49 protein-coding genes and 1 riboswitch (1 of these 50 running past the window's edge) are annotated in these 57671 nt (G+C 47.3%); of the genes, 30 read left to right on the forward strand and 19 right to left on the reverse strand.

The features are described from left to right. Positions 1–174: 174 nt before the first annotated feature. Both IRJ16_RS03815 and IRJ16_RS03820 read right to left on the reverse strand, forming a co-directional pair. Positions 175–1317, reverse strand: a complete 1143-nt coding sequence (locus tag IRJ16_RS03815) for a lactonase family protein (RefSeq protein WP_194110210.1) — start codon at positions 1315–1317, stop codon at positions 175–177. 132 nt (positions 1318–1449) lie between these two features. After that, on the reverse strand, positions 1450–2766 hold the full coding sequence (locus tag IRJ16_RS03820; RefSeq protein WP_194110211.1) for an MFS transporter: 1317 nt from the start codon (positions 2764–2766) through the stop codon (positions 1450–1452). 227 nt (positions 2767–2993) lie between these two features. Between IRJ16_RS03820 and IRJ16_RS03825 the strand changes: the two genes are divergently transcribed. From IRJ16_RS03825 to IRJ16_RS03840, 4 genes are all read left to right on the forward strand, one after another. Continuing rightward, positions 2994–3464 carry a peroxiredoxin gene (locus tag IRJ16_RS03825; RefSeq protein ID WP_194110212.1) on the forward strand — a complete coding sequence of 157 codons (471 nt, stop codon included), beginning with the start codon at positions 2994–2996 and terminating at the stop codon, positions 3462–3464. 89 nt (positions 3465–3553) lie between these two features. Beyond that, entirely contained in the window at positions 3554–4282 is a 729-nt protein-coding gene (locus IRJ16_RS03830; protein ID WP_194110213.1) for an acyl-CoA desaturase, read from the forward strand. A 12-nt stretch (positions 4283–4294) separates the two neighbouring features. After that, a complete protein-coding gene (locus tag IRJ16_RS03835) occupies positions 4295–4630 on the forward strand; it encodes a DUF1475 family protein (RefSeq protein ID WP_194110214.1) in 336 nt (111 codons plus the stop codon). Next, entirely contained in the window at positions 4623–5414 is a 792-nt protein-coding gene (locus IRJ16_RS03840; RefSeq protein ID WP_194110215.1) for a DUF1295 domain-containing protein, read from the forward strand. Before IRJ16_RS03835 ends, IRJ16_RS03840 begins: the two co-directional genes overlap by 8 nt. Before the next feature lie 240 nt (positions 5415–5654). On the opposite strand, the gene IRJ16_RS03845 is transcribed toward IRJ16_RS03840, so the two are convergent. Continuing rightward, positions 5655–6032, reverse strand: a complete 378-nt coding sequence (locus IRJ16_RS03845; protein ID WP_228079843.1) for an endonuclease domain-containing protein — start codon at positions 6030–6032, stop codon at positions 5655–5657. A 511-nt stretch (positions 6033–6543) separates the two neighbouring features. On the opposite strand from IRJ16_RS03845, the gene IRJ16_RS03850 reads away from it, so the two are divergent. Then, positions 6544–7218, forward strand: coding sequence for a metal-dependent hydrolase (locus IRJ16_RS03850; protein ID WP_194110217.1), 675 nt, complete (start codon positions 6544–6546; stop codon positions 7216–7218). A gap of 183 nt (positions 7219–7401) precedes the next feature. Next, complete coding sequence (locus IRJ16_RS03855) at positions 7402–8172, forward strand: MBL fold metallo-hydrolase (protein WP_194110218.1); 771 nt, start codon at positions 7402–7404, stop codon at positions 8170–8172. 222 nt (positions 8173–8394) lie between these two features. Here IRJ16_RS03855 and IRJ16_RS03860 read toward each other — a convergent pair whose 3' ends face one another. Beyond that, positions 8395–8814 (reverse strand): response regulator, encoded by a 420-nt coding sequence (locus IRJ16_RS03860; RefSeq protein ID WP_194110219.1) that lies wholly within the window; start codon positions 8812–8814, stop codon positions 8395–8397. A gap of 362 nt (positions 8815–9176) precedes the next feature. Here IRJ16_RS03860 and bshA point away from each other — a divergent pair, with 362 nt between their 5' ends. After that, a complete protein-coding gene (gene bshA, locus IRJ16_RS03865; protein WP_194110220.1) occupies positions 9177–10316 on the forward strand; it encodes an N-acetyl-alpha-D-glucosaminyl L-malate synthase BshA in 1140 nt (379 codons plus the stop codon). Positions 10317–10372: 56 nt separating this feature from the next. Next, complete coding sequence (locus IRJ16_RS03870) at positions 10373–10855, forward strand: hypothetical protein (RefSeq protein ID WP_194110221.1); 483 nt, start codon at positions 10373–10375, stop codon at positions 10853–10855. A gap of 70 nt (positions 10856–10925) precedes the next feature. On the opposite strand, the gene IRJ16_RS03875 is transcribed toward IRJ16_RS03870, so the two are convergent. Continuing rightward, positions 10926–12149 (reverse strand): 3-deoxy-D-manno-octulosonic acid transferase, encoded by a 1224-nt coding sequence (locus IRJ16_RS03875; protein ID WP_194110222.1) that lies wholly within the window; start codon positions 12147–12149, stop codon positions 10926–10928. A 61-nt stretch (positions 12150–12210) separates the two neighbouring features. On the opposite strand from IRJ16_RS03875, the gene IRJ16_RS03880 reads away from it, so the two are divergent. The 4 genes from IRJ16_RS03880 to IRJ16_RS03895 all read left to right on the forward strand — a co-directional run bounded on the left by IRJ16_RS03880 (position 12211) and on the right by IRJ16_RS03895 (position 16414). Beyond that, positions 12211–13521 carry a UDP-glucose dehydrogenase family protein gene (locus IRJ16_RS03880; protein ID WP_194110223.1) on the forward strand — a complete coding sequence of 437 codons (1311 nt, stop codon included), beginning with the start codon at positions 12211–12213 and terminating at the stop codon, positions 13519–13521. A gap of 105 nt (positions 13522–13626) precedes the next feature. Then, positions 13627–14610 carry a UDP-glucuronic acid decarboxylase family protein gene (locus IRJ16_RS03885; protein ID WP_194110224.1) on the forward strand — a complete coding sequence of 328 codons (984 nt, stop codon included), beginning with the start codon at positions 13627–13629 and terminating at the stop codon, positions 14608–14610. A gap of 2 nt (positions 14611–14612) precedes the next feature. Beyond that, positions 14613–15641: a UDP-glucose 4-epimerase GalE gene (gene galE, locus IRJ16_RS03890; RefSeq protein ID WP_194110225.1), complete on the forward strand. Its 1029-nt coding sequence runs from the start codon at positions 14613–14615 to the stop codon at positions 15639–15641. A gap of 26 nt (positions 15642–15667) precedes the next feature. Continuing rightward, complete coding sequence (locus tag IRJ16_RS03895) at positions 15668–16414, forward strand: tyrosine-protein phosphatase (RefSeq protein WP_194110897.1); 747 nt, start codon at positions 15668–15670, stop codon at positions 16412–16414. A gap of 170 nt (positions 16415–16584) precedes the next feature. Here IRJ16_RS03895 and IRJ16_RS03900 read toward each other — a convergent pair whose 3' ends face one another. Continuing rightward, complete coding sequence (locus tag IRJ16_RS03900; RefSeq protein ID WP_194110226.1) at positions 16585–17826, reverse strand: ABC transporter permease; 1242 nt, start codon at positions 17824–17826, stop codon at positions 16585–16587. Positions 17827–17975: 149 nt separating this feature from the next. Here IRJ16_RS03900 and IRJ16_RS03905 point away from each other — a divergent pair, with 149 nt between their 5' ends. Beyond that, entirely contained in the window at positions 17976–18710 is a 735-nt protein-coding gene (locus IRJ16_RS03905) for a TlpA disulfide reductase family protein (RefSeq protein ID WP_194110227.1), read from the forward strand. Positions 18711–18734: 24 nt separating this feature from the next. Here IRJ16_RS03905 and IRJ16_RS03910 read toward each other — a convergent pair whose 3' ends face one another. Further along, the gene (locus IRJ16_RS03910) at positions 18735–19628 is read right to left on the reverse strand and encodes an EamA family transporter (protein WP_194110228.1); all 894 of its coding nucleotides are present in this window, start codon (positions 19626–19628) and stop codon (positions 18735–18737) included. 195 nt (positions 19629–19823) lie between these two features. Between IRJ16_RS03910 and IRJ16_RS03915 the strand changes: the two genes are divergently transcribed. From IRJ16_RS03915 to IRJ16_RS03955, 9 genes are all read left to right on the forward strand, one after another. Next, on the forward strand, positions 19824–20735 hold the full coding sequence (locus tag IRJ16_RS03915) for an ROK family protein (RefSeq protein WP_194110229.1): 912 nt from the start codon (positions 19824–19826) through the stop codon (positions 20733–20735). Between the two features lie 61 nt (positions 20736–20796). Next, the gene (locus tag IRJ16_RS03920; protein ID WP_194110230.1) at positions 20797–24657 is read left to right on the forward strand and encodes an MBG domain-containing protein; all 3861 of its coding nucleotides are present in this window, start codon (positions 20797–20799) and stop codon (positions 24655–24657) included. Between the two features lie 137 nt (positions 24658–24794). Next, positions 24795–25754 (forward strand): acetyl-CoA carboxylase carboxyltransferase subunit alpha, encoded by a 960-nt coding sequence (locus tag IRJ16_RS03925; RefSeq protein WP_194110231.1) that lies wholly within the window; start codon positions 24795–24797, stop codon positions 25752–25754. Between the two features lie 136 nt (positions 25755–25890). Then, a complete protein-coding gene (locus IRJ16_RS03930) occupies positions 25891–26343 on the forward strand; it encodes a 3-oxoacyl-ACP synthase (protein WP_194110232.1) in 453 nt (150 codons plus the stop codon). 193 nt (positions 26344–26536) lie between these two features. Continuing rightward, positions 26537–26645, forward strand: a riboswitch (SAM riboswitch). Positions 26646–26773: 128 nt separating this feature from the next. Further along, positions 26774–30484: a methionine synthase gene (gene metH / locus IRJ16_RS03935; RefSeq protein ID WP_194110233.1), complete on the forward strand. Its 3711-nt coding sequence runs from the start codon at positions 26774–26776 to the stop codon at positions 30482–30484. A gap of 144 nt (positions 30485–30628) precedes the next feature. Then, positions 30629–31585: a methylenetetrahydrofolate reductase [NAD(P)H] gene (gene metF / locus IRJ16_RS03940; RefSeq protein WP_194110234.1), complete on the forward strand. Its 957-nt coding sequence runs from the start codon at positions 30629–30631 to the stop codon at positions 31583–31585. 170 nt (positions 31586–31755) lie between these two features. After that, the gene (locus IRJ16_RS03945) at positions 31756–32739 is read left to right on the forward strand and encodes a pyruvate dehydrogenase complex E1 component subunit beta (protein ID WP_194110235.1); all 984 of its coding nucleotides are present in this window, start codon (positions 31756–31758) and stop codon (positions 32737–32739) included. A gap of 364 nt (positions 32740–33103) precedes the next feature. Next, the gene (locus IRJ16_RS03950) at positions 33104–34726 is read left to right on the forward strand and encodes an NADP-dependent glyceraldehyde-3-phosphate dehydrogenase (protein ID WP_194110236.1); all 1623 of its coding nucleotides are present in this window, start codon (positions 33104–33106) and stop codon (positions 34724–34726) included. A 236-nt stretch (positions 34727–34962) separates the two neighbouring features. Further along, a complete protein-coding gene (locus tag IRJ16_RS03955) occupies positions 34963–36633 on the forward strand; it encodes a sodium/sugar symporter (protein ID WP_194110237.1) in 1671 nt (556 codons plus the stop codon). A 74-nt stretch (positions 36634–36707) separates the two neighbouring features. On the opposite strand, the gene IRJ16_RS03960 is transcribed toward IRJ16_RS03955, so the two are convergent. The 5 genes from IRJ16_RS03960 to IRJ16_RS03980 form a co-directional block, all read right to left on the reverse strand. After that, entirely contained in the window at positions 36708–36926 is a 219-nt protein-coding gene (locus tag IRJ16_RS03960) for a hypothetical protein (protein ID WP_194110238.1), read from the reverse strand. Positions 36927–37204: 278 nt separating this feature from the next. Further along, on the reverse strand, positions 37205–38467 hold the full coding sequence (locus IRJ16_RS03965) for a glucose-1-phosphate adenylyltransferase (RefSeq protein ID WP_194110239.1): 1263 nt from the start codon (positions 38465–38467) through the stop codon (positions 37205–37207). Further along, positions 38464–39885, reverse strand: a complete 1422-nt coding sequence (locus IRJ16_RS03970) for a glycogen synthase (protein WP_194110240.1) — start codon at positions 39883–39885, stop codon at positions 38464–38466. Before IRJ16_RS03970 ends, IRJ16_RS03965 begins: the two co-directional genes overlap by 4 nt. Positions 39886–40101: 216 nt before the next feature. Beyond that, positions 40102–40305, reverse strand: coding sequence for a DUF433 domain-containing protein (locus tag IRJ16_RS23180; RefSeq protein WP_353959036.1), 204 nt, complete (start codon positions 40303–40305; stop codon positions 40102–40104). Positions 40306–40329: 24 nt separating this feature from the next. Then, on the reverse strand, positions 40330–41409 hold the full coding sequence (locus IRJ16_RS03980; RefSeq protein WP_194110241.1) for a carboxypeptidase-like regulatory domain-containing protein: 1080 nt from the start codon (positions 41407–41409) through the stop codon (positions 40330–40332). Positions 41410–41600: 191 nt separating this feature from the next. On the opposite strand from IRJ16_RS03980, the gene IRJ16_RS03985 reads away from it, so the two are divergent. Continuing rightward, positions 41601–42158, forward strand: a complete 558-nt coding sequence (locus IRJ16_RS03985; RefSeq protein ID WP_194110242.1) for a TetR/AcrR family transcriptional regulator — start codon at positions 41601–41603, stop codon at positions 42156–42158. A 176-nt stretch (positions 42159–42334) separates the two neighbouring features. Here the strand turns inward: IRJ16_RS03985 and IRJ16_RS03990 are convergent, their stop codons facing one another. The 5 genes from IRJ16_RS03990 to IRJ16_RS04010 all read right to left on the reverse strand — a co-directional run bounded on the left by IRJ16_RS03990 (position 42335) and on the right by IRJ16_RS04010 (position 48070). After that, positions 42335–42847 (reverse strand): glutathione peroxidase, encoded by a 513-nt coding sequence (locus tag IRJ16_RS03990; RefSeq protein ID WP_194110243.1) that lies wholly within the window; start codon positions 42845–42847, stop codon positions 42335–42337. Between the two features lie 62 nt (positions 42848–42909). Beyond that, positions 42910–43335: an rRNA maturation RNase YbeY gene (gene ybeY / locus IRJ16_RS03995; protein ID WP_194110244.1), complete on the reverse strand. Its 426-nt coding sequence runs from the start codon at positions 43333–43335 to the stop codon at positions 42910–42912. Continuing rightward, positions 43335–43757, reverse strand: a complete 423-nt coding sequence (locus tag IRJ16_RS04000) for an ATP-binding protein (RefSeq protein ID WP_194110245.1) — start codon at positions 43755–43757, stop codon at positions 43335–43337. The genes ybeY and IRJ16_RS04000 overlap by 1 nt, the downstream gene beginning before the upstream one ends. A 1-nt stretch (position 43758) precedes the next feature. Beyond that, on the reverse strand, positions 43759–47493 hold the full coding sequence (locus tag IRJ16_RS04005; RefSeq protein ID WP_194110246.1) for a DUF4175 family protein: 3735 nt from the start codon (positions 47491–47493) through the stop codon (positions 43759–43761). Between the two features lie 178 nt (positions 47494–47671). Beyond that, positions 47672–48070: a hypothetical protein gene (locus tag IRJ16_RS04010; RefSeq protein ID WP_194110247.1), complete on the reverse strand. Its 399-nt coding sequence runs from the start codon at positions 48068–48070 to the stop codon at positions 47672–47674. Between the two features lie 302 nt (positions 48071–48372). Between IRJ16_RS04010 and IRJ16_RS04015 the strand changes: the two genes are divergently transcribed. From IRJ16_RS04015 to IRJ16_RS04035, 5 genes are all read left to right on the forward strand, one after another. Then, complete coding sequence (locus tag IRJ16_RS04015) at positions 48373–48816, forward strand: RNA recognition motif domain-containing protein (protein WP_194110248.1); 444 nt, start codon at positions 48373–48375, stop codon at positions 48814–48816. Positions 48817–49075: 259 nt separating this feature from the next. Then, positions 49076–50785, forward strand: a complete 1710-nt coding sequence (recJ, locus tag IRJ16_RS04020; protein ID WP_194110249.1) for a single-stranded-DNA-specific exonuclease RecJ — start codon at positions 49076–49078, stop codon at positions 50783–50785. A 134-nt stretch (positions 50786–50919) separates the two neighbouring features. Then, positions 50920–51660, forward strand: coding sequence for an LPS export ABC transporter ATP-binding protein (gene lptB, locus IRJ16_RS04025; protein WP_194110250.1), 741 nt, complete (start codon positions 50920–50922; stop codon positions 51658–51660). A gap of 26 nt (positions 51661–51686) precedes the next feature. Next, complete coding sequence (locus IRJ16_RS04030) at positions 51687–53219, forward strand: GH3 auxin-responsive promoter family protein (RefSeq protein WP_194110251.1); 1533 nt, start codon at positions 51687–51689, stop codon at positions 53217–53219. A 1-nt stretch (position 53220) separates the two neighbouring features. After that, the gene (locus IRJ16_RS04035; RefSeq protein WP_194110252.1) at positions 53221–53886 is read left to right on the forward strand and encodes a DUF4288 domain-containing protein; all 666 of its coding nucleotides are present in this window, start codon (positions 53221–53223) and stop codon (positions 53884–53886) included. A gap of 15 nt (positions 53887–53901) precedes the next feature. Here the strand turns inward: IRJ16_RS04035 and IRJ16_RS04040 are convergent, their stop codons facing one another. After that, positions 53902–54921, reverse strand: coding sequence for a tetratricopeptide repeat protein (locus tag IRJ16_RS04040; protein WP_194110253.1), 1020 nt, complete (start codon positions 54919–54921; stop codon positions 53902–53904). 35 nt (positions 54922–54956) lie between these two features. Then, positions 54957–56006: a tetratricopeptide repeat protein gene (locus IRJ16_RS04045; RefSeq protein WP_194110254.1), complete on the reverse strand. Its 1050-nt coding sequence runs from the start codon at positions 56004–56006 to the stop codon at positions 54957–54959. A gap of 116 nt (positions 56007–56122) precedes the next feature. On the opposite strand from IRJ16_RS04045, the gene IRJ16_RS04050 reads away from it, so the two are divergent. Together IRJ16_RS04050 and IRJ16_RS04055 are read left to right on the forward strand one after the other, a co-directional pair. After that, positions 56123–57334 (forward strand): serine hydrolase domain-containing protein, encoded by a 1212-nt coding sequence (locus IRJ16_RS04050; RefSeq protein ID WP_194110255.1) that lies wholly within the window; start codon positions 56123–56125, stop codon positions 57332–57334. Between the two features lie 98 nt (positions 57335–57432). Then, a protein-coding gene (locus tag IRJ16_RS04055; protein ID WP_194110256.1) for a YbaB/EbfC family nucleoid-associated protein crosses the window boundary here: on the forward strand, positions 57433–57671 show its 5' portion. Its footprint extends 76 nt past the window's final position; only the first 239 of its 315 coding nucleotides appear in the window; the start codon lies at positions 57433–57435; its stop codon lies off the right edge, out of view.

Consider the following 57671-nt stretch of genomic DNA (forward strand, 5'->3'; position numbering starts at 1 on the left):
CTCTTGCTAAACAGATCGCTTAATATCTTATTCCCACGGCTAACAAGTCTTTTATCCGCAAGGTCCCTAAAATTACGTAATGACATCGGACACGAAACTAATCATAAAAGATGTGTCCACACGATAGGCTCAAGCGGGGAGACACAGGTTTGTCTCCTTTTTTATTCGCTCCCCCTACTCTGCCGGCGTAAACTTCAAACACACCGGGTTAGGTACTGTGAGGATATGCGGGGTCACATTCAACTTGCCTGTTTGCTTGTTAATGCGGAACACGTAAATATTATTGCTATCCTGATTGGCCACTAACAAAAAGTTACCGCTTGGGTCTATCACAAAATTGCGTGGCGTTTTGCCCAAAGTCGATTTACGCTCCACAAAGGTCAGCTTACCTGTCTCGGGCGCTATCGAAAACACCACGATCTCGTTAACATCTCCCCTGTTGCTGGCGTACAAAAATTTGCCATCGGGCGACACGTGGATGTCCGCCGCGCCAACTTTGCCTTTAAACCCTTCGGGCACAATGCTTACGGTCTCTAACTGTTTGCTCTTGGGGCCATCGTAACTGTAGGCGTAAATAGTGCCCGTCATTTCGGTTAACAGGTACATAAATTTCTTATCGGGCGTAAAGTCTAAATGGCGTGGACCATCACCGGGTTTAACCTCCAATGCAGCAGGCTCGGCCGGAGTTAAGGGCTGATCCTGACCCGACTTATGTTTCATGATATTTATCTTATCGGTACCCAGATCGGTGTACAATAAGTATTTCTCGTCCGGCGATAGCATGGCGGTATGTACATGCGGCCCGGCTTGGCGGTCGTTGTTAACACTGCTACCCTGATCTTGAACGGTCTGCGTTACGGCGCCCAACGAGCCAGCTTTGCCAATGGGCAACACCGACAGCGAACCGCCGGCATAGTTAGCTACAAAAGCATGCTTGTTGGCTTTATCTACGGCGATGTAACAAGGACCGGCACCCGTGGTAGGCTGCTTGTTGATCAGGGCAATTTTACCGCTGTATGGCTCGAAAGAGAAAGCGCTCACACTACCCTTACGATCGTCGCCCACCTCGTTTACCGAGTACACAAATTTATTGTTTTTGCCGATAGCCAAGTACGATGGATTGTCCACCCCTTCGGCTACGTTCAGGTAAGCGGTCTTGCCGGTCTCGGTGTAAAAACGGTAAACGTATATACCCTGGCTTTCGCCACTGGTGTAAGTACCGATCAGCAGATCGTACATCTTGGGGGTCATATCTTTCTTTTGGGCGAATGCATTCGCCGACAGCAGAAGCGTGGCGGCGATCAAAGCTTTTTTCATATCAGCTAACCTTGGGTTTTCATGCAAGTTAGTGAAAAACGATGATGAGGTGGGAATATTATTAGCGGATGAGGTTTAAGACCCCTCCATTTCTGACGCTCGATGACCCAACGACCAGCGTAAAACACGGGGCTATCCTTCCACCTTCTCCGGCTCGGCCTTATGGATATCGCTTAAGGTCAGCGGCAACATCTTACGGGTGTTAAAGAAGGTGAATGTCACCACACCCAGCGTAACGCATCCGCCAAATATTACCGCAGGTACCGTGCCTAGGTATTTAGCCGCCATACCCGATTCAAAATCGCCGAACTCGTTAGATGAGCTGATGAACATCTGGTTAACAGCAGATACCCGCCCGCGCATTTCGTCGGGGGTGAGCAACTGCATGATGGTCCCGCGGATGATCACGCTGACGCTGTCGAATGCGCCTTGCAGGAATAAAAATATCAGCGATATGGCAAAAACGTGCGAAAGGCCAAAACCGACAATGGAGATCCCGAACCCGGCCACCGCGATCAGCAGGTTGCGCCAAGGGCGGTTCATGGGCGAGAAACGCACCATGGTGATCATGGTCAATGCCGCGCCTAAAGATGAAACCATCCGCATGATACCTAAACCTTCGGAGCCTACATGCAGGATATCCAGCGCGAATACCGGCAGCAAAGCCACTACCCCACCGAACAACACCGAGAAAAGATCCAGCGCCATGGCGTAAAGCATCATTTTGTTGGTGAACACAAAGTTAAGTCCGGCTGATAAACTCTTCCAGATATTCTCTTTAGGGACAAAGGTTGGCGGGTATTTGCGCAGTCGGTAGACCAACACCAGCGATATGGCCATGAACAATACGATGACGGCAAAGTTCGCGGTGATACCGGTCAAACCGGGGATGATCCTGCCCGAGAATCCGTAAAGCAGACCGCCCGTAAGCGGACCTAATATCGATGCCATTTGCCAGGCCGAACTGCTCCAGGTGCTGGCATTAGGATAGATCTCCCTCGGGACGCTGTTAGAATAGACAATAAATGCCGATGGACCATAAAAAGCCCGCGCCACGCCGTTAGAAAAGATCATGGCGTAAATGGTCACCAATATCCAATGGGTCTGTATCGATCCGCTGAAATTATGAAGCGTAACCACACCCATGGTGATGGATGATAGCAGCACCCCGGCGAAAATGAAAAGCAGCATTTTGCGTTTCTCGCTCTTATCGGCCAGGTAACCGCCGTAAAGGGCAATACCAACGGCCGGGATCACCTCGCTTAAACCGATCAACGCGATATTAACGGTACTATGGGTTAGCTCGTAAATGTAGAAACCAAGGACAGTGGTTTGCATTTGATAGGCGAAGGTGAAGAAAAAGCGTACCCCTAAGTACGATCTGAAATCTTTAAAGCGCAAGGCTGCAAATGAGTCTGTACGGGGCTGACTATGTCCTTCTTCTGCCAATCTGAGTGGGGTTAGTTAACGATGTGGCAAAAGTACGATATGGATAAAAGGCCTGCAAGTAAAAACATTGTAGTTAAGACATATCAACGTCATCAAAACTTAATCACTTTGTTTTAGTTTAACCTATACACATCGGCAAGCACCTTTTCAACGTATATAATAACATGGATGTTAGATCGATAAGATGCATGATGGCTGTTTTAGCTATGTGCTTAACCACAAGCGTAATGGCACAAAGCAAAAAACACTTAGCCGTTGGCGATGCCGTACCGGTATTCTCGCTGACGGATCAGGATGGCAAGGCGTTCAACATTAAAGATCATATTGGTAAGCACAAACTGGTTATCTTTTTTTATCCCAAAGACCAAAGCATGGTATGTACTAAAGAGGCCTGCCAATTTAGGGATAGTTTTAAGGAGTTTACAGATGCAGGGGCAAAAGTGATCGGCATTAACAGCGGGACGGTAGCCAGCCACAAAGCTTTTGCCGAGGCTGATAAACTACCCTATACTTTGTTGAGCGACCCGGATAATAAAGTGCTGAACATGTTCGGAGTGAAGAGCAAAATGTTCATGACCGGGCGCGAGACCTTTGTGATCGGGCTGGATGGCAAGATCGCCTATCAGCATGCCGCCATGATGGAAGGGAAAGCACATTCGGACAATGCTTTACAATTTGTAAAAGGCAGCAAAAACTAAGCATATAAAACCGTACTTTTGCGGCTCGTTATAAACCTGATACAACAGTCCTAAAACATCGGACCGGGTAGGTATCTTAATAATTAAAAATGATAATATTAGCATTCTTTTTAGCACACTGGTTCCTGTCGCTGTTCTTTCAAACTTTTTTCCTGCATCGTTACGCGTCGCACAAAATGTTTAAAATGAACCCGTTTTGGGAGAAGGTGTTCTACTTTTGCACTTTCATATTTCAGGGATCATCATTCCTGAACCCTCGCGCTTACGCTATCATGCACCGCATGCACCACGCTTATAGCGATACCGAAAAGGATCCGCACTCTCCGCATTTTATTAAAGATGTTTGGGGTTTAATGATCAAGACCAAAAATATTTATCTGGATTACCGTCGTTACAAACTGGAGCCCGAAGAGCAATTTATCGACCGTTATCCCACCTGGAGCGTGGTTGACCGCATTGGCGACCTTTGGATCACTCGTATATTCTTCATCGCGTTCTACATCGCTTTTTATGTGATGTTCGCTAACCATTGGTACCTGTGGTTGCTGTTGCCTTTCCACTTTATGATGGGCCCGTTACATGGCGCTATCGTTAACTGGTGCGGTCACAAGTACGGTTACAGTAATTACGATAACGACGACCATAGTAAGAACTCACTTCCGTTAGACTTTTTAATGATGGGCGAGCTGTTCCAGAACAATCACCACAAACGCCCTAACGACGTGAACTTTGCCCAAAAATGGTACGAGTTCGATCCGTCTTACCCAATTATTAAGGTGATGCACAAACTGCGCATCATCCGTTTACGTAAGGTTTAAAAAACAACGTATATGATAACCGCCCTCAAAGTTCTGTTCAGTGTAGTATTTGTTTGGGTGTGTTATGTGGTGGTGATCACCTGTTTAGAGCATAACCTTTTTAAGGAGTGGGACTATCTGGGCGGCATTGCCTGGATGCGGGCCACTCTTTGGGACTTCTATGCCAACATCCTGATCATTTACGTGTGGATCTGCTACAAGGAAAAGAACTGGGCGCTAAAGATACTTTGGTTGCCCCTTTTATTTTGCCTGGGCAGTATTGCCAGCGTAGGTTACGTGCTGATCCAATTATTTCGCTTGAAACCAAACGAAGGCCTGAAAGAATTGTTCGGTAAGCAGAATGGATAATATCTCGGTTTGGAGCTTAGTACTCATTTGCCTTTTAGCTTGTTGTTTGATCATGGCCGCGGCCTGGGTTTGGTCGTATAAGATCAAAAATGCCAGTGTGGTTGATATGTTCTGGTCGTTCAACTTTCCGGTCATTGCCATTATCCTTTTCTTTTTCGCGCCCGGTTGGGAAACCCGACTGATCATGATCGCTGCCATGGTCACCATTGCCGGTGGCAGACTTGGCACGCACTTAGGCAAACGCATCCTGAGCCATTTAGACGAAGAAGAAGGACGCTATCAGGAACTCCGCCGCAGCTGGGCACCTAACTCAGAACGGGCATTCTTCTTTTTCTTTCAGGCGCAAGCATTATCAAACGTTTTATTGGCTATCCCATTTTTCGCTATCGCGATGAACACCGAAGTTGGTGTGTCCCCTTTCGAATGGATCGGTTTAAGCATCTGGTTCATCAGCGTCATTGGCGAAGCTACTGCCGACCGACAATTAGCCCGTTTCAAAAAAGACCCGGCCAATAAAGGCAAGGTATGTGATACCGGCCTGTGGTATTACTCCCGCCACCCCAACTATTTCTTTCAATGGACGATGTGGATGGCCTACTTCATTTTCGCACTGGGCTCACCTTATGGATGGATCGGGTTCATTAGTCCGGCGATCATCCTGCACCTTATTTTGAACGTGACGGGCATCCCCGCTACCGAGGAGCAATCGTTACGATCTAAGGGGGATGCTTTTAGGGAGTATCAACGGACGACGAGTGCTTTTGTGCCGTGGTTTAAAAAATAGCGGCGCTACCATTAGGCTATATACCCCTTGTTATCGTAAGTGCTGAAGCAAGGTCAGTAGTCTTCCCCTAATTTAGGGGAAAGCAACGGCAGTGCAACTTGAAGCAACTTTCATAAGGGGTAGCTCTTCGAGCGGCGTCTCATTCTAAAGATTTACGCTCATTACAGCGTTTGCTAAAGCAGGGCTGCAAACTTCACCTAAATTACGTAAAAGCAATGTCAGTGCAATTTACAGCAACTTTCATAAGGGATAATTCGTTGGATGGCTTACTGCTTGTTCTATCCTTTCGACCACACCTTTTATATCGTTTAGCACTTCATCATTTTTAAACCTCAATATATTTAACCCCAATTCTCTCATCACGATATCTCGGTTTTTGTCGTATTCCTTTTTAAACTCATGTATCGGTCCGTCAACTTCAATGACCAATTTGTGTTTAGCGCAATAAAAGTCTGCTATGTAAAAAAATCTCTCGACCCCGAAGGCGTAGAATATCGGATACTGCCTAAGAAATTTTACGTCGGAAATATTCCTTCTCCGGAGTTCCGCCCATAATTTATTCTCGCTGAATGTTGATGGGGTTCTTAATTTTCGGCAAAGTTCTGTGATCGGGTTCATTAAGCAATTTAAGAAACATTGCATGATATTTACCCCTTATCAAAGTATTTGCTAAAGCAGGGTTCGTCAATAAGGTAATTTCAACACGCCGGCTTATCAAAAAGGCAACTTTACCCTTTATCAAAGCTATTGCTAAGGCAGGGTCCGCGATCTTCCCCTAATTTAGGGGAAAGCAATGTCAGTGCAACCTGCAGGAGCTTTCATAAGGGGTAATTTAAGAGCGATTTGCACCAACGGGCACTTTTACCCCTTGTCAAAGCAAGTGCTGCAGCAGGATCCGTGGTTTTCCTCTAATTTAGGAGAAAGCAACGTCAGTGCTATTTGCAGTGCCGTCAATAAGGGGTAATTTACGAGCGACTTTATACCACCGGACACTTTTACTCCTTATCAATGTCAGTGATATTTGCAGTACCGCTCATGAAGGGTAATGTATCATACGCAATTTCAACCGAACGACCGAACCGTCACATTTCTCCCCTATCTTTGCCCAACTAAATAAAACTACTACGCTATGAAATTTACCTATTATGGCCAGTCGTGTTTTGAGATAGAGACCGGCGGCAAAAAATTATTGTTCGATCCGTTTATCACTTACAACCCATTGGCTAAGGATATCGATGTATCAAGCCTTAAGCCCGATTACATCCTAGTATCCCACGGCCACGGCGATCACGTAGCCGACCTTATGACCGTGCAAAAACAAAGCGGCGCTAAAGTGATCTGCATAGCCGAGATAGCCGATTGGTTAGGCAAGCAGGAGATCGAAGCACACGGCATGAATATCGGTGGCGGTTTTAATTTTGATTTCGGTCGTGTAAAAATGGTGAACGCTGTACACAGCAGCACTTTGCCTGATGGCTCTCCGGGTGGCAGTCCGGCAGGTTTTGTGGTCTACGCCGAGGGCAAAAAGATCTACTTTGCCGGCGATACTGCCCTTACTTACGACATGAAATTACTGGCTGATGAAAAGCTGGACTGGGCTATTTTGCCTATCGGCGATAACTACACTATGGGTGTGGACGATGCCATCAAGTCGACCGGTTTTTTTGACTGCAAAAATGTGATCGGGGTGCATTACGATAGCTTCCCGGTGATCGTGATCGATAAAGAAGAGGCTTTGGATAAGTTTACCAAAGCGGGGATCAAACTGGAATTGCCTGTCATTGGTGCAAGTTTGGAGTTATAGAACAATTGTTCAGGAAACCAAAGAGGACACACAGCGCTTTGTCACTGTTTACAAAAGCGCTGTGCCCTTTGCAGTTAACAAAAAACGTAACAGGTTTTTATTGCCAAAACATGATGGTCCGACTTAAAATGGTTGGCTATCTTTGCAGTGCCTTAGGGGCAACAGTACACTTAGAAAAGCATCATGGAAATATTCGTATTAGGTGAAGGTTCGTATTCGGTAGACAGCACTAAAAAATTCATCCCATTTGATCCACAGGTGCATAACTTCCGCGAGCGGCCGGGATCGTTGTTCATTCACGTAAATCCTTTTTTGGTGAAGATGAAGAACGACCTGATCCTGTTCGATGCCGGTTTGGGCTACAAAGACACCCGCGACGAACTGATCCTGCACCAACACATCCGTGCGGCGGGTTTCGAGCCTGAGGATGTAACGCTGGTACTGATGTCGCACCTGCATTATGACCATTCGGGCGGTCTGGTGGTAGAAGAGATCGGTCGTTTTGAACCATCATTCCCCAATGCCGAGCACGTGATACAGAAGGGTGAATGGGAGTTCGGCATTACCGGCAAGTCATCAAGTTATCATCAGGATATTTTTGAAGTATTGGAACGCTCGGCCAAGCTGACCTTGGTAGAAGGTTCGGGCGAGTTTAAGCCCGGCATCCGTTACGAACATTCGGGCGGTCACTGCCCGCACCATCATGTTTGGTGGTTGGAAGAAGATGGCGATAAGATATTCTTCGGCGGCGATGAATTACCGGAACCGGAACAGCTGCTTCGCCGCTTTATGGCCAAATACGATAAAGACCCACGCAAAGCTATGGAACTGCGCGAAGAATACGGAAAGATAGCGGCAGCAGAAGGCTGGAAGTGCTTGTTCTATCACTCCAAATCGACTACGGTAGGTACGGTGAATTACGTGAATGATACGTTCACGATAGTGCCGGTGTAATAGTCATACCTTACTTGTACCCCATTGTTAATGTTGCTGCCAAAGCAATGTCCGTGCAACTTGCAAGCACTTTCATAAGGGGTAATTTCTGATATACCACAAAGAACACAAAGGGAGAAAAGCACAAAGGACACAAAGCTTTGCAACGTCAAACATGCATCTTTGTGTCCTTGTGAAAATTATTTATGCGCTTTGAGTTGAAGATCAAAGCTTACAGAAAACCTAATTCCTCGGATGATCCTTAAACAGATTGGTGATCTTTTCTACGTTAAGCGGCTTGGATATAAAGTCTACCACCAGCGGGTATGACTTTGCTTTGTTGATATCATTACTGAACACCGACGACGAGATGATGAAGATCTTGGTCTTGTGTGCAGGGTCTATTTTAAGTTTCTCGTACTCGTCCAAAAACTCCCATCCATTCATGATAGGCATGTTAATGTCCAGCAAAATATAATCGGGTAGTTTGGACGGATCTTTACTCATGATCTCCCATAACTGGTCTATCGCGAATTTTCCGTTAAGGCAGGCAGTTATTTCGGTATTAGTAAGTGCTTTCTTTATCAGCTTTATCGAGATGAAATTGTTTATCTCATCATCGTCAACAAGCAAGATACTTACCGGCCGGGAGTCTAAATTCATATTAGTATGTATACGTTACGGCAAATTAAAAGGTTTTATTCCTTAAAGTTTTAAACAGCTAAAAATTTATTCTGTTTTTAACGCCTGCCAACTTTCTTTTATTGACTGTTTTTCGGGTCAAAAGTATCGAATGCGGGCGATAAAGATCAACAACGAATGGTAATATCTTTGATATACTATAAAGTTGAACAAAGTGGCTAACATAACCAAATATTAGCGTAATTAAATTTAAAGCGGTAGCCTATATTTTACACAACCGTAACACATTTACGGCTAATTGGAGTTAAACTTGCAGCGTTGAACAACAGGCTTTGAATGATCAGTGCCAGCCGTTTAACGATCAACTTTAAGAACTACCTTACATGAAAATAGGAATAGTTTGTTACCCAACATTTGGCGGCAGTGGTGTTGTTGCCACCGAGTTGGGGAAAGCTTTGGCCGATAACGGTCATCACGTACATTTTATTACATATAACCAGCCCGCCAGGCTGGATCTTTTTTCTGAGAACCTTTTTTACCACGAGGTAGCCATCAGTAAATACCCATTGTTCGATTATCCGCCTTACGAGTTGGCCCTGGCCAGCAGGATGGTGGATGTGGTACGCCACGAGCAGCTGGATGTATTGCACGTACACTACGCCATCCCGCATGCTTCGGCGGCTTTTATGGCCAAGCAGATATTAAAGACCTACGGCATCCATATCCCCGTGATCACTACCTTGCACGGTACTGATATCACTTTGGTAGGTAAGGACCGTACCTATAAACCGGTAGTAGCGTTCAGCATCAACCAAAGCGATGGCGTAACGGCGGTATCGCAGCATTTAAAAGACGATACTTATCGTTTCTTTGATATCAACCGCGATATCGAGGTCATCTACAACTTCATCGATCTTAAACGCTTTGCGCTAAAACCACGCGACCACTTTAAAAAAGCCATTAGCCCTAACGGCGAACGCATTTTGGTGCACACCTCTAACTTCCGTAAGGTAAAGCGTACCGAGGATGTGGTAAGGATATTTGCCAAAGTGAACGCCGAGGTACCGTCACGCTTATTAATGGTGGGCGACGGGCAGGAGCGTACAGATTGCGAGCAACTTTGCCGCGACCTGGGCGTAGCCGACCAGGTTCGTTTTTTAGGTAAGCAAGACGCGATAGAAGAGATCCTGTCCATATCCGATCTGTTTTTGATGCCATCACAATCCGAAAGTTTTGGTTTGGCGGCTTTAGAGGCTATGGCCTGCAAAGTGCCTGTGATCAGCAGTAACGTTGGTGGTTTGCCCGAGCTGAATGTAGAAGGCCAAACCGGTTTCTTACGCGATTGCGGCGACGTGGAGGGAATGGCCGAACGCGCCATCTATATGCTTCAGGACGACGACCGTCTGGCTACCTTTAAAGAGAACGCCCTGGCCCGCGCCAAAGAGTTCGACCTGGCTTTGATCTTACCTAAATACGAGGAGTATTACCGCCGGGTTATTGAGGAGAGCAAAGGAAAGATCTAAACCCAAAACCAATTTGTCTGTTTAACGTTACAGATACGTTAACAAGATAAACAAACATGAAAAAGATATTCAGTATAACATTAATGATCGCCGCTGTAGCTATGATGTTCGCGGCATGTTCGTCAAGCAAGGGTACAGTGCAGAGTGCATCGCGCGGAAAATTTACCGGTAAATGGGTGCTGGGCAGCATCAGGTACGATGGCTTAGTAGAGAGCGCCGTGCAGAACGTGTTCGACCAGGCGCGCCCGTCGGCATTCCGTGGCAGTACCTGGAATTTGACCAACAGCGGCAACGGTATGTACACCTTGAACGATGGCACATCGCAAACCATTTTTTGGTCTATTAACAACGGCGGGGCTAATGGTCAGCAAGTATTCCAATTCAAAAAGATCTATGAGGGTGATAAGCCTAAGAATGTTGCCGAGGGCTATCAGCTCTACGTAGTAAGCGCTACCAATGAGGCTATGACATTGCGTAGCCCAATTGCCGTAGGCAACAGCACCGCCTATATTATTTACGAGTTTACAGCGACAAAATAAACACTTCGCTACTCAAAGATAAGGGCCGGGATAATGTTATCCCGGCCCTTGTTTTTGCACTGTATCCGGCTTAAGCCGATAGTGCTTTAGATATCTGCCTGACCACCCTGTCGGTAGCGCCGTTGTTGTCGGCAACATATTGCCGGGCTTTTTCGCCGGCTTGCTGGCGGTAGTTGTCGTCGGTCATAAAAAGATCGGCGGCTTGTTTAAAAGAGGCCTCATCGGCAATGCTAATGCCTGCCCCGATAGCTACCAGATCGCGGGCTTCTTTAAAACGCTCGTAGTTGGGGCCAAAGATCACCGGTAAACCGAAAGCTGCTGCCTCCAGCGTGTTGTGGATACCCACGCCAAAGCCACCGCCAATGTGCGCAACATCGCCATATTGGTAAACCGACGACAGGATGCCCATATTATCTATAACCAATACCTGATATGATGCTATATCGCGGTAATTCATCAATTGGGTAAAACGGATAGCTTTGCCGGATAGGCGCTTTAATACTGCTTGGATATTTTCCTCATCTATCTCGTGCGGGGCGATGATAAATTTCCGGTCGGGGTATGCGTCAAACAGGGAGGCTATCAGTTCCTCGTCCTTAGGCCAGGTACTGCCACCGATGAATAACTTTTTGCCGGCTTTAAAAGCGACCAGTTCGGGCATAGGTTTGGGTGCTTGGGAGTTTGCCCAAACACGGTCAAAGCGAGTATCGCCGGCAACGGTAACGTTGGTGATGTTAAGGGTGCGCAACAATTTTTCTGAAGCATCGTCCTGCACAAAAAAGTGGCTTACCATGCCCAGCATTTTTCGGTTTATGTCGCCGTACCATTTGAAAAATACTTGTTGGGGCCTGAATATCCCCGACACGATATACAGCGGGATGCTTTGCCGTTGCAGTTCGGCAAAATAATGATACCAGTACTCGTACTTTGTAAACACCGCTATTTGGGGTTTAATTATCCGGATCAGGTCGCGGGCGTTAGAGGGTGTATCAAGCGGTAAATAATGAACGGCATCGGCCAGCGGGGTGTGCTTACGCACCTCGTAACCCGATGGCGAAAAAAAAGTAATGATCACCGGTTTGCCGGGATAAGCGGCCCTTAACGCCTCTAATACAGGGCGCCCCTGCTCAAACTCGCCAAGGGATGCAAAATGGAACCAAATACTGTCTGTGGCAGAACCTATGACCTGCTTTTTTCGGCCTTTTATCCACAAAAACGCCTTTTTATTAAAAAAAGACGCAAAAAATACGAACACAAAATATATCCTTATAAGGATGTTGTATAACAATAACATTTATTTACGAATTTACTTATCTTCGCCGTAATTGATCACAATATTAAAAAACATTTAACTCATGAAGATTGCCGTTGTAGGTACAGGTTATGTAGGCTTAGTTACCGGTACATGCCTTGCAGAGACAGGTAACCACGTCACCTGTGTTGATATTAACGTAAAAAAGGTTGAAGCCATGAAGAATGGTCAGTTACCTATTTATGAGCCCGGACTTGAGCTATTGTTTCACCGCAATATTAAACAAGACCGCTTATTTTTTACATCTGACCTGGCCGCGGCTATCGAGGATGCCAAGATCATCTTTTTAGCGTTGCCGACCCCTCCGGGTGCCGACGGCGCAGCCGACCTGAGCTACGTATTGGGTGCCGGTGCCGATATTGCCAAACTATTGAAAGAATACAAGGTCATCGTAACCAAATCAACAGTACCTGTTGGCACCGCTGATAAGTTGACCGCGGTACTCAAAGCAAATACCGATGTGGAATTTGCGGTAGTATCAAACCCTGAGTTTTTACGCGAAGGCGTTGCCGTTGATGACTTTATGAAGCCCGACCGTGTGGTAGTTGGTACGACCGACGAGCGCGCCCGCAAATTAATGGGCGAACTTTATGGCCCGTATGTGCGCCAGGGTAACCCGATCATTTTTATGGATGAGCGCTCATCTGAGTTAACTAAATATGCGGCCAACTCTTTCCTGGCTACCAAAATATCTTTCATGAACGAGATAGCCAACCTGTGCGAATTGGTTGGCGCCGATGTGGATATGGTACGTAAAGGTATCGGATCTGATGATCGTATCGGTAAACGCTTCCTGTTCTCGGGTATCGGTTATGGCGGTAGCTGTTTCCCTAAAGATGTGCAGGCATTGGCCAAAGCATCTGAAGAGAACAATTACGACTTTAAGATTCTTAACGCGGTAATGGATGTGAACACCATCCAAAAAAGCGTGCTGGTAGAAAAAGTGAAGAACTACTTTAAAGGAGACCTGAAAGGTAAAAAATTCGCCTTGTGGGGATTGGCCTTTAAGCCTGAGACCGACGATATCCGCGAAGCACCAGCTTTGTATATCATCGACGACCTGTTGAAAGCCGGCGCTACCGTTGCCGCTTTTGACCCTGAAGGTATGAAGAATGTTAAAGAGCTTTTGGGCGACACCATCAGCTACGGCGACAACCAGTACGATGTATTGAAAGACGCCGACGCGTTACTGATCGTTACTGAATGGTCGGTATTCCGTACCCCTGACCTCGACCAGGTAGGGTCATTGTTAAGAAACAAAGTGATATTTGATGGCCGTAACCTGTACGATCTGCAAAAAATGATAGATTGCGGTTTCTACTACAACAGCATCGGTCGTAAGATCGTAAGCTAAGGAGAGCCAAGAGTAAAGAATCAAGAGTCAGGATACAAGACAACAAAAGTTAGGTATCAGGGACTCAAATAAAGGATCAAGACAATTTAAAAAGGGATACGACTTATGTCAGAACGTAAAAGAGTACTGATCACCGGCGCTGCCGGCTTTTTAGGATCGCACCTGTGCGACAGGTTCATTAAAGAAGATTATCATGTTATTGGCATGGATAACCTGATCACCGGCGACCTGCGCAACATCGAACATTTGTTCAAGTTGGAGAACTTCGAGTTCTACAATCACGATGTATCCAAATTCGTGCACGTTCCGGGTGAGTTGGATTATATCCTTCACTTCGCATCGCCTGCCAGTCCGATAGATTATTTAAAGATCCCTATCCAAACTTTAAAGGTAGGCTCTTTAGGTACGCACAACTTGTTAGGCTTGGCCCGCGCTAAGAACGCACGCATGCTGATCGCGTCTACATCAGAGATCTACGGCGATCCTACCGTTAACCCTCAGCCAGAGGAGTACTGGGGTAACGTAAATACTGTAGGCCCGCGTGGTGTATATGACGAAGCTAAGCGTTTTCAGGAGTCTATCACCATGGCTTACCATACCTTCCACGGTTTGGAGACCCGTATTATACGTATCTTTAACACCTACGGACCTCGTATGCGCCTAAATGATGGCCGTGTATTGCCTGCATTCATCGGTCAGGCCCTGCGTGGCGAACCTTTGACCATGTTCGGTGATGGCTCGCAAACACGCTCGTTCTGTTATGTTGATGACCTGATCGAGGGTATTTACCGCTTATTACTGAGCGATTACGCCCAGCCTATGAATATTGGTAACCCCGACGAGATCACTATCCGCGAGTTTGGCGAAGAGATCATTAAGCTGACCGGTACCGATCAAAAAATGATCAGCTTGCCATTGCCTACAGATGATCCAAAACAACGCCGCCCGGATATTACCAAGGCCAGATCTATTTTAGGCTGGGAACCAAAAGTTGGCCGCGCCGAAGGCTTAAAGATCACTTACGATTATTTTAGATCTTTACCTGAGCATGAGATCAAGCATAAGGACTTTACTTACTACAATAAATAAGCATGCCCAAAATATTAGTTACCGGCGGGTTGGGGTTTATAGGCTCGCACACAGTTGTTGAATTGGTTAACGCCGGTTACGAGCCGGTGATCGTTGATGACCTGTCTAATTCACAGGCTGCTATCCTTGATCAGCTGACCAAGATCATCGGTTACAAAGTGCCTTTTTATAAACTGGACCTGACCATTGAGGCCGACGTGCAAAAGTTAGCATTAGCCGAGCCGGATCTATCGGGCATCATCCATTTTGCTGCATTTAAAGCAGTGGGCGAATCGGTAGGTGTGCCTTTAAAATATTATCGAAATAACTTTTACTCGCTGATAAACCTGTTAGAGGCTTATTACGCCAAGCCGGTAAACTTTGTATTTTCATCGAGCTGTACGGTTTACGGCCAGCCGGATGAGTTGCCGGTAACCGAAGATGCGCCGGTAAAGCCTGCCCAGTCACCTTACGGTAACACTAAGCAGGTTGCCGAAGAGATACTGAAAGATATGATCGTATCGGGCGGGAGCAAATACAAAGTGATCGCCCTGCGCTATTTTAACCCGGTAGGCGCGCATGATAGCGCCCTGATCGGCGAATTGCCTATTGGTGTACCGCAAAGCTTAGTGCCTTTTGTAACACAATCGGCCATAGGCAAACGTGGCCCGATCACGGTACATGGTAGCGATTATAACACCCCTGATGGCAGCTGCCTGCGCGATTATATCCACGTTGTAGATCTGGCCAAAGCACACGTATCGGCCCTGGCCTTGATGGAGAAAGATAGCTTTACCGGTTACGATATGTTTAACCTGGGTACTGGCAAAGCCACCTCGGTTTTAGAGGTGATCAACGCCTTTGAGCAGTCGACGGGTGTGAAATTGAATTACAGTATTGGCCCGCGCCGCCCCGGCGACGTAGAAAAAGTTTGGGGCGATGTGACCAAATCTGCCGAAGGCTTAGGCTGGACCGCCGAATTGGGTATCGATACTATGATGTCATCGGCCTGGGCCTGGGAGAAGTATATTGCCCAAAACCCATTGATCTGATAGGGTAAGGAATAAAGTTGAGAGAGATGTTTGGGTTCTTTAAGAAAAAGCCTAAGATAAAAAAAGAGGCTACGTACGATTATAGCGATCTGATGGTAGACATGCACTCGCATGTATTGCCGGGGATAGATGATGGCGCGCAAACGGTGGAAGAATCTATCTATCTGATCAAAAAGATGATGGATCTTGGTATAAAAAAAGTGATCGCCACGCCGCATGTGATGGTCGATATGTACAGGAATACGCCTGATATCATCAATGATGCATTGGCGCGCTTACAGCAAGCCCTGAAACAAGAAGGTATAGCTATCCCGGTAGAGGCGGCCGCCGAGCACATGTTCGATGAAGGCTTTGAGGAAAAAATAGATAACGGGCAACTGATGGTGATGAAGACCGGGCACGTGCTGTTCGAGTTTTCTTTCATCCAAAAGCCGTATAACCTTATCCCGGTCATTCAAAAACTGGTAGATAAAGGTTATAAACCTATACTGGCCCATCCCGAGAGATATCCGTACCTGACCTTGGACGAATTGAAGAACATCCGTAGCTGGGGCTGCGATCTGCAACTGAACACCATATCGCTCACTGGCTATTATGGCGGACCGACCAAACAGATAGCCGAGCAACTGGTAGATGAGCAAATGATCGATTTTTTATCGAGCGATATGCACCATCCACGCCACGCCTCAGCATTAAAGCAAGCCCTGCTGATGCCTTACCTGGATAAGCTGATGGCCGATGATTATCCGCTTAAAAATAAGATGCTTTATTGAGTCCGGAAGTCGGGAAGTCAGAAAGTCCGGAAAATAGAAGCATTAACAAATGTCTAAACACAAAAGAGGATCATGTAAAATATGATCCTCTTTTGCGTTGTAATATATTTTGGACTTTCCTTACTATCCTAATACTTTCGGACTTCCGGACCTCCTATCCTTCGGACTTTCTACTCATACCTCAAGGCTTCCACCGGATCCAATCCGGCCGCTTTTTTGGCGGGGTAATAACCCGATGCAAGGCCAATGCCGCTACACAGTACAATGGCCGAGAACAACCAGATCCATGGTATTATAAAAGACCCTGAAATGTTCACGGCTATGAGGTTGCCTACGGCCATACCAAGGATAATACCCCCTGCGCAGCCGATCAAACAGATCACTACGGCCTCTATCAAAAACTGCCTGCGGATGATGGATGGTGTAGCGCCTATGGCTTTACGCACACCTATCTCGCGCGTACGTTCTGTTACCGATACCAGCATGATATTCATCAAACCAATAGCCGCGCCTAACAGGGTAATAATACCGATGCCAAAACCGGCTGCCGATATACCGTTCAACTGGGTTGATAGTTGCTGTTGAATGGAGTCGCTTCGGGTGATCTCGAACGTGTCGGACTGGCCAACCCGTATACCACGTATGTTACGGAAGATAGCGGTAGCTTCGCCCTGTGCGGCCAGCTGTTCGCCGGGCGTGGCCGACATTACCGTAATGGTGTAAGTAGGATTTGGATTGGTGGTGATCTGCTTGGCCCTGAACAGCGGTATAACGCACTGTCTGTCACCCCCGAAAGAACCGCTGGATCCCTTGGTGGCAAAAAGGCCGATCACCTTAAATTTATTGGCCCCCAGGAGTATGATCTTATTGATCGGGTCGGCACTTTTAAATAGTTTACTCCGTATCTCTTCGCCAATGATCACCACGTTAGATCCATGCTCCAATTCGGCGGCCGAAAAGTTGCGGCCCGCTGCCAGGTTATAGCCCCCGGTAAGCATGTAGTTATCATCGGCACCCAGGATAGAGATGTTGGGGTTGGTTTTAACATCGCCATATTTCACCGTAGCCAAAAACGAGGCATAGGTATTTACCGACACAGTGGCCGGCAACTTAAATCGCTTTTTAAATTGCTGTGCTTGTGCATAGGTGATAGATGCATAAACTTTACGCTGACCGCCGCCGCCAAAACGGATACCTGTACCCCGGTTACGGATGGTGAACGAGTTAGCCCCCATGCTCGAGAATATATCATTAGTTTTTTGGCGGATGCCTTCTATCGCGGTCAGGATGCCTACCAGGGCGGTTACCCCAATGGCAATAATAAGCGCGGTAAGCGCGGTACGCAAACGGTTACCACCGATGGATTGCAGGGCAATGGATACGTTCTCGCCAAAAGTTGTTTTTACCGCCATATATTGTTAAAGATACTAAACTTGGCGGTTAGACGGCGCATGGGTATACTTTGTTACAGGCGGCAGATATCTTTATTAACAAGTATGTAGCTGTAATAACATTTGCTTATGTTAGCCGTATAAAAGCAAAAAAAGCATCCCTAAATTTTATGCAATTTAAAAATACCCTATTTGCCCTTGCATTACTGATCACCGTATCGGTAGCATCAGCACAAACCCCTACCGGTCCGCGCAGGATCATGGCCGACGAAAACTCGTTAGTGACCGATTCATCTGGCATGAAATACCCGGCCCTTGTGTGGCAAAAACTGGTAACCAGCGGCGACTATTGGCTGCGCCCCATAGATCCCAATGCCGAGAAACCACAATTTATACTGCAAAAAATTACCGAAGCGCAAAAAGCGGCGCGATATGCCAAGTCGCCACGGCCTGCCGACAGTAAGTTCTTTGCGAATGGTGGCGTCTTTAAGACCTTTAGTTTTAAGGACCTGAACGGCCAAAAGATCCAAACCAAAGACTGGGCCGGCAAAACGGTGGTGGTCAACTTTTGGTTCATTGGTTGCCCGCCATGCCGCGCTGAGATACCCGACCTTAACAAACTGGCCCTTAAATATAAAGATAACCCTAATGTGCTATTTGTTGCCGTAGCGCTTGATCAGGGCTGGGAGGTAAAAGATTTTATAAAAGAGAACCCTTTAGCTTACCATCTGGTTGGCGACGGCCGCTACACGGCAGGTATGTATGAGGTTACCGCCTACCCAACCAATGTGGTGATAGATAAACAAGGTAAAGTGATGCTGCATTACTCGGGAGGTTACCCGCAAGGCCCATATTGGATGGATAAGATGATCCAACAAAGCGAGGCGGCTACCGCCGCGCAATAATGGTTATCGTGTCTCCACAAAAAGCTACGCCGCCTTCCGGTACTTATTCAGATTGATCAGCAGGACGCTCAATAAGATCACACCTAAGCCGGCTATTTGCAGGGTGCTGATGTGTTCGTTAGCGAAGGCTACACCTAATATTACGGCTATCACCGGGTTAACATAGGCATAGGTGCTCACCTGAGTAGCAGGGCGTACCTGCAGCAACCATACGTAGGCGCTGTAGGCCGCTATGGATCCCATCAAAATAAGGTACAGGATAGATAACCAGCTGGCTGTAGGTACGGCGGCCCAATCGGTACGTTCCCATTCGCCGGTGATGAAGATACCGGGCACGAAAGCCAAACCACCGATCAGCATTTGCCAGGCCGTATTCACCGTAGCAGATGCACCGGTAGGGTGCGCCTTAGCATATAACGAACCACCCGCCCATGACATAGAGCCGATGATGAGCAATGCCAAACCAATTATCGTACGGCTATCTATCTGATCCAAAGAACCGATCAGTTGTTGCCCAAAAAGTAGCAATACGCCCATGAAACCCACTATTAAGCCAATAATGGTAGACCGGTCGCTGAAATTTTCCTTCCAATGTGGTTTATCCAACAGCACGAACCAGATCGGCGCGGCCGATACCGTGATGGCTACTACCGCGCTCGGCATAAATTGCTCTACCCAGATCACAATGCCATTACCTACCGATAGCAGCATAATGCCGGTAATAGCGGCCATCTTGATAGCCTGTACCGACCATATCTTTTCTTTGCGGATAACACACCACAACATCATGATGGTGCCCGATGCCAGGAAACGCATACTGCCCAGCAAGAACGGGTGCAAACCCACCAGCGCCTTTTGGATAAAGAAATAAGTAGACCCCCATACCACATAAACCGTAGCAAAAGCTACTGCGATCATGAGTACCGAAGGTGGTGTGTTTTTAGACATAGATGACAGAGGGGGGGGTATCAGCATCAAAGATAGGAAAGTTACTTTACCCATGCCCTTACCTTAACAACGCTAAAATAAAATGACAAAAAGCGTAAAAAACACGAAAAAACGTGCATAAAACATCAAAAAACCATCAATTTTGATGCTTTTTTTGTTTTTGAAATGGATACCATAACTTTACACCCGATGCTTAACGATACACTATCCCCGGCTACCGATCTTGTGCTTGGTGTTTACATCAGCGGATACCACATTACCGCGCTGGTGGTTAACTTGGCCGATGGTTCGGTCGTGCGCCCCTCTGCCCGCCGCGAGTCTATCAACTCGTGGGGTACGGCCGACGAGATCATTGATGCTTGTAGCACCGTGATCGGCGATGTATTGCAAGCCAACCCGGGCATCACCCGGATAGGTATAGCCATGCCGGGCCCGTTCGATTATGAGCAGGGTATCGCCTATATTAAGAACAACAAAAAACACGGCGCGCTTTACGGCCTGAATGTGAAGCAATTACTGGCAGACAAACTGGGTATCGCCACAACAGATATCCGCATGATCAATGATGCGGCAGCCTTTTTAGAGGGCGAGGTATTTGCCGGTGTAGCTAAAGGCCACCAACGGGTGATCGGGTTGATCTTGGGTACCGGTCTTGGCAGCGCCAAGCTGGCCAACGGTGTAGCCGAAGATGCCGAACTTTGGGAATCGCCATTTTTGGATGGCATAGCCGAGGATTACCTGTCCGAGCGCTGGTTCCAGAAACGTTACTACGCCCTATCGCGCATTAATGTGGTGGATGTTAAGGAGCTGGCAAAATTCTACAAAAAGTCTAACACGGTAAAGAACGTGTTTAAGGAGTTCGCTAACAACCTGGCGCTGTTCACTGCCAATTTTGTGCGCGCTAACGACCCCGAAATGATCGTGCTGAGTGGCGACACCGCCGTAAAAGCATCCGATTATTTCCTACCTGCATTTAAGACCCAACTGGCTAAACTGGATATCGAAATACCGGTATCCGTATCCGAACTGAATAGCGATGCTGTGCTTATTGGCGCGGCAACCTGCTGGTTAAAATAGTTAAAAACCGTAATTGCTTAATATGTAAAGGTTTTTTCGATACCTTTAGGTCTGCCTTTTCATGATGAGAAAGACCGTCATAATATTTTGCCTGCTGTTCGCTACTATATTTGTGGCCAGGGCGCAGGTCATTAATCTGATGTCGCCGGCAGGATTGACCTTTACCGGTACTTATGGCACGGCATCAAATACCCGCACCTTCAGCATATCAGGCTCGGCATTGCAGGCCGGAATTTTGGTTACCCCGCCGCCTGGTTACCAGGTCAGCTTAAACAATATCGCTTATTCAAACACCATTACTGTAGGTGCAGCCGGCGAGGTAGATGTTACCAATATTTTTATCCGCCTGCCTGCTACCGCTAACGCCGGCGACTACGTTGGTGATGTTGTGCTGACCAGCCCCGGCGCACTGACCGTTAGCGGGCCATCGCTCAGCGGCACGGTGAACCCTTTTGTCCTTAACTTGTTCATAACGATCAGAAAGCCCTACGGCTACGAGTTTCCGCCCGGGGTTTACGACTACACGGAACTCGAATTTAGGGAATGGAATGGGCTGCTAAAAAACGGCAATAAGGTCAATTCCATCGATATATCGATCACTGCCGGCAATAGCAGGTTTGATAAAGCCGGCCCTTATCCCGGTTCGGTGGTCATTAAAGACTTTACCGGCCGGGATGGTTACCTGCCCGGCAACTACATCGTTAATTTCAGGACCGGCGATAATACTATTTACGCGGCCGATCTGATGATCACGGCGAATAACGTCACCAAAAACTTTGGTACCGATCTGTCTAATGTGCCAAATTCTACCCAATACACGGTTTTAGGCTTACAGAACGGCGAGACCATTGGCACTGTCGACATCGCTTATTTGGCAGGTGCGGCAGCTGCTGCGCCACCGGGGAGGTATCAGGGGGCGGTAGAGGCATCTAATGTTAAAGGTGGTAACATCGACAGAAACAATTATAACCTGTTATATATCAAAGGTGATCTTACGGTACTATCCACTACCCCCGAGATCACCGCTACCACTACACCGGTGGTCATCATCGCCTGCGAGGGGACACCGTCATCGGGCGCGGGTATACAACAGGTCACCGTATCAGGTAAAAATATCGCTACCGGCATTACGGCCGCGGCCCCAACCAATTTTGAGGTCGGGCTGAGCGTTAATGGCCCATTCAGTACCGCTGTGCTTATCCCTGCCGCGGCCGGCGTGGTGACCAACGCCACTGTTTATGTGCGCACGGCTGCCAGCGCTCCGGCTGGTTTAAGAACAGGGTTTGTTGTGCTGTCATCAAGCGGGGCACAAAACCAATTTGCCGAGGTAAGCGGCACCATCAATATGTCACCTACGGTAGACAGGATCTCGGCGCAGACCTATCGTAACGGGCAGGTCACCACGCCCATTGCGCTTAGCGGCAGCGGCAATATCTTTAACTGGACCAATAGCAACACAGCCATTGGCCTTGGCGCAAGCGGCGTGGGCGTTATCCCGGCCTTTTCTGCCATCAACCGCGGTACATCAACGGTAACGGCTACCATTACAGTAACGCCAAGATCTTTACCACTGCTGCAAGTGCTTACGCAGGGCAGCAACGCGGTCACATCTTTTAACACGATAGATGGTAAACAGGAGGCTGTGATAAGTATATCCCCCAACATTACTTCGATAGCTATCAGTCCCGATAGTAAACGTATATACGGCGTACAGCGCAGTGCTACCGGCAACCTGTATGGGTATAAAGTTGCTAATGGAGTGTTAGAGAGTTCAATTACATCAGGCGCTGCGAGTGGAAAAATGGTCATTAGTCCCGATGGTAACAAGGCCTTTGTCCCCGTTTCTTCGGCTTCGACATCATATTTACATGCCATTAATACAGGCTACACCCCATTTACGGGCGATAACTACATCGAGCTCAGCTCTCCCTGTGTTGGCACGGCCATTACCCCCGATGGTAAAAGCGTGTACGTGCTTAGTAACCTGCCGGATGCGGTCACGGCTATCAATACCAATAACTATGCTGATAAAAAGAGCGTGACAGGTAGTTTGGCGACATTTATACAACATGCCGTTACCAGTACCGATGGTTCTAAACTATTTGTGGCCGGGACAGGTGTATCGATCATAAATACGGCTACCAATGCGGTCATTCGCAATATTGCTACGGGCATAACCGCCGGCGATATTGCCGTAAGTGCCGATGGCAATACATTGTATGTAAGCCAACCATCGGCAGACAGATTACTCATCTTTGACGTTAACACGGGGAACCTGCTTACACAGATCGCGGTTGGTAAAAGACCTACAGCCCTGGCCTTATCGGCAGATGGCACACGTTTGTACGTAGCCAACAGTGGCGAAACATCGGTATCCGAGATAGATGTAGCGGCGCGATCAGTGATCAAGGCTATCCAAACCGGTACCGCGCCATTACAATTGGGCCTGGTAGGCGGCACAAGCTGCCCCGGCGTGCCCGAGCAATTCACTATCACGGTTGGCCCTACGTCAAGATTCGATCTGGTAAGTGGGCCATCAGCGTTAGAGACCGAATTCGGCACCAATTCGGCAGTGAGCAATTTTGTAGTGTCGGGTATTAACCTAACACAGCCGGTAACCATTACTGCTCCCCCGGGATTTTCCATTAACGTTAACGGCATAGGATTTTCGGGTCAACAGACGTTCCCTGCCGGGTGGTTCGCCAATAACAGCAACAACACCCTGTCCATCAGCATCCGGTTAAATGCCAATACCGACGCGGGGCCACATAGCGGTAATATTGTTTTAACCACATCTGCCGCCGACCCGTTGAATATCCCCATGCCTGTTAGTACCGTGCGCCCGGCGCCGCTTACACTGGTCGCCAATGAATATCTTAAGCCGTATGGCGAGAGCTTGCTGACACCTGTTTTAAGAAGCCAGGGTTTAACTATCACCGCAGGGGGATTAAAGAACGGCAACACCATCATCACTGCCACTTATAATTACGGCTCGGGCCGCAATGCTAATGACGACGCAGGCAGATATGCCAACAGTATAACCGTGGGCACCATAAACGGTGAATACGGATTTAAAGAAAGCAATTACGCCATCACCCGGCCAATACTGGGCGATATTGTGATCACCAAAGCCCCGTTGATCATTAAGGCCAACAACATCGAGAAAACTTATGGCGATGTGCTTACCAACGGCGCGCAGAATAGTGGCATTACCGTTACGGGCTTAAAAGGACAGGATAGGGCAGGCATAGCCACCATCAGCTTTGGGGAAGGCGCTGCGGCGACCGCAGCGGTTAAAGAGTATCCCGGATCTGTTACTATTACAGGCGTAACAGGCGGTACTTTTAAACCCACCAACTACGAGTTTAACGGCTACGGCACAGGCGATATCATTGTAAAAAAAGCGCAGCTGACCATCACGCCCGACAACGCCACCCGTATGACAGGACAGGAGAACCCATCTTTTACAGCGGATATTAAAGGCTTTGTGAATGGCGAGGATGCATCGGTACTTACCCGGCAACCGGTGATCACCACTACAGCCAGCCGCACATCGGTGCCGGGTACGTACCCCATAACGGCCACCAACGCCGATGCTGCCAACTATACCATGGTTTACACTCCCGGTACGTTGACCATAACCCTGGCCCCGGTGATCAATTTGGTGATACCCAACACTATCACCCCTAACGGCGACGGCATTAACGATACCTGGGTGATCGGCAATATGTTCGCTTATCCCAAGGCTACCATTAATGTCTACAACCGCCTCGGTCACCCGGTATTTACCTCTATCGGCTACACTACCCCTTGGGATGGCAAATACAAAGGCCAGAACCTAAACGCGGGGGTATATTATTACGTGATACAGACCGGGCTGGCGGACAAACCCCTATCGGGCAGTATCACGCTGATCAGGTAAAGGGTAGCCAGACCTGATTTACCGTACGCCATACCATTTTGTTAATAATACCATTAGATTTATGTAATTTAGCGGCCGGTTTGTCCGATATATCGCGCTGTACATGGCGATAGGATGAGACCAAATTTTAAGATCATATGAAAATTAGTTTCGATTTTGAAAAACCGCTTGCCGATCTGCAATCGCAGATAGATAAGGTAAAGCAGGCACAGGATAAAACACAGGTGGACATGTCGGCCACGCTGGCCGAGATGAATGAGAAGTTCGACGTCGCCAAAAAAGAGGTTTACAGTAACCTTAACGGGTGGCAAAGGGTGCAGATATCGCGCCACCCCGAGCGCCCTTACACGCTGCAATACCTGGAGCTGATGTGCGACGATTTTATCGAGATGCATGGCGACCGTACCGTGGGCGATGATAAAGCCATTGTAGGCGGTTTTGGCTCGTTGAACGGCCAAACTGTTATGTTCATCGGTCACCAAAAGGGTCGAAACACTAAGGAGCGCCAATACCGCAATTTTGGTATGGCTAATCCCGAAGGTTACCGCAAAGCCCTGCGCCTGATGAAACTGGCCGAGAAATTTAACAAACCGGTAGTTACCCTGATCGATACCCCGGGCGCATTCCCAGGCCTTGAAGCCGAAGAACGCGGACAAGGCGAAGCGATCGCCCGTAACCTGCTGGAGATGTCGATACTGAAAGTGCCTGTGATCTGCGTGATCATTGGCGAAGGTGCATCGGGTGGTGCATTGGGTATCGGTATCGGTGATAAAGTGATGATGCTGGAGAACTCGTGGTATTCAGTTATCTCTCCCGAAAATTGTTCCACCATCCTTTGGAAGACCTGGGATTACAAAGAGCGTGCTGCCGAGGCATTAAAACTATCATCGACCGAGATGTTGAAGAACGGCCTGATCGACGGTGTTATCAAAGAACCACTGGGCGGCGCCCACCAAGATCCGGTGATCATGGCATCAGTGTTGAAAAAACAGTTACTGAAAGACCTGAAAGCCCTTGGCGAGATCGAAATAAACGCACTGGTTAACCAGCGCATCGAAAAATTCAGCTCGATGGGTGTGGTGAACGAGAACGAATAGGTTTTACACCCTGATATTGAAGAGCTGCTGTGTAAACGGCAGCTCTTTTTGTTTGAACCTGATCGCCCCCTTGCGAACGGGAGACACGAGGTATCGTGTCTCTACAAAAAAGATCCCCATATTTGTCATCCGCTATATGAGCCAACTAAAAGAACAACTGCACCAGCTATGCACCCAATTTGTGCAGGAACGTATGGATAATGCCCGCCAGGCCATCTTATCGGCCGAGCAAAGTGCTGCCCAGGATACCAAAAGCAGCGCCGGCGATAAGTACGAGACCGGCCGCGAAATGCTGCAACAAGAAAAAGACCGCGGCATGGCCCAGTTGACCGAAGCCAATAAGTTGCTCATCGCCCTTAACCGTGTAAGTACAGCCGGTACATCAACTAAAATTGAAGAAGGCAGCGTAGTGCGGACCAACAATGGTAATTTCTACATCGCCATCAGTGCCGGGGTGATCAAACTGGGTGACGAAAGTTTCTTTGCCATATCGGCGGCATCGCCTATTGGCGCTAAAATGCAGGGCTGCAAAGCGGGCGATGAGTTTGTGATGAACGGGAAAGGTTATATGGTGACGGAGGTTGTCTGAGCCGCTGAGAGCCATTAATCGAAATTTTCCGAACTTTGTAGATTATTAAAGAATATTCTTTAATAATAAAATAAAGTTTGTATATTTGTATTGACCTTCGATAAGTTTGACCTCTTCGGTCTTCCCGTCTTTTCTGACTTTCGGATCACTTTAACACATTTGCAATTTACAGCCCTATTGTGCAACTTTGCACTGCTTATTGAGAAAGACGGAGGGATACGACCCTACGATGTCTTAGCAACCTGTGCTTACAAGGTGCTACATTCTACCCTAACCCCTTAAGGTTGTGGGAAAGATAAGCGAAGGTCATGCTAACACCCGACTTTTCGATAAGCCGCTTTTAAGTCTGAAGTTTTAAGTCTAAAGTCGTAAGGCATTGCTTTCGTACTTATTACTTAAGACTTCGTACTTAAGACTTATGACTCAACAAATGGACATTAGACAAGAATTAGAGAAACGCATCCTGGTGATCGACGGGGCGATGGGTACCATGATCCAACGGTACGACCTGACGGAAGAGGACTTTCGCGGGGAGCGCTTTAAGGACCATAAGTCGGATCTTAAAGGCAATAACGACCTTTTGAATTTGACGCGCCCGGATGTGATCAAAGCTATACATAAAGAATACTTGGATGCCGGTGCCGACATCATTGAGACCAATACCTTCAGCACGCAGGTGATATCGCTGGCCGATTATCACATGGAAGAATTAGCTTACGAAATGAGCTATGAGGGTGCCCGGATAGCCCGCGAGGTGGTGGATGAGTACAATCTGCTTACCCCAGAAAAACCCCGCTTTGTGGCCGGTGCCGTTGGCCCAACTAACCGTACGGCTTCTTTGTCGCCAGACGTTAACGACCCCGGTTACCGTGCCGTCAACTTTGATATTTTGGCCGATGCCTATTACGATCAGATCCGCGGATTGGTGGACGGCGGATCTGATGTGCTGCTGATCGAGACCATTTTTGATACCCTGAACGCCAAGGCGGCCCTGTTTGCCGCCAAACGTTACGAGGACGAGTTACGCCATAAGAACCCCGGCTACAAAGGTTTGCCGCTGATGATATCGGGAACGATAACCGATGCATCGGGACGTACCTTGTCCGGGCAAACTGTGGAGGCTTTTTGGGATTCAGTACAGCATGCTAACCTGCTTTCGGTAGGATTGAACTGTGCTTTGGGTGCTAAAGAGATGCGCCCCCACTTAGAGGAGTTAGCTATCAAGGCCGATGTTTACGTATCGGCTTATCCAAATGCCGGTCTGCCTAACGAGTTCGGTCAGTATGATGAGACCCCGCATGAGACCGCCCACCTGGTGGAGGATTTTATGGAGAACAACATGCTGAACATTATTGGCGGTTGTTGTGGTACTACGCCGGATCATATCCGCAGCATCGCCCAAAAAGCGGCTAAACATGCGCCACGCAGGCGGCCGACCGTTGAGCCATTTATGCGCTTAAGCGGTTTGGAAGCCGTGACCGTTACCCCCGAGACCAATTTTGTGAACGTGGGCGAGCGGACCAATATCACCGGGTCACCAAAATTCAGCAAGCTGATCTTGGCCGAAGATTATGAAGGTGCGCTTACGGTTGCCCGTCAACAAGTGGAAGGTGGTGCACAGGTGATAGACGTGAACATGGACGAGGGTATGATCGACTCGGAAGCGGCCATGACCAAGTTCCTTAACCTGTTAGCATCAGAGCCGGATATCGCAAGATTGCCGGTGATGGTGGATTCATCCAAATGGACAGTTATCGAAGCGGGCTTGAAATGTTTGCAAGGCAAAGGCATCGTGAACTCCATCTCCCTAAAAGAGGGCGAAGAGAAATTTAAAGAATACGCCCGCAAAATATTAAGCTACGGCGCAGCTACAGTGGTGATGGCATTTGATGAGCAAGGTCAGGCCGATAACTTTGAGCGCCGTATAGAGATATGCAAGCGCAGCTATGATATATTGGTTGATGAGGTAGGTTTCCCGCCGCAGGATATCATTTTTGACCCCAACATCCTGACCGTCGCGACCGGTCTGGAAGAACACAATAACTACGCCGTTGATTTTATCAATGCTACCCGCTGGATCAAAGAGAACCTGCCGCACGCCAAGGTGAGCGGTGGTGTGAGTAATATCTCGTTCTCTTTTCGCGGTAATAACCGTGTGCGCGAGGCTATGCACTCGGCATTTTTGTACCACGCCATCAAGGCCGGTATGGATATGGGCATCGTGAACGCCGGTATGTTGGAAGTTTACCAGGAGATCCCGAAAGAACTGCTGGAACTGGTAGAGGATGTATTGCTCAACCGTCGCGACGACGCAACCGAGCGTTTGGTGGCCTATGCCGATACCATTAAAGGAGGTGCCGGTAAAGAGATCGTCCGCAATGAGGAGTGGCGTAAAGGCACTGTTCAGGAACGCTTATCGCATGCTCTGGTAAAAGGTATTATCGAATATCTGGATGACGATGTTGAAGAGGCCCGCCAGGCTTACAGCAAACCCTTAGAGGTGATCGAAGGCCCGCTAATGGATGGCATGAACATCGTCGGCGACCTGTTCGGCGCGGGTAAGATGTTTTTACCGCAGGTGGTAAAATCGGCAAGGGTAATGAAGAAAGCTGTGGCTTATCTGTTGCCATTTATCGAATTGGAAAAACAACGGGTGATCGATGCAGGCGAGGATAGCAGTGGCAGCCGTGCCAATGCCGGTAAGATATTAATGGCGACCGTTAAGGGCGATGTGCACGATATCGGCAAGAACATCGTCGGCGTGGTATTGGCCTGTAATAACTTTGAGGTGGTAGACCTTGGGGTGATGGTGCCTGCGCAACGCATTATCGAAGAAGCTAAAAAACAGCAGGTAGATATTATTGGTCTAAGCGGATTGATCACCCCATCGCTGGATGAGATGGTCCACTTTGCCAAAGAGATGGAGCGCGAAGGTTTCACCATTCCGTTGATCGTGGGCGGGGCGACAACCTCACGCATCCACGCGGCGGTGAAGATATCGCCTAATTACTCGGGCGCGGCTATCCACGTGCTTGATGCATCGCGCAGCGTAACCGTTTGCAGCAGCCTGATGAACCGCGAGACCAGCGGTGCCTACATCCAGGGCATTAAAGACGAATACGCCAAGGCCCGCGAAGCGCACTTAAATAAAAAGTCGGACAAGAGATTTAAGACCATCGAGGAAGCCCGTGCCGATAAATTCCAGATCAGCCTGGATGGCAACGTAGCGCAAAAGCCGACGTTCACCGGCACTAAGGTGATCGAGAATTATCCTTTAGAGGACCTGGTGCCTTATATCGATTGGACACCGTTCTTCCATACCTGGGAGTTGAGGGGCAGTTATCCTAAAATATTTGCCGACAAATTTGTGGGTGATGAAGCTAAGAAGTTATACGATGATGCCCAGGTGTTATTGAAACGCATCGTCGACAACAAATTACTGACCGCCAACGGCGTGGTCGGTTTTTGGCCGGCCAATTCGGTTGGTGATGATATCGAATTATATACCGACGAAAGTCGTACAGAAGTATTATCGACCATATTTACCCTTCGCCAACAAGGCGAGAAAGTAAAGGGCGAACCATATTATGCGCTGTCAGATTTCGTAGCACCAAAAGAAAGCGGTGTTCCAGATTATTTCGGTGGATTTGCCGTAACCACCGGCATCGGCTGCGATGAGTTAGTTGCCGAATTTGAAGCCGACCACGACGATTATAACAGCATTATGGCCAAAGCCTTAGCCGACCGTTTAGCGGAAGCCTTTGCCGAGAAAATGCACGAGTTGGTCCGCAAAGACTACTGGGGCTACAGTAAAGACGAGCAATTGGATACCGTAGAGCTGATCAAAGAACAATATCAAGGCATCCGCCCGGCACCGGGTTACCCTGCCTGTCCGGATCACACGGAAAAGACGACGTTATTTGAACTGCTAAAAGCCGAAGACAACGCCCAAATGCACCTGACCGAAAGCTTGGCTATGATGCCTGCCGCGTCAGTAAGTGGTTTTTACTTCGCTCACCCGCAAGCCCGTTATTTTGGTTTAGGTAAGATCAGTAAGGATCAGGTGGAGGATTATGCTAAACGTAAAGCTCTTCCTTTGGAAGAGGTAGAACGTTGGTTAGGGCCAAACTTAAATTACTAAATGTAAACATGCACGTCATTGCGAGGAACGAAGCAATCTCTACACCCAAAGGTCGGATAAGCAGGTCCGCTCTGCTGTCTTAGAGATTGCTTCGTTCCTCGCAATGACGTTGTGAAATAGAACGCAGCTACTCGATACTAAACAATGAAAATCACTGAACATATCGCTAACGCCAACGGCAAAACATTATTCTCTTTTGAGTTGATACCGCCTTTAAAGGGGCAGAGCATCAAGGGTATATATGATGCCATTGATCCGCTGATGGAATTTAACCCGCCTTTTATTGATGTGACCACCTTGCGCGAGGACTACATTTATAAAGAGCACGAGAACGGCCTGCTGGAGAAACTGAGCTACCGCAAACGCCCGGGCACCATTGCTATTTGCGCGGCTATTATGAATAAGTATAAGGTAGATACCGTTCCGCATTTGTTGTGCGGCGGGTTTACTAAAGACGAGACCGAAAATGGCTTGTTCGATCTGCAGTTCTTAGGCATCGAGAACGTACTGGTGTTACGTGGTGATGCACGCCGTGGTGATGCATCGTTCATCCCTACCCCGGGTGGACACGCTTATGCTACCGACCTGCTGAAACAGGTAACCGATATGAACAAAGGCGTTTACCTGCATGAGTATAATGAAGAGAACCTGAAAACGGATTTCTGTGCAGGTGTGGCCGGTTATCCTGAGAAACACTTTGAGGCTCCGAACATGAAGACCGATTTCCAATACCTGAAACAAAAGGTAGATATGGGCGCAGGTTTCATTGTAACGCAAATGTTCTTCGATAACCAAAAGTATTACGACTTTGTGAACAGCTGCCGCGCTAACGGCATCAACGTACCGATCATTCCGGGATTAAAACCTTTGGCCAATACGAAGCAACTGATCGGCTTGGCCAAAACCTTCCACATTGATATGCCCGAAGATCTGGTAGACGCGGTGAACGCCTGCAAAAACGAGAAAGAGGTGAAAGAAGTAGGCATCGAATGGACCATCAATCAGTGTAAAGAACTGATGAAATTTGGCGCGCCGGTGCTACATTTTTATACCATGAGTAACGCCGGGCCAACGAAGAGGATAGCATCGGCGATATTTTAATTGGGATGTGAAAGAATAAAGGGAAAGGCGAAAGGTTTCCCGTTCCGGCCAAAATTTATTTAAAAGCTGACGTATTGGACATCTTAACGTAACAATTACACTTTAGGGCACTTGCACATCAATATCCATTACTTATATTTGCGCTGCAAAAATTCTTTATTTCAGATATAATGAGAGAAATACAATTCAGGGAAGCGCTTCGTGAAGCAATGAACGAAGAGATGCGCAAGGACGAAAATATTTACCTGATGGGCGAAGAGGTTGCCGAGTACAACGGTGCCTATAAAGTTAGTCAGGGTATGTTGGACGAGTTTGGCGCTAAACGCGTTATCGACACACCTATATCTGAATTAGGTTTTGCCGGTATCGGTATCGGTTCGGCCATGAACGGGTTGAAACCTATCGTTGAGTTCATGACCTTTAACTTCTCGCTGGTCGCTATCGACCAGATCATCAATGGCGCTGCCAAAATGATGAGCATGAGCGGTGGTCAGTTCTCAGTACCTATCGTGTTCCGTGGTCCTACCGGTAACGCGGGTATGCTAAGCTCTCAGCACAGTCAGTGCTTTGAGAACTGGTATGCTAACTGCCCGGGCTTAAAAGTGGTTGTTCCATCTAACCCTTACGATGCTAAAGGTTTGATGAAATCATCTATCCTTGATCCGGATCCGGTTATCTTCATGGAGTCAGAATTAATGTATGGCGATAAAGGCGAAGTGCCTGAAGAGCCTTACTATATAGAGCTTGGTAAAGCAAAAGTAACCAAAGAAGGTACTGATGTAACTTTAGTAGGTTTCGGTAAGATCATGAAAGTGGTTAACGCTGCTGCCGCTGAGTTAGAAAAAGAAGGCATCAGCGCCGAGGTTATCGACCTGCGTACCGTACGCCCTATCGATTACCCTACTATCATCGAGTCGGTTAAAAAGACCAACCGTTTGGTGTGTGTGGAGGAAAGCTGGCCGTTAGGTTCTATCGTGACCGAGATCGCTTTTAAAGTACAAAAAGATGCTTTCGATTACTTAGATGCTCCTATCATCCGTATCACCGGTGGCGACGTACCATTGCCGTACGCTCCAACCCTGATCCAGGAGTACCTGCCGAACGCCGACCGCGTTGTTAAAGCGGTTAAGGACGTAATGTACGTAGAGAAATAGTCTGAATCGCTGATCTCAATGATCTAATTGATTTCGCTGACATAAGTAACGCCCTGATCCATTTTGGATCGGGGCGTTTTTGTGACCGCTGAATTGGTTTGGTGGTTTATGATTTCGCTGATGCCGCTGATATTTTCCGTAGAGACACGATACCTCGTGTCTCGCGTTTGCAAGGTTCGTTCGCTAACTGATCCGGATCGGTCAGATGTTGATAAGCATTAATTTATCATTTGCATTTAAAATTCATTATTTGATAATTAAATGCTGATCTGGCGGATAGTTTATCTCCTGCAAAATGTCGTCCTTTGAGTATAGGCCAATATAGCATCGGCCTAAATACATCACTCTAAAACACATTACAATTATGAATTTCCATGATCAGCTACGCGAGCTGTTCGTTGCGGAGGACCAGATACCGGAGCAATACCGGATAGAAGAGGTCCACCAGCGCGAATACCTGAGCAATGGCGAATTAAAAAAATGGGACGGTGAGGTGAGCGAGGTCTACTCGCCCATTATGATGCCTACCACCGAGGGTTTAAAACGCAAACTGATCGGTACCTATCCCATCGGTACCGAAAAGGAAGCCAACGAGGCTTTAGAAGCAGCACTTGCCGCATACAACAACGGTCGCGGAGAGTGGCCTACCATGAGTTTGGACGGCCGCATTAAATGCATGGAGCAGTTCGTTTACAAAATGAGCGAGCAGCGCGATGTGGTAGTTAAGCTATTGATGTGGGAGATCGGTAAATCCCTGGCCGATTCGACCAAGGAGTTTGACCGTACCGTTGAGTATATCACAGCGACCATCGATGCGCTGAAAGATATCGACCGCCAGTCATCCCGTTTTGAGATAGCCGAAGGTGTGGTAGCGCAAAGTCGCCGTTCGCCGCTGGGTGTGGTGCTTTGCATGGGGCCGTTCAACTATCCACTGAACGAGACCTTCACCACGTTGATCCCGGCAATCATCATGGGCAATACCTTATTATTTAAACCACCTAAGCATGGTACACTTTTGCATTACCCGCTGTTGGCCGCTTTTAGAGATTCGTTCCCTAAGGGCGTGGTGAACGTGGTTTACGGTCGTGGCGCTAATGTTACCCCGGGACTAATGCGTACGGGCAAGATCAATGTACTGGCCTTTATCGGATCAAGCAAGGTTGCTAACGATCTGAAGAAAAGTCACCCCAAACTGAACCGCCTGCGCGCGGTATTGAGTTTGGATGCTAAGAATGCCGCCATCGTTACCAAACATGCTGACCTGAAACTGGCGGTAAGCGAGTGCATCCTGGGCGCGCTCTCTTTCAACGGGCAACGTTGTACTGCTATCAAGCTCATCTTTGTGCACAAAGAGGTGGCAGACGAGTTCAACACGCTGCTAGGTGAGGCCATATCCAAACTACAACCCGGCATGCCGTGGACAAAAGGCGTAAACCTAACCCCGGTGACCGAGCCCGGCAAACCGGCTTATCTGAAAGAGTGCATCGACGATGCAATCGCTAACGGAGCCAAAGTGATCAACGAGCATGGCGGTACCAATGCAGAGTCGTTCTTTTTCCCGGCGGTGGTGTATCCGGTCAACGAGAAGATGAAGTTATACCGCGAAGAGCAATTTGGCCCGGTGATCCCGGTCATCCCATTTGAATCGATAGAGGAACCGATCCAATACCAGATAGATTCGCCGCATGGTATGCAGGTCAGTATCTTTAGTACAGATGCAAAAGAGATATCATCGCTGATCGATCCGTTCGTAAACCTGGTAAGCCGTGTTAACATCAACGCGCAATGTCAACGTGGGCCGGATGTGTTTCCGTTCACGGGGCGTAAGGATAGCGCCGAGGGTACTTTGTCTGTTCACGACGCGTTGAGGGCGTTCTCGATACGCTCGTTGGTAGCTACTAAATTGAACGATGTGAATAAGGCGATCATTAACGAGATAGTGAACGATGGCGACTCAAATTTCCTGAGCACCAAGTACATCTTGTAACAATGTTATGCAAGCATAAAGCTAAAACGAAGAGCGGCCCAAAAGCCGCTCTTTTTTGTTGATAACTGTTTTTTTGACAGGTTTTTTATTGTGTAATTATCACACTAAGTAGATTTGTAAAATTTAAAATATACTTACCAATAAAGGTCCAAAAAGTTTGTTTGCCGAACAAATAATACTATTATTGTTGTTCGGTCCTGTTATAAAACCTGAATATAGATCTGAATTTTTAGAAAATGAGAACACTTACTCCCGGCGACTGGCTGGTATTCCTTGTCTACTTCGTCATTGTTGCCGCTTATGGCTGGTGGGTTTACAAACGTAAGCACGATGCCGACGCCACATCAAAAGATTATTTCCTGGCCGAAGGCTCCTTGACCTGGTGGGCTATCGGTGCTTCCCTTATCGCATCAAACATATCGGCCGAGCAATTTGTGGCCATGAGCGGTAACGGTTTCACCATGGGTTTGGCTATTTCCACCTATGAGTGGATGGCTGCCGCCACCCTTATCATCGTAGCCGTATTTTTTATGCCGGTGTACTTGAAGAATAAGATCTTCACCATGCCCCAATTCTTGCATCAGCGTTATAACAGCACTGTGGCTATGATCATGGCTGTGTTTTGGTTGCTGTTGTACGTGATCGTTAATTTAACTTCCATCGTTTACCTGGGTGCTGTCGCCATCAACGGTATATCGGGCATCAACTTTGGTTTGTGTTTGGTCTTGTTGGCTGTATTCGCTATAATCATCACCTTGGGTGGTATGAAGGTGATCGGTTATACCGATGTTATCCAGGTGTTCTTTTTGATCTTGGGTGGTTTAGTAACTACCTACATTGCGGTAAGTAAAGTAGCTGAGCATTATCAGCAAGAGGGTATTGTGAATGGCTTGACCATTATGTACCAACAGGCTAATGATCACTTCCACATGATCCTAAAACCGGACAATAAAAGTTATGCCGACCTTCCGGGCCTGAGCGTACTGATCGGTGGTATGTGGATCGTTAACCTTAACTATTGGGGCTGTAACCAATACATCACCCAACGTGCTTTAGGTGCCGACCTTAAAACAGCCCGTGGGGGTATCCTGTTCGCGGCATTTTTGAAATTGTTAATGCCGGTGATCGTAGTATTACCGGGTATAGCTGCTTACATCCTTTACAGGGATGGCGTATTTGACGCGGTAAACACAGCAAGCATTGCCGATAATCATGATAACGCATATCCTGTCTTATTGAACCTGCTGCCTGCGGGTATCAAAGGTCTGTCATTCGCCGCTTTAACCGCCGCGGTTGTGGCATCTTTAGCCGGTAAGGCTAATAGTATCGCTACGATCTTTACTTTAGATATCTACAAAAAAGCCATTAAGCCAGATGCTACCGATAAGGAGTTGGTATCAGTAGGTAAAATAGCCGTGGTAGTTGCTATGGTGTTGGGTGTTATCTTATGTAATTTCTTAGGTATCGATAAAAAAGGCGGTTTCCAATTTATCCAAGAGTACACAGGCTTTGTATCTCCGGGTATCTTTGCCATGTTCATCCTGGGCTTCTTCTGGAAAAAAGCTTCTTCTAACGCGGCCTTGTTCGCAACTATCGGTGGTTTCATCTTCTCGGTGTTCTTCAAATTCCTGCCTAAGTTCATGGACCTGTCGTTCCTGTCAAGCAGCGGCTTCTCGGTACCAAATGCTGATGGCGTTTACGAGATCCCGTTCATCGATCGTATGCTGTTCGTATTTATACTAAGCGTAGCGGGCATGTATGTGATCAGTATGATAGATCACGCCAAAGGCAAAAAGACCAATGGTTTGGAAGTGGATTCGTCAATGTTCAAAACCAATACCGGCTTCACTGTTGGTGCATTGATCGTTTGCGGCATCCTGACTGCACTTTATACTATCTTCTGGTAAGAAGATAACTGAATCAAATAAAAGCGGCCCTGACTTAACGTTAGGGCCGCTTTTGCATTTGAGGTTTTCGGTATCTATACCGTGTCCTTCTTCATTTTAACTTTGGTTTTTTTGGTTACCCCGGCACTATCTTTCTTGGTCTTCATCTTCTTTTTATCATCCTTCACCTTTACTTTCTTTTTCACCGTGTCTTGTTGAGTAATGGTATTGGCATCACGGTGGGCCGGTACTGCGTAAACTGTCCCGAAGGATATTACCGCGGCTAAGGCGGCTGTGCAAATGGTCTTTTTCATGGCGATGTGTTTTAATGTCCTTTTAATAATAAGGCACATTTCTAAGAGATTGTTTTAACTAAAAAGAAATAAAGTCACTTGATCTTAACCACAAAGGGCACGAAGTTTTATCACAAAGGGCACAAAACCTTGCATCACCAGGTATCAAACTATGCCTTTGTGTTCTTTATGGATCCTTCTTCGTGTCCTTTGTGGTTAAAAGATCATCGCCAAAAAACAACGAAGCCGCACAACGCTTTCGCAATTGTACGGCCTAAAGGTATTGTAGTCCTTAAATATTATATCACTGTTCCGTTAGGGATCACCGCGCGTTTTTTAACCACAACGATGCCATCCTGAACGGTATATGTAGGGAAGTCACCATCAGGTAGCTTTTCGCCACAATTAATGGTAACGTCATTGCCGATATAGCAGTTCTTGTCAATGATCGCGTTCTTGATATTGCAACGATCGCCGATACCCATAATAGGCTCATTATGCTCTTTAGCATGCGCGATCTGCTCCAGTGTCTGATAATTATCAGAACCCATCACATAGCAACTCTCAATATTGGTCTCGAAACCGATGCGGGTACGGATACCAACCAGTGAGTGCACAATGCTTGCTGCATTAATGATACAACCTTCAGATATAATGGTACGATCCAGATGCGTGCCCGAAATTTTTGATGGCGGCAACATCCGTGCACGGGTATATATCGGTTTGTTACCGTAAAGGTTAAATTCCGGTATCTCGTCCGTAAGGCCAAGGTTGGCCTCAAAAAACGACGGGATAGTACCGATATCGGTCCAGTAACCTTCGTATTGGTAGCTGATCACCTTGTGGGTATGGATCGATTGCGGGATGATCTCCTTACCAAAATCCGGGTGGTCGTTACCATTCAACAAGTCATACAATGTTTGTTTATTGAACAGGTAGATACCCATAGATGCCAGGTAAACACGGCCTTCGGCCGCCATCTCCGGACTAACCTCTGATGCCCAACTCTCAAAGTTCGACTTAGGCTTTTCTATGAACTCCGTTATGTTGTTATCGCTGTCGGTCTTTAAGATACCAAAGCCCGGAACATCATTGGCATGTACCGGAATGCTGGCAATAGATATCTCGGCCCCAGCCTCAACGTGGGCTTGGATCATCTTGTCGAAATCCATCTGGTACAGTTGGTCTCCTGACAGGATAAGGACGTACTCGAACTCGTGTACAGACAAGTGGTGCAAACTTTGTCTAACCGCATCAGCTGTTCCCTGGAACCAGTGACCGCTGGTTGGCGTTTGCTCGGCAGCCAAGATATCTACAAAAGCATCGCTAAAACTGCTAAAGTGATACGTGTTTTTAATGTGCTTATTAAGCGATGCCGAATTGAATTGCGTTAACACAAATATGCGCGTGATATTTGAGTGCAAACAGTTAGAGATAGGGATATCGACCAACCGGTATTTACCGGCAATGGGCACAGCAGGTTTAGATCGAGTAGCTGTGAGCGGGAATAAGCGCGATCCCTGCCCGCCGCCAAGTACAATACTGATTACTTTGGATGTCATATGTTTTTAATTAAGCGTTCGTATAATTGGGTGTATTGTTTGGCCGAGCGTTCCCATGAAAAATCCAGCTCCATCATCCTCGTCCGTAATTGGTTTATATGTTTGGTATCGGCGTAAAGCGCAATGGCTCTACCTACTGAATAACAGATATCATCAACACTGGTTTTGTCAAAACATATCCCATATCCATCTGCATCGCCAAAATCTATCACGGTATCGCGCAGGCCGCCGGTGCGGTGCACCATTGGGATAGTGCCATATCGTAATGAATAGAGCTGATTCAATCCGCAAGGCTCTACACGCGATGGCATCAGCAAAAAGTCGGATCCGGCGTAGATCTGGTGCGATAGCGATTCATCGTAACCGATGTAAACGCGATAATGGTCTGGCTGATGATCCATCAAGCCTTTCAGCGAGTGTTCAATTGGTTTATCACCGGTGCCTAATACTAAAAAGTTCACCTTGCCCGGGTTTTCTTGCAGGCTGCGGTTCATGGCTTCGGCCAATAGCTCGGCGCCTTTGTCGGTCACTAAACGGCCTATGAACGATATCAGCGGCAGCGAAGGGTCCAAATTAAAGCGCTCGCACAGCGCCTTTTTATTGGCTGCTTTATTGGTAAAGTCCGCGGCTGAATATTTGGCCGGGATCATTGGGTCTATCTCCGGGTCCCAAACCAGCGAGTCGATGCCATTAACGATACCCACGCCGCGATGGCGTTCCATTTGGAACAAGCGCTCCAATCCGTTAGATTGCCAGCTCAGTTCTTCCATATAACTTGGCGACACGGTGGTATAAGCCGAGCAGCAACGCACCGCCGAAGCCAGCGGATTAATGCCACCGCTCCAATCTACAAGGCCTGCGTAACGCATGTCAACCTCAGGCAGGTATTTAAATTTGTTATAACCGAAAGCACCGTGGTACTGCCCGTTATGGATAGTGAACACCGTTGGTGTATTGGCCAGGCGCTTATAAATAGCCGAATATTGCAGTAAGAAAGGTACTAAACCTGCATGATGATCATGACAATGAATAATATCCGGCGATTGCTGCGACCAGTTGATCCAATCTAAAAACGCTAATTGATAGGCGATGAATTGCTCATTCTCATCGGGGTAGCTATAAACCTCGGGGCGATCCAGCAGACCGGGGATGCGGATAAGATAAAGCTCGAAACCCAGTACATCGTGTTTCTCTTTCCATATCTCAAATTCCATGCGCTCGCCTGCAAAAAGTGTGGAGGCGCGGAAAATAACGTCGAATTGGTTCTCGTGAACAAATTTACGGTCGTAGAAAGGAAGGGCAACAGCGGCTTGCAGGCCGGCTTTTACCTGGTATTTAGGTAACGCTCCAACAACATCTCCCAAACCGCCAATTTTGGCAATAGGATAACATTCGGCAGCAAGGTGATAAATTTTCATTAATAGGTTTTATTGGGTCAAGTTAAGCAAAGATCCCTAAAAGAAAAACCTGTAAACACTATTATAGTTTTGAAAATTTAATGGTTGAAATGCTGTGATAATGTCAGGCTTAGTGTATTGGAATTATAAAAATGACACGATCGGTATGTGGGGAGCACTGTAAGTTGTTTTCGCCTAAGATCGAATGATCATTGCGCCACCCTAATTGTGCGTTCTTTATGGCGGCGTAGGCCAGGCACGCGAAGATCTGCCTTGATCAAGTTGTGGGAGATCTGCTAATATATCTGAGGCAGACATGCCGGATGCAAGCCACTGCAGAACATCATAAACTGTTATCCTCGTACCTTTAATGACCGGACTACCAAACCTGATCTGTGGGTTGATCTCGATGTGCTGTTTGTAGTTGATCGGCTGCGGCATATATTAAACGGTGAGGATCTTTAATTAATTCTTCAACGGTGGTTGATACTCAAAAGGCAGCTGATCGCCAATACGCATGGAGGCCCACAAGCCCTGGATCATAAATGTGCGGTAATCAGTATAAGCACCCTTGCTATCGATCAGCGCCTCGGGCAAATTAAGGCTCAGTAACGAGCCTTTGTTTTTATAGATGTCGGTAACTTTTAGTTTATAGCTTTCTTCGGTCACCTTGTTCTCGTCGCCCTTGATATGCTGAATGTATAATGTTTTGTGCCGTAGCGAAATAAAAGTGGTATCGGTACCGCGCGCTAACGAATCAAAAGTTACCGGATCGGCAGATAGCATCAAAGATCCGGATATCTCGCTGGTGTGTAAAGCACGCACCACAAATCCATCCTGCTTAGCCGTATTATGATAGACGGACCTTAAAAATTGCATCATTGACCCCTCGTAAGCTTGCAACCTGTTCTTAGCCCATCTCTTTTTCTCGCTTTCGGTGCCTTCCAATTCTTCAAAGCTGGTCTCGCCGTCGTACTTGGTCACGGCATCTTCGTACTCGAAAGCTTTAAGCAGATAGCGGATACGGTAACCCAGGCGTTTATTCTCGATGATGAGGAACTCATCGGCATCGGCCATCAGTTTCTTTTTATTGGTAGAAAAGCTGATCACCTTAGGGTTAATGATGGTGCACTCTTTGGCATTGTCGGACGTGCCTAAGAACTGCCGTTTAAATATCGCGTAGCGCTCTTCCCAACGGTCGGGGCCAATGACCACTTCGCGCAGTTCGGTCGCTTTTACTTTTAGGGCGACATTGACGGTGACATTTTTGTCCTTTATGATGACATTCTGTACCTGCGCCCCGTAGCCGATCATTTGTACCGACAATTGGAACGTTCCCGGCGTTATACTGCTAAGGCTGAATTTGCCTTCAGCATCGGTAGCGGTGATCTTTTTTGTACCGCTAATGAACACCGTTACCGACTTGGCCGGTGCGCCATTCTCGTCAACTACGGTCCCCGAAATAATAAAGGTTTGCTGGGCCACAGCAGCGACCGAGAACATCAGGAAAGCAATAAAAGCGACGAAGAAGCCGGGGTATTTCATATCAGGTTTCAAGGTAGCCAAAAGATGTTCAACGGGGAAATTTTGATAGTATTATTGGTGTTACGGGCTTGTTACAGAATAGGCGCATTTAACGCGTAAGTAGCAGGATATTAACAACCCATAATTTCTAAATAGCTGTTGCCGATTGCCGTGGTTTAATTAAATTTGATACAACTTATTACACCAAACTTTTGGACAAGAAACAGCAGATACTCGCGACAGCGTTAAGGATGTTCGTAGAGTACGGCTTTCATGGAACGGCTACGGCCAAAGTGGCACAGGAGGCCGGCGTGGCCAACGGCACGCTGTTCCATCACTATAAAACTAAAGATGAACTGGTGCTGGCCATTTACGTTTGGATAAAGGACGAATTGGAAGCATCGCTGGCCGCCATCACACACGACAGCGATTTCATCACCCCAAAATTTAAGACCATCTTTACCGCGACCCTGCATTGGGCTTTGCAAAACCGCGGTAAGTTTTACTACCTGCGCCAGTTTGAGTTATCGCCCCATTATGCCAACGTCCCAACGGGAGATAATCAAACTATATTGGACCGATTGATCGCCGAAGGCATCCGCCGAAAGATATTACGCACCCATCCCGCCGAACTGATCCTGACTTTATATAACAATCACGTATTCGGCTTATACCAATACATTACCCAGGCTGATCTGGAACCCAATAAGCAAACCGCCATTATTAGCGAAGGCTATGAGATGATATGGGGGATGCTGAAATATGCATGATCTTTAGATTTTTTAACCACAAAGGAAACAAAGATAGAATGCACAAAGGGCACAAAGCCTTGCATCGTCAATATGCAAGCCTTTGTGTCCTTTGTGAAAACCTTTGTGCCCTTTGAGGTTGATTTTTTTTGCAAAGGCTACGAAACTAAGAACGGCCCTCATCAGGCCGTTGCTCATTATAAATATTTGGTGATCTCTTCGGACATCGGTGTGGTTTTAGACCTGAAACGGTGAACCAATTTACCGTGCTCATCTACCAGGAATTTTTCAAAGTTCCATTTGATCTCGCCGGTAAAGTCAGGATTTTCGGCTTCTGTCAGGTATTTGAATAGCGGGGCTATATCGTCGCCTTTAACGCTCACTTTCTCGTTCAGCGGGAAGGTTACGCTGTATTTACCTGTGCAAAAAGCTTTGATCTCGGCAGCGCTGCCAGGCTCTTGTCCGCCAAAGTTGTTGGCCGGGAAACCGATCACTACCAATTTGTCAGGATAGGTCTCGGCCAGTTTTTGCAGGTCGGCATATTGCTTGGTGAAACCACATTGTGATGCGGTATTAACGATCAGGATCTTTTTGCCTTTGTATTTAGCAAGGTCGAAGCTTTTACCGTCGATGTTTTTTAGTTTAAAATCATAAACAGAACTTGGCGCGGCAGTGAACAACAGCGCAAAGAAGATGGCAAGTATTTTCATAATGGTAATTAAGGGTTTTTGTACTTATATACGATCAAAGATGGACAATTGGTTGCGTAAAGTCAAAAACTTCTCGTGGCCAGATACTTGTCTTCCATGTTTGTCATCAAAGTTTTACTTGCCTTGGTCTTGTCTTTGTAGCCAAGCAGGTGCAAGGCCCCGTGAATGATCACGCGGTGCAGTTCGTCGTCGGTCGAAACTTTGAATTTGGCAGCATTCTCTATAATGCGCTCTACAGAAATAAAGATGTCGCCCACGATCACCTTCTCCTCTTCCGAGTTATCAAACGTGACGATGTCGGTATAAGTATCGTGGTTAAGATATTGTTGATTGATCTGGAGCAGGTAAGCGTCGGAACAGAAGATATAGTTCAACTCATCCAGTTTGTAGCCTTCGGCAACAATGGTGTCTTTGATCCACTTGCGCAGGGCTACTTTGTTTTTGGGCTTGAATTTGGTATCCTCTTCAAAAAAAGTAATGGCAGGCATTAAAATTTAAAATGTAGTTCTATCTCGTTGCCTTTTTCGGTGAAGATGCACTGATCGGCCAGTTGTTTAATAATAAATACACCACGGCCTGATAATGCTTCCAGGTTCTCGGGCGCAGTAGGATCGGGAATATGGGCAGGATCAAAACCGTCGCCTTCGTCGGTCACGGTCCAGATAATGCGGCGACCATCCACCTCGGCATTCACGATCACTTTTTTGGTCGGATCGTTCTGGTTACCATGTATTATCGCATTATTGACAGCCTCGCTCAGGCAGGTCATCATGTTGGCAAAAGTATCGTCGGGTAGTTGGTATTTATCGGCTATCTCCTCTATCAAAACCTCAACCTGCGTCAAGCTATCCGCTTGCGATGGTAGCTGCAGGGTATATAGTTCGGTAGTAGGATAGTTAGATGCTGTCATATTATTTAGCATTAAGTTGATCAAAGTACGACTTTATTTTCTGCTTATAATACAAATTAAGTGCCGCGGGTACTGTTTTCACCTGTTCTGTTTGCTTGGCCTTAGCCTGCTGGTAGTCTTGCAGGGCCTTAATATAGCCTGGCGGAATATCTTTTCCGGCGTGGCTATCTCGTTTGTTGTCCTCCTCGCGCTGCTGTTCAGCTTTTTCGGCCTCCAATAGCTTAACCTGTATCTGTTGCTGACGGCGGATCGACTCCTCCGTCACTTTCCTGTTTACGAGATCGTTCTCAGTTTGTTCCATTTGTTTGGCGATTTTTTGCAGATCGCCCATATTATTGTTGCCGTCCTTATTGTCCTGCTGGTTAATTTGCTCTAACTGCTGGCGTATCTCCTGCTGCTGGCGCGCCATGCGGGCAAATTGCTCGGCCATGCTTTGGCGCTGGCTTTGCCCTTGGTTTTCTTTACCGCCCTGCTGTTGCTGCTGCTGCATTTGCTCGCGCATTTTTTGCATGTTCTGGTTCAACTGCTGCTGTTGTTTGCTCAGCTGCTGCATGGATTGTTGCTGTTTCTTCGACTGCTTTTTGCTCTTGCCGCTTTTCTTTGATTGTTGGGCATCGTTCATGTTGTCCCTTGCTTCGCTCAGCATCAAGGCCAGGTTGTTCAAACTGGTCATGGCATATTGCTGATCTCGGTTAGCTTCGGCGGTACGGCGGTCGCCTAACAGTTCGATGGCTTTATCAATGTGTTCGTTAATGCCGGCTATCTCTTTATTGACTGTCGAACTGATCTGCGGCACCCGCTTGCTGATCGAGTATAACGAGTCTTGGGCCGTTTTCAAGTTGTCCTTAATATCCTTTTGCTTTTGGGCCAGGGTTACGTATTGTGGATCATTGGCGCTGGTACTGCGCAGGGTTTGCATTACGCGCTCCTGCTCAAAAGAACTATTCACCAAACTCTTCAATAACTCGCGCAATTGGGCAAGGTCAATACCGGCTTGTTCTTCTTCCTCCTTATCCTTTTGCTCCTGCATCTTTTGCGCCATCTTTTTCATTTTTTGCGCGGCCTGCTTTTGCGACTTGGATGCCTGCTTTTTATTATCCTTTTTAAGTTGCTCCTTGCTCTCGTCCATGTCCTCCTCCACGCTTTGCTTCTCTTGCGGCGAGTTGTCAAATTCCTGCTTGTCTTCCAGTTGTTCGTTCTGTTTTTTCAGATCGTCCATCTGTTTTTCAACCTCTTTAAATTCTTCCTTCAACTTATCCTGCTCTTTTTGCAGCTGCTCTTTCTCGGCTTGCTTTTCAGCATCAGTTTTCTGGCTATCCTTTTTATCGCCGGCTTGTTTGTCGGCATTCTGTTTATCAGCGTTCGCCTTGTCTTGCTGCTGCTTGTCGGCGTTAGCCTTATCCTGTGCGGCTTTGTCTGCCTTAGCTTTGTCTTGCGCGGCCTTGTCGGCATTAGCTTTGTCCTGGTCTTTTTTATCGCCGTTCTGCTTGTCGCCGTTCTGTTTATCCTGCTGATCTTTTTTGTCGGCATTAGCTTTGTCCTGCGTAGCCTTATCAGCGTTGGCTTTGTCCTGATCCTTTTTATCGGTATTGAATTTGTCCTTATCGCCCAAGTTCGGTTTGTCCTGGTTCTTTGGATCTTGGTTTTGTTTGCCTTGTTCCTTTTTATCTAAAGCGTCGGTCTTTTGCGCTAAGGCCTCTTGTTTCTCGGCAAGTTTGTTCAGGTCTTTAATGGTCTTATCCATTTTCTGATCAAACTCCAGTTTCTTCATCAACTCCTGCGCACGGGATAGTTCCTTTTTTAGATTACGGTTCTCGCTCTGCATTTTGTTAACGGCATCGCGGGTAGGCTCTTTACGCTCGGCTTCTAACAGTTGCTGTAGTTTTTCCAGCATCTCCTGGGTTTTAGGATCAAGTACATTTTTCAACAACTCGTCCATTTGCTTTTGCTTGTCGGTCAACTCCTGACTTTGGCCCGAGTTTTCCTGACGGTTCATTTGGTTGCGGCGGTTCTCGGCTTGTATGTCCTTGATCAGGTCATTCAGTTCCTTTTTCTTTTGCATCAGGTCCTCCACCTGTTTCTTTTCATCGAAAGAAAGTGTGTTCTTATTCAGCAACATCTGGTTCAGCTTTTGCGACTCGCGCTCTAACTGACCGGCGATCTTAATAGCCGACGACATTTTTTGCTTCACCGCCTCGGTACCGGCGTTCAGTTGCTCCTGCAATTCTTTCTCGGTCGGTACCTTCATGGCACGCTCAGGGGTGCGGGCCTTTTTAGGACCTGATACTGCGTCGTTATCAGCCACCTCAAAGTAGTAGGTCAGCTCATCGCCGGGTTTAACGGCAATGTCTTTCATATCCCAATAGTAAAAGAAATCGCTTTGAGTTTGGCCCAGATCGGCCTTCACGCTTCTGGTGATGGTCTTTTCTTCGCGGTTGCTACCCGGTGCGCCAACTTTATAGTGGAAGGTCAAAGAAGTAAAGCCGTGATCATCCTGAATGCGGCCATTAAAGTACATAGCCTTAGTGCTGATCGAGTCGGCCCTTTCTACAGCGGTGATGGCCGGTAATTCATCGGCAATAACATTAATGCGGTAACTGGCCGAATCGCCGCGGGTAACCATCTTGCTCTCGGGCTTTAACGAGAACATAGCGTTTCTGCTGATGCGCTCGGTATGTTCAAAAAGGCCATCATTGCCTTCGGCAATATCGGTCGACTTGCCGTCTAAGCCGAAAACCACCTTATCAGCATTCTGCGTATGCAGTTGCCATTTTACGGTAGTTCCGGCAGGGAGCGTCAGGTCACCGGCGTTGATCAGTTTCTCGTCCTTTTTGTGCAGATAGCTTGGGTAGTGCAACTCAACGTCAAAATTTAACAATGACGGTTTCAGGTTAACCTTGATCTCGTAAGGCTGAGAGTAAAAACCATTGGCGCTTAAGCGAAAAGCGGTGTTCTGTTGAAGGTTGCTGAACAGATAATGGAACTTAGCCAGATTCTCTTTATCTAACTTAAAGGTGTTACCGTTGGTCTCTACATAAACATCGGCCGGAATTTTACTGCCGGTCATTTTCAAGTCCAGCTTTAGGTCTTCGCCTTGTACTACACTTAGTTTGTCGTTCAGTACATCGAATTGGAACGGAGCGGCTGGGGTATAATATTTATCGTGGTTGATGAGGCGTTTAGTGCTCTCGGTCAATATGGATGGTGAAGCCAGCGCAATGAACACGATCACTCCTACCGGCGCCAAAACCCATTTCAGGTATTTGTTATTCTCTTTAAGATTGATGGCCGATGGGAAACTCACCGGGCGCAAGCCTTCTATCTTTTGGCCTATGCTTGCCTCGATCAGCGAGCGGTTGCGGTCATCCTGCTCGGATAGTTTTTTTAGTTGAAGCGTGTTGAGCAGCTTATCCTTTACATCGCTAAAATGTGTGCCGATGATCTGGGCAGCTTCATCATGCGTTAGGGTCTTACCAACCTTTAGCCAAGCCAATAATGATGGTACTACAAGCCAAAACAGCAGGCCAAGGTTCAGTAAAATAAAAGAGTAAAACAGAATGGTACGCGGCAGGGTACCGAAGTTAAAAAAGTACTCGCTCAGCGTGATCACCACGTAGGCCGAAAACAGGCCCGCACCCAAAAAGATCAGCCCCCTTAGCAAATTGTTAAAGTAGTACTTGCGGATAAATACGTTGATCTTATCGATCAGGAGTTCGTAATTGTTCTGTCCGTTCATAATACCTTGGGGTGATGAGAGTACATACCTATTTACTAAGTTAGTAAAGTATTTATCTGAACGAAAATTTTTGCCCGATAATTATAGTACGAACGGGAATGTTACAATATTGCCCGCCCCAGCAATAAAAAAGCCCTCTGCGGCTGGCAGAAGGCTTAAATATCTTGCAGCAAAAAACTTACTGACGTTCTATTATAGGTGTACCCTTACTGCTATCGATCAATACCAGTTTGATCTGCTTCGGGTCCAGCAAAATGATCTCGGGCTTGCCTTTGTAATCGATGATCTTGCCGGTCACTATTACGTCCTTACCTTTAAAGTCGGTCGCCGGGTCGCCTTTAAATTTACTTTTGGCATCGGCCGGGATCATCAGCGTTAGTTCCTGGTTGGGGTTAAAACCACCGATATCTAACAAGGTCATGTTAGAGGCGAACGTTTTCCCGCTGAATATTTTGGCGGTTATCTTTACGCTGTCGCCGATGTGTTTGGCGGCATCTTTAGCGGCGATAACGGTTTGGGCTTTGGCGTTATAAGTGAACGCTGCAATGGCGATGATAAGTAGTAGTGCTTTTTTCATGTATTTAACGATAACGACAGGTCATGTTTTGACCGGCACAAGATACCAACGGCGATCCACTTTAAAAAGTATCCCTGCCAGATCAGCTGCTACTTAAATAACAATTGGATCGGCCTGTCCGTATAAGCGACCAGCGACCTATGATGTAACAGTTGTAAAAAACATTCTTGTTCAGAAATAAATAAATAGTATTTATTGAATTTAATTTAACTATAATTGAAATTAAATAAACACTATCGACGAGTTGGTGTTATTTAAGTGCTGTTAAGCATAGATATGCTTAATGTTTAATTGAAAACTTGATGAAAATTTTTATTGGAAGTCTTCCCTACAAGGTAGAGGAAGCTGATCTGCAAGAACTGTTCGCAGCTTACGGCGAAGTAAGTTCAGTGAAAATCATTACCGATCGCGAGACCGGTAGAAGCAAAGGTTTTGGCTTTATTGAGATGACCGACGACGAGGCTGCACAAAAAGCTATCGACGGTTTGAACGGTAGCGAAATTGGCGGCAGAACAATTGCTGTTAGTCAAGCTGAAGAGCGTAAACCAAGCACTGGTCCACGTACCGGCGGCTTTGGCGGTGGTGGCGGCTACGGCGGTGGAAACCGTGGTGGTGGCGGCGGCGGTTATAGCGGCGGCGGCAACCGTGGTGGCGGCGGCGGTGGTTACAGCGGCGGTGGCAACCGTGGCGGTACCGGCGGTGGCTACGGCGGTGGCGGTGGCGAGCGTAAAGATCGTTGGAGCTAATTCAAATTAAAACTAACCTGCTTTAGATAGTACTTCCAATAAAAAGGATAATTATTAAAGAGAAAACCCGTTCGGACGATAAGTTTGAACGGGTTTTGTTTTTGGTGCTATTTGGAAGAGCCTTGCAGGTATTCCTGGCCATCGGCGCGACCAATACAAAAGTCATAAAGCGTGTATAGGTTTGCGAATTACTGATCAGTTTGATTACTTTGCGCCCTTAGTGAAAATTCTTTGTACCCCTTGTGGCTAACCCAACAACATGCAAAAACGCTGGACATTTAAACCAACACCCGACAAAGCAACTGTAGACCAACTGTCTGCCGGATTGGGTATTGGCCCGGTATTGAGCCAGCTGTTACTGCACAGGGGCATACAGACTTACGACGAGGCCAAATTCTTCTTTCGCCCGATACTGGAACATCTGCACGACCCTTTCCTGATGGCGGGCATGGAGCAGGCGATCGAGCGTATCGACAAGGCCATCGCTCAAAACGAAAAGATCTTGATCTACGGCGATTACGACGTGGACGGGACGACTTCGGTAGCCCTCACTTATAGTTTTTTCAGCAAACGCTACGACCAGTTAGCCTATTATATACCCGACCGTTATAAGGAAGGTTACGGCATATCTACCCAAGGCATCGACTTTGCTAAGGAGAACGGCTTCACGCTGATCATCGCGCTGGATTGCGGCATAAAATCAGTAGATAAAGTTGCTTACGCAAATACCTTGGGTGTCGATTTTATCATCTGCGACCACCACTTACCGGGCGATGAATTGCCCGATGCTGTTGCGTTGCTTGACCCTAAACGCCCCGGTTGCGATTATCCTTATAAAGAGCTTTCGGGCTGCGGCATCGGCTTTAAGTTGATACAGGCTTATGCCCAGGCGCACGATATCCCTTTTGAAGAAGTGACCCAATATCTGGATCTCGTGGCCATCAGTATCGCTTGCGACATCGTACATATCGACGGCGAGAACCGGGTGCTGGCACATTACGGCCTGCAACGCATCAATACTGAGCCATGCATTGGCGTGAAAGCCTTGATGGGCGTCGCGAAGAAAGGCTCGTCGGAGTATACCATATCCGATGTGGTTTTCCTTTTAGGTCCGCGCATTAACGCTGCCGGTCGTATAGATGATGCCAAGCAAGCGGTAGAATTACTGATCAGCTGCCATGATGATGAAGCCAACACCTTAGGAGCGCTCATCAATACTAAAAATTTGGAGCGTAAAGAACATGACCTTAACATCACCGGCGATGCGCTGAGTATGATAGACGAAAGCCAGATCATGATCGACCGAAAGTCGACCGTAGTTTATCGCGAGGATTGGCATAAAGGGGTGATCGGTATCGTAGCTTCGCGCCTGACAGAGAAATATTATCGCCCTACTATCGTCCTTACCAGATCTAACGGGCATGTGGCAGGTTCGGCACGCTCAGTAGTCGGCTTTGATCTGTACGAGGCCCTTTGCGATTGCAGCGACCTGCTCATCCAATTTGGCGGGCACAAATACGCCGCAGGCCTGACCATGAAACCCGAGAACGTGACCGCTTTTGCCGACCGTTTTGAGGAAGTAGTAAGCGCCACTATCCCACCCGAATTGCTGATCCCCGAGATACTGATCGATGCCGAACTGGAACTGAAACAGATAGACCCGAAATTTTTTAGGATATTGCAACAGTTCGCGCCATTTGGACCCGAAAACATGTCGCCTATATTTTTAAGCAGGGGTGTACAAGTTAAGGGCCTGGCAACGTTAGTAGGTGGTGCGCACCTAAAGGTGACGATAGATCAGCAAGGATCGCCGATATTTGATTGCATCGCCTTTGGACAGGCCGAACATTTAGACAAGATAAACAGCGGGCAACCATTCGATATCTGTTACAGCATTGAAGAGAACGTATGGCGCGATAAGCGCAGCATACAGTTAAATATAAGGGGGATTAGATTTAGTGAGCAGTGACCAGTTGAGTAGTGACCAGTAAGGCACTTATCGACAGATCACCTCCATATCATAACTTCAGTGAAACGCTATCAGTTAGCAGTGACCCAAGTGGCACTGATCACCGATCACCGATCACTGATCACTGAAACAACATGAACTTACGAGCAGAGAACTTAGTAAAAAAATACAAACAGCGTACGGTTGTTAACGATGTATCGTTCAACGTGTCGCAGGGCGAGATCGTGGGTTTGTTGGGGCCTAATGGCGCGGGTAAAACTACGTCGTTCTACATGATCGTAGGTTTGATCAAGCCGAACGAGGGGCAGATCTTTTTGGATGATGACAACATCACTATGGATCCGATGTACCGCCGTGCGCAAAAGGGTATCGGTTATTTGGCTCAGGAGGCATCGGTGTTCCGTAAGTTATCTGTTGAGGATAACATAAAAGCCATCCTGGAGATGGGGCCGATGAGCAAGATAAAACAGGAAGAAAAACTGGAAGAACTGATAGACGAGTTCAGCCTGCACAAGGTACGCCGTAACCGTGGCGACCTGTTATCGGGTGGCGAACGACGCCGTACCGAGATAGCACGGGCTTTGGCTGCTGAGCCTAACTTTGTACTGCTGGATGAACCATTTGCCGGTGTAGACCCTATTGCCGTAGAAGAGATACAGGCTCTGGTTGCTAAGCTGAAACACAAGAACATAGGCATCCTGATCACCGACCACAATGTGCAGGAGACCTTATCTATCACCGATCGTGCCTATCTACTTTTTGAGGGCAAGATACTGGAAAGCGGCGAGCCTGAAGTGCTGGCTAATAATGAGATGGTAAGGAAAGTTTATTTAGGTGCTAATTTTGTACTAAAAAGAAAAGTTTTTAATCCTTAAATTGCGGTGCATCTCTGCATCCAATTATGACCATAATCAATTCTGTATTTACCTGGTTCATGAAAAAGCGTATCCACCAGATAGAGCTTTTTATGAAGTATCCGCACGAAGTGCAGGAAGAATGGCTGGAACAGTTAGTTGGCTGGGCCGAAAACACCGAGTGGGGCAAGCAGCACCATTTTAAAAGCATTGAGAATTACGCGCAGTTCAAAGAGCGCGTACCCATACAAACTTACGACACGCTGAAGCCGTACATTGAGCGCATGCTTAAAGGCGAGCAGAACGTGTTATGGCCATCAGAGATACGTTGGTTCGCCAAATCATCAGGTACTACCAGCGATCGCAGCAAATTCATCCCCGTAAGCGAGGAATCTTTAGAGGAATGCCACTTTAAGGGCGGCAAGGACATGCTAACCCTTTACTTTAACAACCGCCCCAACGCCCGCATATTTACCGGTAAAAGTTTAACTCTTGGCGGCAGCCACCAGATCAGTCAGCTTAATGCGGACGCCTCTTTTGGCGATCTATCCGCCGTGATCATGAAGAACCTGCCGATCTGGGCCGAGTTTTACCGTACCCCACACCTGGACATTGCCCTGCTGGAGAACTTTGACGAGAAGATCGAAAAAATGGCTATGGCCACCAAGGATGTGAACGTTACGAGTATCAGCGGTGTACCTACCTGGAATATCCTATTGTTTAAACGCATATTAGAGATCACCGGCAAGAATAACCTGTTAGAGGTTTGGCCGAACCTGGAACTATACTTCCACGGTGCGGTGAACTTTACGCCATACCGCGACCTGTTCAAGCAACTCATCCCCAAGGATGATATGTACTACCTGGATACCTACAATGCCAGCGAAGGTTTCTTCGGCATCCAGGATACCGAGCAGCATGGCGATATGTTATTAATGCTGGATTATGGCATCTTCTATGAGTTCCTTCCATTCGAGCACCTTAACGACGTGCACCCACCAACGTTGACCCTGGATCAGGTAGAACTTGATAAGAATTACGCACTCATCATTACCACCAATGCCGGGCTGTGGCGCTATATGATCGGTGATACAGTCCGCTTTACCTCGCTTGCCCCTTACCGTATCCAGATCACTGGTCGTACCAAGCATTTCATTAATGCCTTTGGCGAAGAAGTGATCATTGATAACGCCGAACGTGCTTTAGACCGCGCTTGCCGCTACACCGGAGCGATCGTTCGCGATTACACCGCTTGCCCCGTCTATTTCTCTGAAGATGGAACAGGCGGCCACGAGTGGCTGATCGAATTTGAGAAAGACCCCGAAGAATTTGAACGCTTTGTAGACATCCTGGATGAGACCCTCCGCAAAGTAAACTCTGATTATGATGCCAAACGCTTTAAAGACATGGCCTTGCACCGCCCGTTGGTTAAGCAAGTGCCTTGCGGAACATTTTTACAATGGATGAAAGAGCGTGGTAAATTGGGTGGCCAACATAAAGTACCACGTTTGGCTAACGACCGCGAATATGTGGAGGCGATATTGAAGATGTTAGGGAAAGAGAAGGTGGCCGCTAATTAAGATGAAGTATTCTTTAGATAATTGGCGCTTCGATAAAAACTTCTCCGATAGCGAACGAAAGACCGTGATAGATATCCACTGGGCTTACCCAGATATCGAACCATTATTGCAATTGTCTCCCGCCGAAAGGCGAATTAAGGTCGACGAGGGCAATCAGCAAAAACTTCAACAACTGATAGGAACGGGACTGTTTGATGATCACGAGGTCATCGGTAAAAAGAATAGTCCGAGGGGAATCAAAGCAACCGTTAGCTTATCTCAATTACCCTCGATCCACGATATTGATATTGTCGACCATATCTATATCAGACATATCGATCACGCTTTTCAAAGAAAGTCTCGTTCTGTTTCGCAATTCTACACGGTAAAGATGACCGTGGCTGTAGAGGTTGAAGGCCATACCAGTGGGATCCAAACCATCGAAGATCGTTTTGTGATGGTAAAAGCCCGCTCGCATGAGGAAGCGTACCAGAAAATAGAAAGCCAAAAAGAAAGTTACAGTAAACCATATCTCAACAGCAAGGGCGCCCTTGTACGCTGGGTCATCGAAAGCCTTGACGATTGCTACGAAACAGATATCTTCTCGGCAAAAGATCTGAATAACCCTGAAGGTGTCGAGGTGTACTCGAAGCTTAGAGGTAGGAGGTATCGTAAGTGGGTGGAGTGATCCATTATTATTGCATCAAAATCCTCGCTCCGTCCCCTTCAACCAAACATCCAGATCAGTCATAGCTTGCGCGTTGGCGGCTATCCACTTGGCGCTTCCGGGCGTTGTCTGTGTAATGTAACGGGCAAAGGGAGGCATGTGCGGACTTTTAGCTAACTGGTAAAAGTAGGCGGCTTGGTACTTTCTAAAAAAGTCGTTGCCGTTCTGCTTTTCGGCTATCTGGCCTATAGAAGTAAATACGGCCGTTAATTGTGCCGCCAGCAGGTCGCCGGCTGAGGCATATCGACGGGTTGCGAATGGCTTTATAGCAATGGTGACCGCATTGTTCAGCGCGATGGTATTGGCATCAAGTCGGATAGGTTTTGCGCCAGCTTCGCGTTTTAATATCCCGCCATGAAAAATGCTGCGGATATTATTAATTGCCTCGGTACTGCGTAGGGTATTGGGTTCTAAGATCAAAAAGCTGCAAAACGACAGCAAGGCGACCGCCCGTTCGTTTTGATGGAAGGTCACTAAGCCATGCACTCGCATGGTGCTGGCATGTTTGGGGTCGAGTTTGATGGCTTGCTCGGCTGTGGTTTCGGCATCAGTATACTGCTTGTTACGGAAATAAGCCAAAGCTAAATTGTACTGCAAAGGTTGGTTGGTGGGGTTGGCGGCAATGCCTTGCTTATAACTTTCGATGGCCTTTTGTGGCTGGCGGTTACGATCGTAAATGCTCCCGGCCAAACTGTATGCGCCATTGATCAGGTTCGCCGATGCCTCCGTCGACTTAAAAACCTTCTCCAAATAAGGTAAAGCCTCCAAACCCTTGCCCGACGCATTCAGCGTGAAAGCCATTTGATAGTTGGCCGGGGCATACTCGGGCGCGATAGCTAAAGCGGCCTTATACTTTTCCAGCGCGGCGGGGTAGTTCTTTTGGGTGCTTAGTTCGTTGCCTTCACGGGTTAGGGTGGGAACGTCGGTAGTTTGCGCCATGGCCAACCACGGCGCCATCATCATCAATATAAATAACGTTAGGCGTAGATGTTTCATTTACGATCGGGCTTTATTTTACCAACGCAAAATAACTAAAAAGCGTGCGCGGTGCTCTTATCCCATTCCTCTAACTTTTTAAGTTCGTCGGGGTTTGCCTTAAACCAGGCAATATTGTCCTGCTGAAAACCTGTCAGGCTGATGAGCTTGGTAAACGCCGCCATAGCCGGCGAACTTGCCAGGCTGTAAAAATAGCCGGCGTAAAATTTCTCAAAGAAATCTTTATTGGCTTTCTTCTCAGCCAATTCACCGCTGATCAAAAAGATGGTCTTCAGTTGATCCTGAAGTTGCTCTACCGCAGGCAAATTCTTTTTGTCGTCCAACTTAGAGGATAGGGCCGCCATAGCCACACCCAGGTTAGCGGCATCGGCCTCTACATTACCGGTTTGGGGCAAAGAGATATTTACATTCTTTTTATTAGCACTGTCTTTAGCAGATATGTTGCCATTTAATGCCTTTTGCAACTCATTATAAACAATTGCCGTATTGCGTGACTGTGGCTCGAGCAACAAAAAGTTGCAATAAGCCAGTACCGCACCGGCTTTCTTTTTTTGCCCGGCAGCAGCAAAGCCATATAATTTATGGCTGCTGCTGTGTCTCGGGTTCAGCTTTAAGGCCGAGATAGCATAGCTTTCGGCCTCGGCATACTTCTCTTGTCGCACGTAGGCAATGCCCATGTTAAAATAGGCCCGCTGATATTTGGGGTCGGCCTCTATTGCTTTCTTGTATTGCTCAAAGGCTTTATCAAATTGTTTTTCGTTATCGTAAACGCTGCCCAGCATGTCATAGGCACCGGCCCGCATATCACCACCGGCTGTTATCACAGCTTCCAAATGCGGGATAGCCTCCTTGCCCCGGCCTGCCATCAGCATCGAATACCCGATCTCGAACTCGGCAAGGGTGCTTTTGGGGTCTAACTTTAAAGCTTCCTGGTATTTTTCAATGGCGGCGGCATAGTCGCCTTTGTCGTGTAGTTGGATGCCTTGTTTAATAATAGCTTCGGCATCGGCGCTCTGAGCCAAAGCATTTGCTGCCGGCATAACCATCAGTAAGCCGGCAATTAATAAGTTGTGTAAGGTTTTCATGTCTAAAACTAAAGAATTGTTATTAACTAAAACAAAAATGTTTCAATTTCATTGTCGGTATGATCTAACTGATCTTTAATTTTACCGATCGTTTTATCTGTGAATTTTTCCTGCGTATGATCTTTGTGTATAAAAACACCTTTGCTGTTCTTTTGTCCCTGTTCCTGTTGTCGTCGTGCTCGTCCGACCCCGCTAAACAAAGCGATGCGGAAGTGGTCAACTCCAAACCCCTTGATATTGCCACCATCCTAAAGTACGACCCTAAAAAGGCCGACCCACAGATAGACGCCTTTATGCAACACCTGCACAAAGTAGCCAACTTTAACGGCAACGTGTTGGTAGCTAAAAAAGGCAAGATCGTTTATCAGAACGCACTCGGCTGGGCCAATTATCCGCGTCAGGATAGCTTAACGCTGGCCTCGCAATTCGAGCTGGCCTCGGTCACCAAGACCATGACGGGCATTGCCATTATGCAATTGTGGGAACGTGGCAAGATCAAACTGGATCAGAACGTTAAAGAGTTCTTCCCCGATTTCCCGTATGAGGGCGTGACCATCCGCTTGTTGCTAACGCACCGCTCGGGCATGATGAATTATGTTTACTTCGTCGATGGTATCTATCGCAAAGAAAAACGTGACCAAAAGAAAGGTCTGAACAACCAGGACGCGATGAAACTGATCGCCGAATATAAACCGGCACGTTATATCGCCCCGGATAAAAAGTTCCATTACAATAACTCCAACTACATGGTGTTGACAGCCATATTAGAAAAAGTGACCGGGCAACGTTATTCGCAGTACATGATGGAGAACGTTTTCAAGCCAGCCGGAATGAAGAATACCAACGTGTATTCTAAAGCCGAGTACGAAAAGATCCCGACCAAAGTAATGGGTCATGATCGTAACAGCTGGAAATACTCCGTCGCGCAAAACTTTTTAGATGGCCCTGTGGGCGATAAAGGCATCTACAGTACCGTAGGCGACCTGTTGATATTTGACCGCGCCTTACGTGCCGGCAAACTCATCAAGCCTGCCACGCAAGATTCGGCCTATAAGCCACGTAACCCATTAGTGCGCGGGCATTTTAGCTACGGCTACGGCTGGCGCACCTTTGAGGCCCCTAATCAGCAAGTGGTTTACCACACCGGCTGGTGGCACGGTTTCCGCCATATTTATTTGCGCGATCTTAAAAACGATGTGGTTATTGTGCTGTTAGGCAATATGGTGAACGGCAGTCTGCTACACTTAGATGACCTGTACAAAGCCGCCGGTATGCCGGTAGTACGCAAGGAAGCATACACCGGGGCGGGCGATACGAGTGAGGATTAGGTTATAGGACCATTGACCGGTCGATCAGTGATCAGTTGTCCGGTCTGCTATTTTACAACTGATCACCAATAAACTAATTAACCGATCAACTGAATAACATGTTCGATAAACTATTTGAGGCCCAGCAAAAGGCGGGCGAGGTAAAACAAAGATTAGATAACATCACCGTTTCGGGTTCTGCCGAGGGTGGTAAGATCATGGTGACGGCCAATGGTAACCGTGTGGTACAAAGCATCAGCATCGACGAGGAGTTTTATAAACAAGCCGACCGCGAGGAACTGGAAGAATTGCTGGCGGTAGCCGTCAACAAAGCCATTGCCGAGGCCGAGAACGTAAA

The organism is Mucilaginibacter myungsuensis (assembly GCF_015222005.1).
Lineage (GTDB): Bacteria > Bacteroidota > Bacteroidia > Sphingobacteriales > Sphingobacteriaceae > Mucilaginibacter > Mucilaginibacter myungsuensis.

What these genes read in the sequence shown, in the direction of transcription:
- IRJ16_RS03815 (WP_194110210.1), bottom strand. Translation starts at nt 1,317, where the DNA reads ATGAAAAAAGCTTTGATCGCCGCCACGCTTCTGCTGTCGGCGAATGCA.
- IRJ16_RS03825 (WP_194110212.1), top strand. Translation starts at nt 2,994, where the DNA reads ATGGCACAAAGCAAAAAACACTTAGCCGTTGGCGATGCCGTACCGGTA.
- IRJ16_RS03830 (WP_194110213.1), top strand. Translation starts at nt 3,554, where the DNA reads ATGATAATATTAGCATTCTTTTTAGCACACTGGTTCCTGTCGCTGTTC.
- IRJ16_RS03835 (WP_194110214.1), top strand. Translation starts at nt 4,295, where the DNA reads ATGATAACCGCCCTCAAAGTTCTGTTCAGTGTAGTATTTGTTTGGGTG.
- IRJ16_RS03840 (WP_194110215.1), top strand. Translation starts at nt 4,623, where the DNA reads ATGGATAATATCTCGGTTTGGAGCTTAGTACTCATTTGCCTTTTAGCT.
- IRJ16_RS03845 (WP_228079843.1), bottom strand. Translation starts at nt 6,032, where the DNA reads ATGAACCCGATCACAGAACTTTGCCGAAAATTAAGAACCCCATCAACA.
- IRJ16_RS03850 (WP_194110217.1), top strand. Translation starts at nt 6,544, where the DNA reads ATGAAATTTACCTATTATGGCCAGTCGTGTTTTGAGATAGAGACCGGC.
- IRJ16_RS03855 (WP_194110218.1), top strand. Translation starts at nt 7,402, where the DNA reads ATGGAAATATTCGTATTAGGTGAAGGTTCGTATTCGGTAGACAGCACT.
- IRJ16_RS03860 (WP_194110219.1), bottom strand. Translation starts at nt 8,814, where the DNA reads ATGAATTTAGACTCCCGGCCGGTAAGTATCTTGCTTGTTGACGATGAT.
- bshA (WP_194110220.1), top strand. Translation starts at nt 9,177, where the DNA reads ATGAAAATAGGAATAGTTTGTTACCCAACATTTGGCGGCAGTGGTGTT.
- IRJ16_RS03870 (WP_194110221.1), top strand. Translation starts at nt 10,373, where the DNA reads ATGAAAAAGATATTCAGTATAACATTAATGATCGCCGCTGTAGCTATG.
- IRJ16_RS03875 (WP_194110222.1), bottom strand. Translation starts at nt 12,149, where the DNA reads ATGTTATTGTTATACAACATCCTTATAAGGATATATTTTGTGTTCGTA.
- IRJ16_RS03880 (WP_194110223.1), top strand. Translation starts at nt 12,211, where the DNA reads ATGAAGATTGCCGTTGTAGGTACAGGTTATGTAGGCTTAGTTACCGGT.
- IRJ16_RS03885 (WP_194110224.1), top strand. Translation starts at nt 13,627, where the DNA reads ATGTCAGAACGTAAAAGAGTACTGATCACCGGCGCTGCCGGCTTTTTA.
- galE (WP_194110225.1), top strand. Translation starts at nt 14,613, where the DNA reads ATGCCCAAAATATTAGTTACCGGCGGGTTGGGGTTTATAGGCTCGCAC.
- IRJ16_RS03895 (WP_194110897.1), top strand. Translation starts at nt 15,668, where the DNA reads ATGTTTGGGTTCTTTAAGAAAAAGCCTAAGATAAAAAAAGAGGCTACG.
- IRJ16_RS03900 (WP_194110226.1), bottom strand. Translation starts at nt 17,826, where the DNA reads ATGGCGGTAAAAACAACTTTTGGCGAGAACGTATCCATTGCCCTGCAA.
- IRJ16_RS03905 (WP_194110227.1), top strand. Translation starts at nt 17,976, where the DNA reads ATGCAATTTAAAAATACCCTATTTGCCCTTGCATTACTGATCACCGTA.
- IRJ16_RS03910 (WP_194110228.1), bottom strand. Translation starts at nt 19,628, where the DNA reads ATGATCGCAGTAGCTTTTGCTACGGTTTATGTGGTATGGGGGTCTACT.
- IRJ16_RS03915 (WP_194110229.1), top strand. Translation starts at nt 19,824, where the DNA reads ATGGATACCATAACTTTACACCCGATGCTTAACGATACACTATCCCCG.
- IRJ16_RS03920 (WP_194110230.1), top strand. Translation starts at nt 20,797, where the DNA reads ATGATGAGAAAGACCGTCATAATATTTTGCCTGCTGTTCGCTACTATA.
- IRJ16_RS03925 (WP_194110231.1), top strand. Translation starts at nt 24,795, where the DNA reads ATGAAAATTAGTTTCGATTTTGAAAAACCGCTTGCCGATCTGCAATCG.
- IRJ16_RS03930 (WP_194110232.1), top strand. Translation starts at nt 25,891, where the DNA reads ATGAGCCAACTAAAAGAACAACTGCACCAGCTATGCACCCAATTTGTG.
- metH (WP_194110233.1), top strand. Translation starts at nt 26,774, where the DNA reads ATGGACATTAGACAAGAATTAGAGAAACGCATCCTGGTGATCGACGGG.
- metF (WP_194110234.1), top strand. Translation starts at nt 30,629, where the DNA reads ATGAAAATCACTGAACATATCGCTAACGCCAACGGCAAAACATTATTC.
- IRJ16_RS03945 (WP_194110235.1), top strand. Translation starts at nt 31,756, where the DNA reads ATGAGAGAAATACAATTCAGGGAAGCGCTTCGTGAAGCAATGAACGAA.
- IRJ16_RS03950 (WP_194110236.1), top strand. Translation starts at nt 33,104, where the DNA reads ATGAATTTCCATGATCAGCTACGCGAGCTGTTCGTTGCGGAGGACCAG.
- IRJ16_RS03955 (WP_194110237.1), top strand. Translation starts at nt 34,963, where the DNA reads ATGAGAACACTTACTCCCGGCGACTGGCTGGTATTCCTTGTCTACTTC.
- IRJ16_RS03960 (WP_194110238.1), bottom strand. Translation starts at nt 36,926, where the DNA reads ATGAAAAAGACCATTTGCACAGCCGCCTTAGCCGCGGTAATATCCTTC.
- IRJ16_RS03965 (WP_194110239.1), bottom strand. Translation starts at nt 38,467, where the DNA reads ATGACATCCAAAGTAATCAGTATTGTACTTGGCGGCGGGCAGGGATCG.
- IRJ16_RS03970 (WP_194110240.1), bottom strand. Translation starts at nt 39,885, where the DNA reads ATGAAAATTTATCACCTTGCTGCCGAATGTTATCCTATTGCCAAAATT.
- IRJ16_RS23180 (WP_353959036.1), bottom strand. Translation starts at nt 40,305, where the DNA reads ATGCCGCAGCCGATCAACTACAAACAGCACATCGAGATCAACCCACAG.
- IRJ16_RS03980 (WP_194110241.1), bottom strand. Translation starts at nt 41,409, where the DNA reads ATGAAATACCCCGGCTTCTTCGTCGCTTTTATTGCTTTCCTGATGTTC.
- IRJ16_RS03990 (WP_194110243.1), bottom strand. Translation starts at nt 42,847, where the DNA reads ATGAAAATACTTGCCATCTTCTTTGCGCTGTTGTTCACTGCCGCGCCA.
- ybeY (WP_194110244.1), bottom strand. Translation starts at nt 43,335, where the DNA reads ATGCCTGCCATTACTTTTTTTGAAGAGGATACCAAATTCAAGCCCAAA.
- IRJ16_RS04000 (WP_194110245.1), bottom strand. Translation starts at nt 43,757, where the DNA reads ATGACAGCATCTAACTATCCTACTACCGAACTATATACCCTGCAGCTA.
- IRJ16_RS04005 (WP_194110246.1), bottom strand. Translation starts at nt 47,493, where the DNA reads ATGAACGGACAGAACAATTACGAACTCCTGATCGATAAGATCAACGTA.
- IRJ16_RS04010 (WP_194110247.1), bottom strand. Translation starts at nt 48,070, where the DNA reads ATGAAAAAAGCACTACTACTTATCATCGCCATTGCAGCGTTCACTTAT.
- IRJ16_RS04015 (WP_194110248.1), top strand. Translation starts at nt 48,373, where the DNA reads ATGAAAATTTTTATTGGAAGTCTTCCCTACAAGGTAGAGGAAGCTGAT.
- recJ (WP_194110249.1), top strand. Translation starts at nt 49,076, where the DNA reads ATGCAAAAACGCTGGACATTTAAACCAACACCCGACAAAGCAACTGTA.
- lptB (WP_194110250.1), top strand. Translation starts at nt 50,920, where the DNA reads ATGAACTTACGAGCAGAGAACTTAGTAAAAAAATACAAACAGCGTACG.
- IRJ16_RS04030 (WP_194110251.1), top strand. Translation starts at nt 51,687, where the DNA reads ATGACCATAATCAATTCTGTATTTACCTGGTTCATGAAAAAGCGTATC.
- IRJ16_RS04035 (WP_194110252.1), top strand. Translation starts at nt 53,221, where the DNA reads ATGAAGTATTCTTTAGATAATTGGCGCTTCGATAAAAACTTCTCCGAT.
- IRJ16_RS04040 (WP_194110253.1), bottom strand. Translation starts at nt 54,921, where the DNA reads ATGAAACATCTACGCCTAACGTTATTTATATTGATGATGATGGCGCCG.
- IRJ16_RS04045 (WP_194110254.1), bottom strand. Translation starts at nt 56,006, where the DNA reads ATGAAAACCTTACACAACTTATTAATTGCCGGCTTACTGATGGTTATG.
- IRJ16_RS04050 (WP_194110255.1), top strand. Translation starts at nt 56,123, where the DNA reads ATGATCTTTGTGTATAAAAACACCTTTGCTGTTCTTTTGTCCCTGTTC.